Below are 44,089 nucleotides of genomic sequence, written 5' to 3' on the forward strand. Positions count from 1 at the left end.
CTGGTGGGGATAAGCGCTGAAAGCATCTAAGCGCGAAGCCCTCCTCAAGATAAGGTTTCCCACCCGGCGCTCACCGGGTGCCGGGGTAAGACCCCTGGAAGACTACCAGGTAGATAGGCCGGGCGTGTAAGCCGGGTAACCGGTTGAGCGGACCGGTACTAATAGGTCGAGGCCTTGACCTCATATACCTGCGGATTCTCACTGTGAAGTTTTGAGGGAATATACAGGTTTTCCGGTGGCTATACCGGAGGGGAAACACCCGTTCCCATCCCGAACACGGAAGTTAAGCCCTCCAGGGCCGATGGTACTTGGGGGCCTACCCCCGGGAGAGTAGGTCGCTGCCGGAAAACTTTTCTTACCCCCGGTTCACTAACCGGGGGTATTTCATGTTGAGGGCACCCGTTTGCCGGGCGGCCGGGTCTGCTGGACAATTGCCTTCTCCATACCAGCATGTTATGATAAAAAACAGGACCTTTAGTACAGGGGGGTCAGGTTGTGCATCTGCTCGCGCAAAGGTTGGTTGAATGGCTTAGAGAGCAGGCCGCAGCGAGGGGTGCCCGGGGTTATGTGGTGGGTTTGAGCGGTGGCATAGATTCCGCCGTTACGGCAGTCTTGTGCAAGCAGGCCTGTCCTGATGGCGTGCTGGGTGTAATCATGCCCTGCTACAGCAATCCCCAGGATGCTGAGGACGCCAGGCTGGTGGCCGAAACTTTTGCTATCCCGTTTAAAGAAATTGTGCTTGATGAACCCTTTACCATCCTGGTTCGCCTGCTGACCGGCGATGAGAAGCATGTGCTGGACAGGGATCTTTCCATTGCCAACATTAAGCCCAGGCTGCGGATGATTACCCTTTATTTTTATGCTTCCCGGCTTAAATACCTGGTTGCCGGAACGGGCAACCGCAGCGAGCTTACCGTCGGTTACTTCACCAAACATGGTGATGGTGGGGTTGATCTCCTGCCCCTTGGTAATCTTGTCAAGCGGCAGGTTTATGAGCTGGCGGAACACCTGGGTATACCGCGCCGGATTATTGAGAAACCCCCATCTGCCGGCTTGTGGTCCGGGCAAAATGATGAGGCGGAAATGGGGATCTCGTACCGGGAACTGGATGAATTCATTCTTACCGGAAAAGCCGACCAGCGGGTAATGGAGGTAGTTAAAACCCTGGCGACGAAAAATGCCCATAAAAAACAGCTACCTGCTATACCGCCTTTTTAATTAAATTTCCGGGAAGGGAATTAGAGAGGGGGGTATGGTATGGCCGGCCATTCCAAGTGGTCAACCATCAAGAGGAAAAAGGCCAGAGTAGATGCCCAGAGAGGCAAGCTGTTTACCCGCCTCTCCAGGGAAATTATCGTGGCAGCCCGCCTGGGAGGCGGTGATCCGGAGGCCAACCCCAGGTTGAAGGCAGCCATACAGCGGGCTAAAGAAGCCAACATACCCAATGAAAATATTCAGCGGGCTATCCAGAAAGGGACCGGTGAACTGGGCGGGACTGCTTACGAGGAGCTGGTTTATGAAGGGTACGGGCCAGGTGGGGTAGCGGTGATGCTGGAGATCATGACCGATAACCGTAACCGCACCGCCGGGGAGATCCGGCACCTGTTCTCCCGCCACGGTGGTAATCTGGGTGAAGCGGGCTGTGTTTCCTGGATGTTTACTAAAAAAGGCGTTATCGTGGTGGAAAAAGACGGCCTGGATGAGGATGAATTGATGCTGGCCGCGTTAGAAGCCGGCGCTGAAGATATGAAAACTGAAGAGGATGAGTTTGAGATCATTACCGCTCCCGAGGATTTCGACAGGGTGCGGCAGGCTCTGGAGGAAAAAGGTGTTCCCATAGCCGAGGCGCAGGTAACCATGGTGCCCCGGAGTACGGTCAGGCTCACCGGTCAGGAAGCGGAGCAGATGATGCGTTTAATAGAAGCCCTGGAAGATCACGATGACGTGCAGGAAGTATATGCTAATTTTGAGCTGGAGAATTAACTTTAGTTTTGCCCGTGGGGCAGTGGGAAGCCGCTGCCCCCTTTAAATTGACGGGTATGGTTCCGGCAAAATGTGGCAATAATATAACAGGTGAAAAGCTAGTCGGATAAAGGAGTGTCCGGAACCATGCTGAAAAGGTTATTGTACGCCTTTGCCGGCCTGCTGGTAATGCTGGGGGTGGCCCTGGGCATATATGCGGGGCTGAACATGCTGGGGGAACCCTCCATAAAACCCGGCCTGGCCGTCTTTGGTAATTCCGGCGACCGGTCCCTCCTGCCGGTGCAGAGGGATACTTTTGTCCAGGAGGAAAGGGAGTACCTTTGCGGCGACACCCAGGTCGTCTTTTTGGGCCGTGCTCCCCGGGAGCTCCTGGGGCTGGACAGGGAGGAACTGGCAAAGCGTTACCCGCCTGCGGAGGGCTGGAGCATGGAAGAGCGGGGCAGAACCCTGGTGTTTAAGCAGCGGGTTGAAGATTTTTGCCCGGAGCACAGGAATTACCGGCACCTGGGTATTCACGAGGGTTACCTGGCCGTATTCCAGGGGCCGCTCGGCTACGATCAGAAACTGCTCCGGGTGGAAAGAAACATACCGGTAACGGTTCTGCACCCCGATTTGCAGTTGAAATTGCATAAAGCGGGTGATTTTAAACGGCAGGATCCGGAAACACAGGCCATCCTGCGTTCAGAACTGGAGTTTCCTTCCGAACAGGCGGTTAATGCCATGCTGGAGAACCTGGATGAGCTGACTGAGTCCGGGGACAATCCCCGGGCTTGAATGTTAACAGTATCTCCATGTGCCCCGGTTTTACATGAGGAGCGACCTGGAGTGAGCGCTGCCGGGCCAGGCCCGGGCGACGGGATGAGGCGGGGTCGCGGACAGGATGTCCGCGGAGGCCACCTGAACACAGGATGTGTGAATGTGGCCGGTACCCGCCGAAGACCGGAGCCGGGGCCTTTTGGCCCGGCCAGCGAAACGACCGGGAGCGACGAAGTAAAACCGGGGCACACACCGGGAGTTCTTTGTCGATAGCCTGGCCCGGGGACAATCCCCGGGCTTGATTTTTAATTTATGGCAGGAGCCCGGACAGGTTTTGTGGAACTTTTAATCAGGGAGAGATTTTCATGCGGGTTATTGGCATTGATCCGGGTACAGCCATAACCGGTTACGGCATCATCGATCTGGAAGGGAACCGGCTGTCGGTGGTGGCCTACGACTGCATCACCACACAGCCCACCATGTCCATGCCTTCCCGGCTGCAGCATCTATACCGGCAGCTGGAAATGGTGCTCAGGCACTACCGGCCCCGGCAGTTTGCCGTGGAAGAACTTTTTTTTCAAAAAAATGTACGCACAGCCCTGGCTGTGGGGCAGGCCAGGGGAGTGGCTATCCTGGCGGCCGTAAATGCTGGCCTGGCGGTGGCCGAGTATACCCCCCTGCAGGTCAAGCAGGCCGTGGTTGGTTACGGCCGGGCGGCCAAGGAGCAGGTCCAGTACATGGTGCGGGCTCTTCTGGGCCTGCCGGAAGTCCCCCGTCCCGATGATGTGGCCGATGCCCTGGCGGTGGCCATCTGTCATGCCCATTACCTCCAGTCAGCAGCCAGGATAAGGGGGGAAACCCGGGGATGATTGCTTTTCTTAAGGGCCATCTTCTGGAGGTACAGGAAGATGGTATCATCCTGGATGTTCATGGGGTGGGGTACCTGGTGCGGGTACCTCTATCCATGGTAAGCCTTTTGCCGCCAAAGGGGCAGCCGGTGCAGTTATACACCCACCTGGTCTGGCGGGAAGATGGGCCGGCCCTTTTTGGTTTTTCCAGCCGGATGGAGCTGGAAGCCTTTCGCAGCCTGCTGAATGTGGCCGGGGTGGGACCCCGGGCGGCCCTGGCCATTCTTTCTGCGGTAAGCCCCGTCACCCTGCGCCGGGCTGTGCTGGAAGAAAACGAAAACATCCTTACAGCCGTTCCGGGGATAGGTAAAAAAACAGCCCGGCGGATTATTCTGGAGTTGAAGGACAAGCTGGCCGGCCTGGAGCTCGAAGCCGGCACCGGGAGTGGTAGCGACGAAACGGCTTTGCCGCCGGGGGGTGAGGAGGAAGCCGCCGCTGCCCTGGTGTCCCTGGGTTACAGCCAGGTGGAGGCCCGCCGGGCTGTACGGCAGGTCAGCCGGCAGGCTGCCCCCGGCTCTGTGGAAGATTTGCTGCGGTTGGCCCTGCAGTGGCTGGGCCGGCAAAAAAATGCGTGACCGGTAAGGGGGGTGTTTTTCCTTGGAAGAGAGGCTGCTTTCCGCCGCTTTTCGGCCGGAAGATGGAGAGGGCGAGCATACCCTGCGGCCGCGGCGGCTGCAGGATTTTATCGGCCAGGAGAAAATAAAGGAGAGCCTGTCCATTTTTATTAGCGCGGCCAGGGAGCGGGGGGAAGTGCTGGACCACGTCCTGTTATTCGGCCCGCCCGGCCTGGGTAAAACCACTCTTGCCGGCATCATCGCCAGCGAGCTGGGGGTAGGGATCCGGATTACTTCCGGTCCGGCCGTTGAACGTCCCGGCGACCTGGCGGCCATCCTGACCAACCTCACTCAGGGTGATGTGTTGTTCATTGACGAGATTCACCGCCTGAGCCGCCCGGTGGAGGAGATCCTTTACCCGGCCATGGAGGACTTCGCCCTGGATATTGTCATCGGTAAAGGGCCGGGGGCCCGTTCCCTGCGCCTGGATCTGCCCCGGTTTACCCTGATTGGCGCCACCACGCGGGCCGGGTTGCTCACCTCCCCCCTGCGGGACCGCTTTGGCGTGATCTGCCGGCTGGAGTATTACGGTGTTGATGAGCTGGTCCAGATTATTTCCCGTTCGGCCCGCATCCTGGGCATTCCTGTGGAAAGGGAGGGGGCGGTGGAAATTGCCCGGCGCTCCCGGGGGACACCGCGGGTGGCCAACCGCCTGTTAAGGCGGGTGCGGGATTATGCCCAGGTACGTGCCGGTGGCATGATTACCCGGGCGGTGGCCGTCAGGGCGCTGCAGTTCCTGGAAGTTGATCCCCTGGGCCTGGATCATACTGACCGCCGCCTGCTGCAAATAATTATAGAGAAGTTCAACGGCGGGCCCGTAGGCCTGGAGACCCTGGCGGCGGCCGCGGGTGAAGAAGCGGGCACCCTGGAAGACGTTTTCGAGCCCTACCTGCTGCAGATGGGGCTCCTGGCCCGTACGCCCCGGGGCCGGGTGGCCACACCCGCGGCTTACAGGCATCTCGGCCTGCCTTTGAAACAGGACCCCGTTCAAATCAGCCTGTGGTAGAAGGTGGTGTCCGGTGAAAATTCTAATGCATATCTGCTGCGGTCCCTGCACCATTTACCCTCTGGATTACCTGCGCCGGGAGGGGCATACGGTCTACGGGTACTTCTTCAATCCCAATATCCATCCCTACACCGAGTGGCAGAGGCGCCGGGAAACGCTGGAGAAATACGCCCGGGAGCAGGATCTGCCGGTAATTTTCAGCGATGAATACCCCCTGGAGCAATTTCTGCAGATGGTGGTTCACCGGGAAGCCCGGCGCTGCCAGTTCTGCTATGCTTTCCGCCTGCGCCAGGCGGCCAGGGTGGCCAGGCGGGGTGGATTCGATGCCTTTACCACCACCCTTCTGGTCAGCCCCTTTCAAAAGCACGACCTGATCCGGGAAATAGGGGAGAACGCGGGCGAGGAGTCGGGCGTGCCCTTTTACTACGTGGATTTCCGTCCGGGGTTTAAAGAAGCGGTGGCCCGTTCCAAGGAACTGGGTATGTATCGCCAGCAGTACTGCGGGTGCATATACAGTGAAAAGGAGCGTTACTACCGCCCCGTGAAAAAAAAGGATACAGGTGAGGGGAAATGATGTACGGGCTGGGCAAGATGATCGCCCTCATGGGCGTTTTCCTTGTGGTTATCGGCGGCCTGCTCATGTTATCGGAAAGGCTTTTTCACCTGGGCCGCCTCCCGGGAGATATCCTGATCCAGAAGGGTAACTTTACCTTTTACTTTCCCATCGTGACCTCCATTGTTTTGAGCCTTCTGCTCACACTGATTTTAAACCTGATTTTCCGCCGGTAATTCCATAAATGGCAGGAAAGTGGGAAGATATGTCGAACCTACCTGGATGGTGGAGAATTTACATCCAGGAGGTTATTGTTTGGTGTTCAGAAAAAAACTGGGTCTGGTTATTCTTCTGGTGATGTTGCTGGCCCTGCCGGGTTACCCCGCCTGGTCGGCTGCGGGGGATGCAGAGGTGGAACAAGAGGTGAGGGTCGGCCTGGTTCAGAAGGCCAGCCAGGTGGCCTTTTCAGCTACAGGGGATTATCAACTGGTTGATGAGTATACGGGCCGGGTTGTTTCCGGGATTGAGCCCGGCCAGCGCTGGGAAGTGCGCCACTCCCCGGAGGGGCTGGAACTGTACAGGGATGGCCGGCTCATGGGCAGCTTTGAAGGACCCCTTAAGGTAGTGGGCCGGGGAGTAAAAGTGGACGTCCTTTCCGGTACCGGCCTGCAGGTGGAGCGGGAAAGCGGGTTGTACGCGGAAGGGGCGGGCGGCAGGAAGGCCCTGCCCGATAACCTGGCGGGTGTCCACGTGCTGGGTGCCGGCGGGCAGGTGAAAAAACTTGCCCCCGCCCGGGGAACGGGGCTGGTTACCCTCTACCAGGGGGAGCAGGCCCGGCGTTACAGGGGTGATATGGAGTTCCGTCTTGATAACGCGGGTATCACGGTAGTTAACCAGTTACCCGTTGAAGAATACCTTTACGGGGTGGTACCGGCGGAAATGCCCGCCTACTGGCCCGCCGAGGCTTTGAAAGCCCAGGCGGTGGCCGCCCGCAGTTACGTCCTGGCCCAGAAGGGCGGCTACGCCAGCCAGGGTTTCGACGTGCTGGCCACCCAGTCAAGCCAGGTATACCGCGGTTATGATGTAGAAAATCCCGCCACCACCAGGGCGGTGGATGAAACCAGGGGAATTGTGGCCACGTACGGCGGCCGGCCCATCAGTGCTTATTTCCACAGCTCCAGCGGCGGGTACACCGAAAACAGCGAGGACGTCTGGAGAAGCCCGGTGGATTACCTGCGGGCCCGGCCGGATCCCTTCGATAAGAATCCGCAGAACACCCACTACGGCTGGAGCAAGACCTGTACCGCCGATCAGCTCAAGGAGCAGCTGGCCGCGGCGGGATACCGGTTCAGCGAAATATACGACCTGGTGGAGCTGGAGCGTACCTCCACCGGGCAGCGGGTGAAGGCCCTTGCGGTAAGCGGTCTGGACCCGGAGGGTCAGCCCATAACCATTGAAATTGGCCGGGACCCCCTTAAAGGAAAGGCCGACGAAGTGCGCCGCGCCCTGGGCTTGAAGAGTGCCAGCTTCTCCATGGAAAAGGTTATGTTGCCGCCTGCCGGGGACGGGCAGGACGGGCAGCAGCCGCGCCTGGAGAGGGTTACCTTCGTGGGCAACGGCTGGGGCCACGGGCTGGGCATGTCCCAGTACGGGGCCCTGGGCATGGCCTCCCGGGGTTATACTTACCAGGAAATCTTGAAATACTATTATTCAGGCATACAGATAGTTTCCAATTATGGTAAATAAAATGGGGGATGGTCTTTTGGGCCTGCAGTTAAGCGACTTTGACTACGAGTTACCTCCCGAGCTCATCGCCCAGGATCCGGCCCCCCGCAGGGATGAATCCCGGTTGATGGTGCTGTTCCGGCAGGACGGCCGCATGGAGCACCGCCTGTTTAAAGATATCGTGGAATACCTCTCGCCTCCCGATGTACTGGTAATTAACGAGACGCGGGTTATTCCGGCCCGGTTGATGGGCCGCAGGGCGCAGGGAGGGGCGGAAGTAGAAGTTCTGCTCCTCAGGCCGCTGGAGGAACGGCGCTGGGAGGCGCTGGTGCGGCCGGGACGGCGCCTGAAGCCGGGTGTGCGCCTGATCTTTGGAGATGGACTGGCGGAGGGGTTGATTGAAGACGTGACCGCGGCGGGCGGCCGGATCATATCCTTCAGCTCAGCGCTTCCCTTTGCGGAGGTACTGGCCCGGCTGGGCAGGATGCCCCTGCCCCCGTATATAAAAAAGTACCCGGACGATCCCGAGCGTTATCAGACGGTTTATGCCCGGCAGGAGGGGTCCGCCGCGGCTCCCACTGCCGGGCTGCATTTTACCAGGGAGTTGCTGGACAGAATTGAAGCCAGGGGTGTGCAGCTGGTCCGGGTGCTGCTGCACGTGGGGCTGGGTACCTTCCGTCCGGTGAGGGTTGAGGACATTACCAGGCACCACATGCATGCCGAGTATTACGAGGTCACTGAGGAGGCGGCCCGGACCATAAACGCAGCCCGGGCCCGCGGCGGGCGGGTGGTGGCCGTGGGCACCACCACCACCCGCTGCCTGGAAACCGTGGCCGGCGAGGACGGGCAGGTCCGGGCCGGAGCCGGGTGGACGGATATTTTCATTTACCCGGGTTACCGTTTTAAGGCGGTGGACGCCCTGGTGACCAACTTTCACCTGCCCCGGTCGACCCTGTTGATGATGGTCAGCGCCTTTGCCGGGCGGGAAAAGATTTTACACGCCTACCGCACGGCGGTGGAAATGCGCTACCGTTTCTTCAGCTTCGGGGATGCAATGTTGATTATCTGAACAGGCTGGTTTTAAAAACAGGTGAAGAGGTTGAGGAAGCGTGACAGTCAGTTTTTCCCTCATCCAGGAAGATAATCGTACCATGGCCCGGGCCGGGGTCCTGCACACCCTGCGGGGGGATGTGGAAACGCCGGTATTTATGCCCGTGGGCACCCAGGCCACGGTAAAAACCATGACCCCCCGGGAGGTGGAGGAACTGGGGGCCAGATTGATCCTGAGCAATACCTACCACCTGTACCTGCGCCCCGGTGCCGACCTGATCAGGGAGGCAGGGGGGCTGCACCGTTTTATGGGGTGGAACGGCCCCATCCTCACCGACAGCGGCGGCTTTCAGGTTTTCAGCCTGGCCTCCCTGTGCCGCATCGAGGATAACGGGGTCTGGTTCCGCTCCCACATTGACGGCAGCGAGCACTTTTTCAGCCCGGAAAAGGCGGTGGCCGTGCAGGAGGCCCTGGGTTCGGACATTGCCATGGCCTTTGATCAGTGTGCCCCCTATCCCTGTAGCTACGAGGAAGCCCGGGAGGCCACGGAGAGGACCAGCCGCTGGGCCCTGCGCTGCCGGGAGGCCAGCCGGCGGGAAGATCAGGCCCTGTTTGGCATTATCCAGGGAGGGGTGCACCGGGACCTGCGGGAAAAAAGCGTGAAGGATTTGCTGGCCCTGGATTTTCCCGGCTATGGTATCGGGGGGCTCAGTGTGGGCGAACCCAAGGAGGTTATGTACCAGGTCCTGGATTATACCGTACCCCTCCTGCCCCCTCACAAGCCCCGTTATTTGATGGGTGTGGGTTCACCCGACTGCCTGCTGGAGGGCGTGGCCCGGGGAGTGGATATGTTTGACTGCGTTTTGCCCACCCGCATTGCCCGCAACGGGACTGTCTTTACCCGCGACGGAAAACTGGTGGTGCGCAATGCCGCCTACGCCCGGGATTTCCGTCCCCTGGATCCGGAGTGTGGCTGCTATGCCTGCCGGCACTTTACCAGGGCCTACATCCGCCACCTTCTCAAGGCCAACGAGGTCCTGGGCATACGCCTGACCACCCTGCATAACCTGCATTTTATTCTCGAACTGATGAGAAATATCCGCCGGGCCATCCTGGAGGGAAATTTCCTGGAATTTAAGGAAGCATTCCTGGCCCGCTGGAATAAAAATTAAATTTTTCTTCCGCCCGGAAAGGGAATTGCCTTTCCGGCACGAATATTAACTCTTCAGGAGAAAGGAGGTTATCAATGAACCAGCAGCTCATTTCCATACTCTACATAGTTGCCCTGTTTGCCCTGCTTTACTTCCTGCTCATTCGCCCCCAGCAGCAGCGGCAGAAAAAGCACATGGAAATGATCCGCAACCTGAAGGTAAACGACCCCATAATAACCATAGGCGGCATCTATGGCACCATAGTAAAGATAAAGGAAGATTCCCTGGTGGTCCGGGTGGCGGACAATGTGCGGATTGAAATCCTGAAAAATGCCGTTGCCCAGGTCAGACCACGGGAAGAAGAAGAGGAAAAATAAACCGGTTTCCCGGAAGAGTAGGGTCATTCCTACTCTTTTTCTCCGTAGGGGCTAAACTGGTTAAATGTACCAGGCCATGGATAATCCAGCCTGCCCCGCTTTCCCGGAACAGGCGGGGCTTTTTCAGGGCTTCTATGTTTAAGGAGATGGAAAATCTTTGATTACCCTGGAAGACATCAAAAAGAATCCCCTGGTGGACAGTTTCATTCGCAAGGGCAATGAATATCTGGGTGTGCTGGGTTATACCGAGCACAGTTACCGGCATTTGAACCTGGTAAGCAGCCTGGCCCGCAGCATCCTGGAGCGGCTGGGCTACCCCGAAAGGGAAGCCGAGCTGGCAGCTATTGCGGGCTACATGCACGATATTGGCAATGTGGTCAGCCGGAATGACCATGGTATTTCCGGGGCGGTCCTGGCCTTTACCATATTAAACAGCATGGGCATGGACCCCGACGAAATGGCCACGGTGATTTCGGCCATTGCCAATCACGAGGAGCAGTACGGACAGCCGGTCAACAATGTGGCGGCCGCCCTGATAGTGGCCGATAAATCCGATGTCCACCGTTCCCGGGTGCGCAACCAGGATTTCGCCACCTTCGACATCCACGACCGGGTAAATTATGCCGTGGAGCACGCCTTTATCTCGGTGGACAGGGACAAGCGCACCATTACCATGGACCTGACCATAGATATAAACATCTGCCCGGTCATGGAATATTTTGAGATCTTCCTGACCCGGATGACCCTGTGTCGCCGGGCGGCCAATTTCCTGCACTGTAATTTCGAGCTGATTATTAATGGTTCCCGATTGCTCTAGAGCAGCAGGAGAGGAGTTTTGGTATGAAGCTGAAGTGGAACAAAATACTCATTCTCGCCGGATTGGTAATTCTCGTAGCCCTGGCTACGGCGGCTGCCGTAACCCCGGCCTATAAAAACATCCCCTACCTGGGGAAATACCTGCCCCTGATCAAGGATATCACCCTGGGCCTCGACCTGCAGGGCGGGGTGCACGTGGTCCTGGAAGCTAAGGACACCCCCGAAGCGAAGGTCACCCAGGAATCAATGCAGCAACTGATGGCTGTAATCCAGCGCCGGGTCGACCAGTTTGGCGTGGCCGAGCCGGTTATCCAGCAGCAGGGGCGGAACCGGTTGATTGTGGAGATTGCGGGCAGGATTGACCCCGAGGAGGCCGTACGTAACCTGGTGAAGACGGCCTACCTGGAATTTAAAACCATGGACGGGAAAACGGTGGTTACCGGGGCCGACTTGAAGGACGCCGTGGAATCCAAGGACCCGGTTTCGGGGCAGGTCAAGGTGGATCTCACCTTTAATGCCGCCGGGGCCAAAAAGTTTTCCGAGGCCACGAAGGCCAACGTGGGCAAGCCCATAGCCATCATTCTGGACGGGGAAGTTTTGCAAAGTCCCGTGGTACAGGAGCACATTCCCAACGGCAAGGCCCAGATTACCGGCTATGAGTCCCTGGAGGAAGCCCACAATATTGCCGTTTTGCTCCGCTCCGGTGCCCTGCCGGTCAAGGTGGAAGTGGTGGAGAAGCGGGCGGTGGGCCCGGCCCTGGGTGCGGACTCGCTGCAGAAATCCAAGCATGCCGGGCTGGTGGGTGTGCTGGCCATCCTGATCTTCATGATCATGTACTACCGGGTACCCGGGCTGGTGGCCGACTTTGCCCTGCTGATCTATGCCTTAATTGTGCTGGCCATTTACGTGGGCATGAATGTGACCATGACCCTACCGGGTATTGCCGCCTTCCTGTTGTCCCTGGGTATTGCCGTGGATGCCAACGTGATCATCTTCGAACGCCTGAAGGAAGAACTGCGGACGGGGAAGAGCTTGCGTTCGGCCATTGATGCCGGCTTCAAGCGGGCATTTACCGCCATCTTTGATGCCAACGCCACCACCCTCATTGCCGCCGTAGTGCTCTACTTCTTCGGCACGGGTTCTGTGCGGGGTTTTGCCATTACCCTGGGGATCGGTATTGTGGCCAGCATGTTTACCGCCATTACCGTTACCCGCTGGCTGCTGCACCTGCTGGCGGGAAGCGGCCTGGTGAGAAATGTCAGGGCATACGGGGCATAGGGGGTGTTGAAGGATGCATTTCATCAGGCTCAGGAAAATCTGGTATATCATTTCCCTGCTGGTTATTATACCCGGCCTGATCTCCCTGATGGTTCAGGGTTTGAATCTCGGCATAGAATTTACCGGCGGCAACCTGCTGGAGGTGCGTTTTGAAAACCCGGTGCCGGTGGAAAAGGTGCGCCAGGTGGTATCCGCCCAGGGGCTGGAGTTCAGCCGGGGCATTCAAAAAAGCGGTACCTCCGATTACCTTATTCGTACCAGGCACCTGACCCAGGAGGAACAGGATAAACTGATGGCCGCCCTGAACAGCCTGGGGAAGTATACTGTGCTGCGCAATGAATCCATCGGACCCACCATCGGCCGGGAGCTGACCACCAAGGCTCTCCTGGCCCTGCTGATCGCGTCGGTGCTGATGATTATTTACATTAGCATCCGCTTTGAATTCAAGCAGGGGATCGCGGCCGTCATTGCGCTGATCCACGATACCCTGGTGGTTACGGGTGTTTTTTCCCTCTTCCAGATTGAGGTGGACGGCGCTTTTGTAGCCGCTCTCCTGACCATTATCGGTTATTCCATAAACGATACCATCGTTATTTTCGACCGCATCCGGGAGAATATGCTGCACCGCAAGAAAGGGGAAAGTCTGGAGGATATTGTTAACGCCAGCCTGTGGCAGACTCTGACCCGGTCCATCAACACGGTGCTCACGGTGGTCTTTGTCCTGGTGGCCCTCTACTTCCTGGGCGGCAGCACCATCCGCAACTTCGTTCTGGCCCTGCTCATCGGTGTGGTCAGCGGAGCTTATTCCTCCATCTGCAATGCTGGCCCACTCTGGGTGGACTTTAAGCTCATGGAAAAGCGGGCTAAGGTAAAAGAGGCCAGGGCTTAGGTTGGTTTACCCCGCTACCATCTTTGTCGATAGCCTGAAGCGGTGGCAAATGCCGCCGTTTTTTTATTGCCGGCCGGGATGAAAATTTTTTGTTTAGGGTTAACCGCACGGGGAAAATTAAAATTAAGCCGTGCACAGTTCAAACCATAATTTATGGGAGGATGACCCCGGGTGGACGAAAATGAAAGGCGCATCCTGGAAGCCCTGCGGGAAAAGATCACCGAGCTGTCCATCAACATGGAAAAAATGAAACTGGCCGAATATGTGGAACTCCTGGAACAGCCAGGCAGGCTGCTCTACGTTAATTTTCTTTCCGGCCTGGCCCGGGGCGTGGGCATAGCCGTGGGGTTTGCCCTGCTGGGGGCAATTTTAATTGCTGTTCTGCAGCGGCTGGTGATGCTCAACCTGCCGGTGATCGGTGGTTTTATTGCGGAAATTGTGGCTATAGTCCAGACCCGCCTGGGAACTCCCCCTTAAAAATGCCCGGTGTTTTGACCGGAGCAGGCCGGTTGCCCCGGGGCGGGTATTAACCGTATCACCGGACCGGCGACCGGTAAAAGGAGGATTGATGATGGATAAAGAACAGCTGGCGGAAGTGCGCCGCCGCCTGGAGGAAGAAAAACAGAGGCAGATGGAGCTGATCAAGGGCATTAACGAAGGCGGCCTGGCCACATCCATGTCCGATTCCATAGGGGAGCTGTCTCTTTACGATAACAACCCGGGAGATATCGGCACGGAACTTTTTGAGCGCAGCAAGGATTTTGCCCTGCGGGAAGATGCCAAGATCAAGATACGCGCCATCGATGAAGCCCTGGCCAGGCTCGAGCAGGGTACCTACGGCTTTTGCGAGATCTGCGGCGAGGCCATAGACCCGGCAAGGCTGGAGGCCGTTCCCTATACCACTCTTTGCTACCGCTGCCGCCTGCGGGATGAAAAGCGCCCGGTGAGCTCTTACCGTCCCATAGAGGAGGAAATTATTAAAGATCTCTACCAGACCAGTTATGAAGAAGACCTGGATGGTGTCATGTACGATCTGGAGGATTCCTGGCAGGAGGTGGCACGGTATTTTGAACACGCCGAGCAGGCTCAGGCCGGTGCTTATTACGGCCCCGGCGAATTGGCCGAGGAAGACCGGGGATACGTGGAGGAAGTGGAAAACATCCCCTATGAAATTGGTGATGACGGCGTAATATACGAAAACCGGCGCGGTTATGATGACGAGAGCGCACCTTCCGAGCGGATCGATGTGGGCATCGAGCACAGCAAGGGGGAAGGGGATGATGGTTCCCCCTATGGTTAAAAGCAATTTCCCGCGGATCAATTTATTGTCCACGGCTGTTTTTAAACCAGTCCCTGTGCTATACTACCAGTAACGGTACCCGCCGAAGACCGGAGACGGGGCCTTTTGGCCCGGCCAGCGAAACGACCGGGCACGCGCGGAGTGTCTTGTCGACAGCCTGCGGCCACCAGTCCTTATGGTGCTGGTGGCCTGGGGTTGTTTTTTATAAGGGGTGATGGGCTTGGACGAGAAAATAAAGGTCGCCAGGCTTTCCGTTGTTTCCAACATCCTGCTCACCGCCGGCAAGCTGGCTGTGGGCCTGGCCATGAATTCAGTGGCGGTTATTTCCGAAGCGCTGCATTCGGGCCTGGACCTGCTGGCGGCATTAATTGCTTATGCCTCCGTTCGCCAGTCCTCCCGCCCGGCTGATGCCGAGCACAATTACGGCCACGGGAAATTTGAGAATGTGGCGGCCATTATTGAAGCGCTGTTAATCATCGCTGCCGGGATAGTAATAGTGTGGCAGGCCATTCCCAAGCTCCTGGGTGCCCGGGAAGTGCACCACCTGGGCCTCGGGATGGTGGTGATGGGATGTTCGGCGGTGGTCAACCTGGTCATTTCCAGCCTGCTGATGCGCACGGCCAGGCGGACTGAATCTCCGGCCCTGGAAGCGGATGCCTGGCACCTGCGGACCGATGTTCTGACCTCCGCGGGTGTGTTCGGGGCCATGCTGGCCATTCAGTTAACCGGGTGGTATATACTGGATCCGCTGATTGCCCTGGTTGTTTCCCTGTTCATTTTTAAAGCGGCCTTCGATCTGCTGCGGGGTTCCTGGGGGAGCATTGTCGATGCCCGCCTTCCCGACGAGGAAGAACAGGTGATCCGCCGGGTTCTGGAATCCTATGCCGGGGAGTTTGTCCAGTTTCACGACCTGCGCACCCGCCGGGCCGGCCCGGACCGGCACATAGATTGCCACCTGGTGGTTCCCGGCTACCGTCCCATTGCCCAGGTGCACCGGCTCTGTGACGCCATTGAGGAAGACATCCGCCGGCACCTGGCGGGAGCCCAGGTGCTTATTCATACCGAACCCTGTCGCCCGGGTACCAGCGACTGCCATGTCTGCCGGGTGCACGTCGCCCTGGCCGATCCCGCTCAGGAGCGCAGGTGCGAAGAGTGCCGGGCCTGCGCGGGTTCTCCGGAAAAAACCTCTCCCCGCGGCAATGGAAATAGTTGAAAAAATTGACTTCCTGCAGGAAAAAACTGCCTGCGCCCATGCTCCCTCAAACCGGGCGGCTTCCTGCGTAGTTATTATTAGTAGAAGCCGGGCAGGATGGGGGTGGAGCATGAGGTACTAAAAGGATGGTGCTGCCGGTGGGGAACATAGAAAACCTCCTTGCCCTGGCCAGGGCGGGGGATGGTACGGCCCGGGAGCAGCTGCTGGCGGAGTGTCGCCCCTTTATCACCCGGGTTACCGCCGGGCTTTGCCGCCGGCACCTGGAATGGGGTTATGACGACGAATTGAGCATTGCCTTTATGGCCTTTAACGAAGCCATTGACCGTTATGAGGAAGACCGGAAAGTTCCTTTCCTGGCTTATGCCCGGCTCCTGATTAAAAGTCGCCTTACGGATTACCTGCGCAAGGAGAACAGGGTATCCGCCCACATGGCCGGCTCCCTGAACAGTGAGCTGGAAGAAATGTCGGCATTTTCCCTGGAATCATCCCGGGCCTGGGGAGAGTATCTGGACCGCGAGGCGGCCCGGGAAAGGGAGGAAGAGATCCGGGAATATGCCGCGATGCTGGCTGAATTCGGGATCTCCTTTTCCGATCTGGTACGCTGTGCACCCAGGCATCGTGATGCCCGGCAGGTTTTATTGCACGTTTCCCGCCGCCTGGCCGGGGACGGTGCCCTGTTCGAGCAGCTGGTCAGGACCGGAAAGCTGCCCATTAAAGAACTCTCCCTGCTGACCGGGGTGCACCGCAAAACCCTGGAGCGGGGACGCAAGTATATAATTGCCATGGCCCTTTTATGGCATCACTGCCAGGAATATTTATACCTCTGCCATTACCTTAAAGCCAGCGGTAAAGGAGAATGAAGTGAATTGGAAAAAGTGCTTACCGGCATTGTCGTGGAGGTTAAAGCCAGATCCTGTATTATACTCACTCCTGACGCGCAGTTCCGGGAAATCCCCCTTCCCGCCGGTGGAGCGCGCCCGGGTGAGGAGGTTAGCTTCAGTTTCCGCAGGCGCCCTGTCTACTGGCAGTCACTGCTGGTAGCGGCCAGCCTGCTGCTGATTCTGGGGGCAGGACTTTTCTACCGCGGCTGGCTGAACCAGGCGGTGGCTTTTGTCTCGCTGGACATTAACCCCAGTGTGGAGATGGCATTGGACCGGCGGGAACTCGTGTGCCAGGCGCGGGGGTTGAATGCGGCGGGTAAGGACCTGCTCTCCCGGGTCCCGGTGCTGGGCCTGCCGGTGGAAAAAGCCATTGACTCTCTGCTGGACCGGGCGGTTCAATCCCGTTATCTCCAGCCGGCCCGGAACAATGTTATCCTGACCACCATTGCTGCGGGAAACGGGCGGGAACCTGCGCCGCAAGCAAGGGAAATCTACCAGGTTATCGTCAGGTCCCTGAGCTCGGCGGGGGTACCGGCGGAAGTGGTGGTGGAAACTGCGGCCCCGGAAATGCGCCGGCAGGCCAGTAAGCTTGGCCTGTCCACTGGCCGTTACCTGATCCACGTTGAGGGCAAAAAGAAAGGCCTGAACATCGGCCTGGAGGAATTGAAAAAGGAAAAAATATCCAGTCTGGAACAGAAGAAAGGTGTAACCATAAAAGAAGTGCTGGGTAAGCACGGCTACAGCGGGTGGGTGCCGGCACCCAAAGCGGTGGAAAACAACCGCTCCCTGCCCGGTGCGGTAAAAGATACGGCAGGCAGCAGGGTTCAGGAAAGGGTTTCCCCGCCGCAGGGAAAGGCTTCCCGGGTTGACCACAGAAGCGGTGCGGCAGTGCAGGAGCCGGCAGCTCCGGCTGAACGGGTGACACCGGGCGGGGACCGGGAACTGCCCGGGCGGGGCGAAGGAGCAGCAGAGCGGCAGGACTGCGCCCGGCAGGTGGAGGTAAAGGTTAAGAATGTAATAATTCAGGATGAACCTCCGGCGGACCGGTTATTGCCAGGCAGGCGGCAGGGTGGTAGAATGTAATTAACTGAAAATTTGCCAGCAGCAGGGCAAGGGGGAATGCAACAATGCCTGCCTTGGTTCAATCCGCCAGTGATATCCTGGCCAGGTCGTTTCAGCGGGAAAAAACGGTGGGGGAGCTGATGGTTCCCCTGGAAGCCTGCCGTACCATTTCTGCGGACTGCAGTTTAAAAGAGGCCGTAAACCTGATGAAGAGGGTTGCCCTGCAGTCACGGGCCGGGGCCATCCCGCCCCTTGTGGTGCTGGAAGCCAGGATTCCCGCCGGCCTGTTGAAAATCGACCACCTGCTGGCCAGAGCCCATTTACCGCTCCCGCAGCGGGAATCCTATGCCGGCTGGTCAATTTCCTTTTCCTCCGGAGAACCTCCTTCGTACAGCGGCCTGTTCAGCACCCGCGTTCAGGATATGGCCGGGAAAAAAGTGCGGGAAGTCATGCGCCTCTTCCCGGCGTTGCTAAAGCCACAGGATCCCCTGAGCCGGGCGGCCTTCCTCCTGGCCCATTGCGGTTTTGAAATCCTGCCGGTGGTGGAAGATGGCCGGATGGTAGGCTTGATTCGCGATAAAGAATTGTTTTTAGAACTGAGCAGGATTATTGCCGGGGAATAGGAAAACAGGATCTGGAGCAAAAAATTACCCGCCGTTTCGGGCGGGTGTTGTGTTTTATTGATGGTTCCTCAGGCTTCTTTGTACTTGGACAGGGTTTTGGCTGCCGAACGGTCTTCCTGCCGGAAAAGCACATTGCCCAGAAGGGTGGTCACCACGGCCAGGACGGCTGCTGCTCCCAGGGTTCCCAGCAGTGATACCGGCCCGTAGTAGTGGTGCCAGAAGAGGAGGTAGGCCGTGGACACCACAATGGACATGATCATGAGCGGGAAGGCTACCTTGAAAAAGCCGAAGAAGGTAATGGGTTGCCCCCTTTTCTCCGCCATGCCGATGACCACCACGTTGGCGGAAGCGCCGATGATGGTGCCGTTGCCACCCAGGCAGGCCCCCAGGGAAAGGCTCCACCAGAGAAGGTTCAGGTCCGTTATTCCCCCCAGGCGGCCCATATCATGTATAAGCGGGATCATGGTGGCCACGAAGGGAATATTATCTACGAAAGCCGAGGCCAGGGCGGAGATCCACAGGATGAGCATGGACGCGGGCACCAGCTCACCCCCGGTGACCTCCAGGCAGAAGCGGGCCACCGCTTCAATGACTCCCACCTTCTCCAGCGCGCCCACCACCACAAAGAGGCCCACGAAGAAAAAGATTACCGGCCATTCCACCGCCTGCAGAGCGTGTTCGGGGTCTTCCCGGGTGAGCAGCAGGAGCAGGCTGGCTCCGGACAGGGCGATAACGCTGGACTCCAGGTGCAGGTACTGGTGCAGGGCAAATCCGGTTATGGTCAGGAACAGGACCAGCAGGCACTTTTTCAGCAGGACGGGATCTTTGATTTCATCCTTTTCATTCAGGTGCATAATTTTTTCCTGGAGTTCCGGGCGGGCCACCAGCTGGCGCCGGTAGATCAGGCGCAGGAAGAAAATTGTTAAAATATAGATAACTGCAACTACCGGCGTCAGGTTAATGACAAAATCCATGAATCCCAGGTGGGTCTGGCTGCCGATCATAATGTTGGGCGGGTCGCCGATCAGCGTGGCTGTACCGCCAACATTGGAAGCGATGATTTCCGCGATGAGAAAGGGAATGGGGCTGATCTGCAGCTGGCCGGCGATGGCAAAGGTGACCGGGACGATCAGCAGCACCGTGGTCACGTTGTCCAGAAAAGCAGAAAGTACCGCCGTAACCAGGGAAAGGGCGGCCATAATGCGCAGGGGTTCGCCCCTGGCCTGGCGGGCCGCCTTGATGGCCAGGTATTCAAATACGCCGGTCTGGCGGGTGATGCCCACGATGATCATCATCCCCACCAGAAGGCCGATGGTGTTGAAGTCGATGGCGTGGGCCGCTTCATCGGGATTTAGAATTCCGCTGAGGGCAATTACTGCTGCCCCCGCCAGGGCGGCCACCGCCCGGTGGATCTTTTCGGAAACAATCACGGCGTAGGTGAGCAGAAAAACGGCCGTGGCCAGGATTACCTGGGTTTGTTCGGACAAGGTTCACCCCTCCTTGCAAGGTTCAAATAGGCGGTGCACAACTCCCGGTTGACCGCCAGCACTTCCCCGGCAAAATCCACCTGCTCCGGGGAAACATCCGGCAGGGCAGCCACCTGTTCCGGCGTTTTAACCACGGCCCGGTCGGGTATGTACTTGCCGTCGGGTATTTCCACCCCGCTTACCAGCGCCCCGTGGCCAACGAAACAGCCGCGGCCCAGGCTGCTCCTCATAACCGTGGCCCTGAATCCCACGAAAGTGCCGTCTCCGATCTCGCACGGCCCGTGGATGATCGCCCCGTGGGCCAGGCTGCACCTCCTGCCCACGGTTACGCTGCCCCCCTTGAGGCAATGGATAATCACCCCATCCTGCACATTGCTGTATTCGCCAATGATAATGGGAAATCCTTCATCAGCGCGGAGTACGGCGCAGGGAAATACGGCCGCGCCCTCTTCAATGACCACATCTCCAATTAAAACGGCCATTTCATGAACAAAGGCGCTGGCGCTCACCACGGGAAAACCTCCGGGTTTCCAGCTCACTGCAGGGGCCTGCTGCAACATTCCGGTATTTCCTCCTTTTAGGATAAAGGGCCGGCCGATATTTATGGGGCCGGCCCTTCACTCTTCCTTTACCTGGCTGATGATATTTTCCAGATACCCGGGCACAGGTTATTATATATTAGCAATTTCGTTTTTATTTTACCAGTGCCGGCACGCCCAGGAGCGGCCAGATGGTCAGGGCAAAGACGGCCAGCATGATAAGAGCGATAATACTGGCCGGGATGCCGGCAACGAAGAATTCACCGGCGGTGAACTGCTTGGATTCGTAGGCGATGGCGTTGGGGGCCGCTCCCACCAGCAGGCAGAAGGGCAGTGCCGCGGCGGCCAGGGAGGTCCACAGGATCAGTTCCGGGTTGACCCCCAGGTACCCGGCGATGATCAGGGCCACGGGCAGGGTGATGGCGATGGCGGCCACGTTCATGATGAAGTTGGTCATCACCATCACCAGGAAGAAGATGGCCAGGACGAAGATCAACCAGGGAGCATTTTTAAACATGCCCAGCCAGTGCACCGCCATCCACTGGGCGGCTCCGGTCTGCCACAGGCAGAAGCCGATGGACATGGCCCCGCCGAAAAGCAGCACGATATTCCAGGGAATCCGCTTTTCCAGATCCTCCACCGTAAATACCCGGGTCAGGAAGAACAACAATCCCAGGGTAAGCATGATGGCGCTCTTGTTCAGGCTTTTCAGGGCCGGGATGAAGTTTTGCAAAGCCAGGAGAGCCACCACTACCGCCACTGCTATACCAACAAAGATTTCCTGTATGGTCAGGGGACCGAGGCCGGCGGAAAGCTCTTTCACCTTTTCCCTTAGACCGGCAATGCGGTCTTTCTCCGGCCGGAACCAGATGAGCATCAGCAGCCAGATTAAAAACATCATGGCGATGCCGTAAAGGGCCATTACCTCGGTGTAACGGGCAAAGCTGATTTCATGGCCCGTAATTTGCTTGTAGAACCCCAGAGCTACGGCACCCCGGGCGGCGCCCAGCAGGGTAATGGCGCTGCCCGCTCCGGCGGTGAAGGCCATACCGATGAACAGAGCCTTGCCGAACCGGCTGGTTTCCCCTTCCCTGGTGCCGTAAAGGCCCAGGATGGCCATTAAGATGGGGAACAAGGTGGCGGCTACGGCCGTATGGGCCATGAAAAGGGTTAGGGTAACGGTGATCACGAAAACCCCCAGCAGGATCATCTTCGTGCTTTCACCGGTAACCTGCAGCATCTTAAAGGCCAGCCGCTTGGTCAGGCCCGACTTGGTAAAGGCCAGGCCCACCATCAGAGAACCGAGGATGAACAAGACCGAGGGATCCATAAAGTCCCTGAAAGCAACGTCGGCCGGCCGGATGCCGAACAGAGCCTGAAAGATGCCGATGGCCAGGGCGGTGGCCCCAATGGGGATGACCTCGAACAACCACCAGATACCGGCCAGAAGGAACAGCCCGATGGCCATCTGGCCCTCCCTGGAAAGGGCGAATTCCTTGCCTGCCGGGTCTACGGCCACCGGCAGCGGAGGTAAGAAGTAGAACAGGAAAAACAGCGCCAGGCCCAGGGAGATAAAGGCGATGCGCCTGTAATTCACCTTGAGTTCCTTCTGCAGCTCCAGCGGGCCGGGGACTCCTGCAGGTCTGGCGGCGGGCTGGGAGCCGGTGCGCCTGGCAACATCTTCTAAGGTTTTGGCCATGATAACCCCTCCTCAGGTTAAAGAACCCCTGCCTGGCCTGCAGGGCCAGGTGGGGCGCTGCTGTGGGGAATCATCCCCGTCATCTTGTTCCAGGGCTGTCAAAACTGGTTGAGCTCCACAGCCACCCCCTTTTCAGCTAAATTGCCGGCTGGAAAATTTCCTTTATGATCTATTGTGAACTTATGTACTAAGCCGGGTACAAAAACCCCCGGGAAGAAGTATAAAGTATGAATGGCTTATATCCAGTTAATCAGTTATCATGGAAGAATAGTGCCCCGGAGGATGGGATAGATAATGCCCTTTGCCGGCGATAACGGGGTAATGTGATATAAGACACAATAATTTGTGAAGGATTACACTATAGCCGGATTAAAAAATAGGAGGCTGGAAAATGACTCCTGGCTCCTGTGTTTCATGGACTTGATCCCGGATGGTGCACAGAATGGAAGAAGGCTAAAGACTCGCTGACAAATCAGGTTACTTTTGTCACCACCATCATAGCACACATAGTGCGTGAAATCAAGCACAAGTTAAGGGCCGGCAGAAAATTTTTTGCAGCACCGGTAATGACAAATAACCGCGGCCGGCCTGCTTCCCGGCTGGCGGCAACGGGCTGTATAAATTGCCAGGGATTCTTTTTTCGGGTAGAATTGGATAAGAGCACACAGTCATTTACCGGAAGTGATGCTGGATGCACCTGCGTCTTTTAATCGGGCGGGCGGGCACGGGAAAAACCCGGCGCTGCCTGCAGGAAATCCGGGCGGAGCTGGCAAGGGACCCCCTGGGCCCCCCGCTGCTTTTGATTGTCCCGGACCAGGCCACCTTTACCATGGAGCGGGAACTGGCCGGGCAGGGGGGTAGCCTGCGGGCCCACGTTTACAGCTTCCGCCGCCTGGCCTACCGGGTGCTGCGGGAAGCGGGCGGTGCGGCCCGCCTGCCGGTCAGCGAGCTGGGGCGGCGGATGCTGCTTAAAAAAATCCTGCTGGAAGAAAGGGAAAACCTGAAGCTGATGGGTTCCCTGGCCGGCCGGCCGGGCTTTCTTGCTTCTTTATCCGAACTGGTTGGTGAGCTGAAGATGCACCGGGTTGCCCCGGATGACCTGGAAGGGCTGGTACCCGTCAGCGGAGGCCAGCTGGAGCAGAAGCTGGAAGACCTGTGCCTGGTTTACCGCCGGCTGGAGGGAGAACTGGCCGGGAGATTTACCGACCCCGATGATTACCTGGACCTCCTGGCCCGGCGCCTGCCGGAGGCCGGCTTTTTAAAGGATTGCCGGGTGTGGGTGGACGGCTTTGCCTCCTTCACCCCGCAGGAATACGCGGTGCTGCAGGGGCTTTCCGGCCGGGCGCGGGAAATAACCGTCACCCTGTGCCTGGACCCGGCCGCTGCGGGCTGCCCGCCGGAGCACGACCCCTTTGTCAGGCCCTGGCAGGTCCGGGAGCGCCTCCGGCGCCTGGCGGAAGAGGCGGGCCTGGTGGTGCGGGAGGAGCATCTGGAACCCGGTAACAGCTGGCGCCTGGCGGGAGCGCCGGAGCTGGCCCACCTGGAGCGCTACTTTTTCCACCATCCCGCCGTTCCCTACAGAGGGAGCCTGCAGAACATCTCCCTGATGGCCGGGGTGAACCCCCGGGCCGAGGTGGAGGGAATAGCCCGGGCCATCCGGCGCCTGCTGCGGGAAGAAGGACTGCGCCCCCGGGAGATTATGGTGGCGGTGCGGGATGTGGACGTCTATTTCCCTCTCTTCCGCAGGATGCTGGCGGATTATGAAATACCCTTTTTCATCGATCACCAGCAGCCGGTAATGCACCACCCCCTGGTGGAGCTGCTGCGTTCGGCCCTGGAAGTGTGGCAGAAAAAGTGGGCTTACGAACCCGTGTTCCGCTTTTTGAAGACGGGGCTGGCCCGCTTGAGCGCGGGGGAGGTGGACCGCCTGGAGAATTACGTCCTGGCGGCCGGTATCCGGGGCAGCCGCTGGTATAGCCCCGACCCCTGGAATTACCGGCCCGGCCGGACCTGGACCGGGGATGAGGAGCATGGCGAGGTTCCGCCCCCGGAACTGGCGGAGATCGATGGCCTGCGCCGGCGGGCAATTCAAGAGCTGCGGGCCGCCCAGCTGAAGATACGGGAAGAGGCCGGGGGGCGTGGGGCCCGCCTTCCCGGCCGGCAGTGGGCCCGGATCCTGCTGGAGCTGTGCCTGGAACTGGAGGTGCCCTGGAAGCTGGACGAGTGGAGCCGGGCCGCCCGGGAGGCGGGGAGCCCGGACCTGGCCCGGGAGCACCGCCAGGTGTGGCGGCTGGTAAGCGGCCTGCTGGGTGAGCTGGTGGAAGTGCTGGGGGACGTGGAACTCGACCTGGCGGAGCTGTCCGGCGTGCTGGATGCGGGCCTGGAAGCCCTGCGCCTGGCCCTGATCCCCCCGGCCCTGGACGCGGTAACCGTGGGCAGCCTGGACCGCTCCCGGCCGCCCGGGGAAGTGCGGGCTCTCTTCCTGGCCGGCCTCACGGAGGGCAGCCTGCCCGCCAGGCTCCGCACCACCGGGGTATTCACCGAACGGGAGCGGGAACAGCTCTCCACCCTGCTGCGGGAGCGGGGCCGGGAGCTGCCCGCGGCAACCGTAGACCGGCTGCACCAGGAGCAGTTCCTGATTTACCGGGTGCTGACCCGCACGGGGGGCAGGCTGTACCTGAGCTATCCCCTGGGGGATGGGGAAGGGCGGGCCGTCACTCCCTCGCCGGTTATCGGCCGGGTGCGGGAGCTGTTGTCGGGCCTGGAACCCCGTCTCCTGGCCGTGGAGCCGCCGGGCGGTGCGGAGGACCTGGAGTATGTGGAGCACCCGGCGGGGCTGCTCTCCCGCCTGGCCCTGCGCTGGCGGGAAGCGTCGTGGGGGCTCCCGGTTCACCCCCTCTGGTGGTGGACCTACAACCTGCTGGTGGCAAGGGAAGAATGGAGGGAGAAAATGGCCGTGATCGCGGCCGGGCTGGCGGGGCGCAATGTGGAGCCCCCGCTCGGTGCGGAGCTGGGACGGAAACTCTGGGGCAGGCGGGAAGGGCGGAAGTACAGGCTTTCCAGCAGCGTCTCCCGCCTGGAGCGGTTCGTGCAGTGTCCCTTTGCCCACTTCCTGGATTACGGCCTCGGCCTGAAGGAGAGGGCGGTCTACCGGCTGGAGCCGCCCGATACGGGCCAGCTCTACCACGAGGCCCTGCGGCTTTTTGTGGAGCGGGTGCAGGGAGAAGGCCCCTCCTGGGAGGAGTTGGGGGATGATAAGGTATACGGCATCTGCGCGGAAATAGTGGAAGAGCTGGCCTGCCGCCTGCAGAACCGCATTTTGCTTTCCAGCGCCCGCCTGCGCCAGCAGAAGGCGCGACTTCTCGAGCGGGTGAGCGATTCCGCCCGGGCGCTGGCCCGGCAGATGCAGGGCAGCGGCTTCCGCCCCGCCGCCCTGGAAGTTTATTTCGGCCTCCGGGGAACGGAGGTGCCCCCGCCCGCAGGGGTGGATGCAGGCAGCCTGCCCTTCTGGCCCCGGCTGGTCCTGCCCCCCCTGGAGCTGGAACTGGGCGGGGAGGTTGTCCTGACCCTCGGCGGCCGCATTGACCGGGTGGACCTGGGGCGGGGCGCGGAAGCCCTGTACCTGCGGGTGATCGACTACAAGTCCGGTTCCAGCAGGCTGAGCCTCCCCGGGGTGCTGGCGGGGGTGCAGCTCCAGCTCCTGGTCTACCTGTGGGTGGCCCTGGAGCACTTTCAGCTCCTCTGCCGCCGGTACGGGCAGGAACTGCTGCCGGCAGGGGCCTTCTACTTCCAGGTGCAGCGCCCCATCCTGAACCTCTCCCGGCCGGGCCTGTCGGCGGAGGAACTGGAGCGGGAGTGGTTGAAGGCCTTCAGGCTGTCCGGCTGGCTGGTGGACCAGGGCAGGGAGCTGTACCCCCTCCTGGACCGCGCCCTCACCCCCGGGACCACCTCCCTGCTGGTGCCCGCCGGGCTGGGCAGCGGGGGCAGTATAACCAGGCGCCACGAGGCGTCCGTCTTCACCCCCGGGGAATTCCGGCTCCTCCTGGACGTGCTGCGCGGGCTGCTGGGGAAAATTGCCGGCGGCATCCTCCAGGGCCGGGTGGATATAGCCCCGCTGAAAGCGGGGGGCAGCAGTGCCTGCGGCACCTGTTCCTACCGGCCCGTCTGCCGCTTCGACCTCTGGCTGCCCGAAAACCGCTACCGGAACCTGGCGGTGGAGGGCGGGGAACTGCGCGAGCGCCTGCGGAAAATGGCTGCGGAAGAGGAGGTGGGGGACCTTGACCTCTATTCGCTGGACTGAGGAACAAAACAGGGCCATCAACCTCCGGGGAGGGAACCTGCTGGTTTCGGCCGCCGCCGGCTCGGGGAAGACGGCCGTGCTGGTGGAGCGGATCATCCGCCACCTGCTGGACCGGGAAAACCCGGTGGACCTGGACCGCCTGCTGGTGGTGACCTTCACCGACGCGGCGGCGGGGGAGATGCGCCAGCGGGTCATTGCGGCCCTGAACCGGTCCCTGCAGGAGCGCCCGGGGGACCCCCTGGTTTTGCGCCAGCTCTTCCTCGCTCCCCGGGCTTCCATCGGCACCCTGCACTCCTTCTGCGGCGAGGTGGTGCGGCGCCACTTCTACCTGCTGGGGCTGGACCCGGGCTTCAGGGTGATGGATGAAAACGAGGCCTCCCTCCTGCGCCTGGAGGTGCTGGAAGAGGTCCTGGAGGAATGCTACGAGGAGCACCGGGATTCCCCGCCCGGGACCCCCTTCCTTTACCTGGCCCGGGTCCTGGCGGGACGCCACGGCGACGACCGGGAGCTGGGGGAAGTGGTCCTGCGCCTGTATGACTTCGCCCGCAGCCTGCCCCGGCCCCGGGCCTGGCTGAACTGGGTGGCGGCTTCCCTGGCCGGGGTGGAAAAGCGCCCCTTTGAAGAGCAGCCCTGGGTGGGAGAATGGCGGGAAATGATCCGCCTGGAAATGGAACACTGGCTGGACCAGCTGGAAGAGGCGCGGCGCCTGGCCGCCGGCCCCGGCGGGCCGCAGCGGTACGCGGCGGTGCTGGAAGAAGACCTGGCCAGGGTGCGGGGCTGGCTGGAAAAGGTGCAGGGACCCTTTTCCGGGCTCCGGCAGGCCTTTGAGGAGGGGCAGGCCTGGCCGGCCCTGCCCAGGATGGCCAGGGGAGAAGCCAGGCAAGAAATTAAGGAACGGGTGAAAAAACTGCGGGAGCAGGTCAAAAAACGGGTGGGGGTCCTCCTGCAGGAATATTTCTCCCGCCCGCCGGAGGAAATGATTGCCGACCTGGGCCGGGCGGCTCCCCTGGTCCAGGAACTGGTGGCCCTGGCCCTGCGTTTTGATGAGGCCTACCGGCGGGCCAAGCTGGAGCGGGCCGTGGCCGATTTTGCCGACCTGGAGCACTGGGCCCTGGCCATCCTGGCGCAAAACGGCGAGGGCTCCCCCTGGGGCGAAGAAGCACCGGCGGATCCCCGGGCCCCGCTGTTCCCTTCCCCTGTGGCCGGCGAGTACCGGGAGCACTTCACCGGGGTGCTGGTGGACGAGTACCAGGACATCAACGGCGTCCAGGAGGCCATCCTGGATCTGGTCTCCCGGGGGGACAACCGCTTCCTGGTGGGCGACGTCAAGCAGAGCATTTACCGCTTCCGGCTGGCGGACCCCGCCGTCTTCGTGGACCGCTACCGCCGGTTCACCCCTTACGGGCCGGGGCGGGAGCCGGGGCCGGGCTGGCGCCTGGCCCTGCGCACCAATTTCCGCAGCCGGCCCGAGATCCTGGAAACGGTGAACTATATCTTTGAGCGGTTGATGACCCGGCGGGTGGGGGAACTGGATTACGACGACGAGGCCCGCCTCTACCCCGGCGCCCTTTTTCCGGAGAACGCGCCGGGGGTGGCGGGCGGGCCGGTGGAGTTCCACCTGCTGGATTTCCGCGCCCCGGAAGCGGTCCGGGAGGAAGGGGCGGAGGAGGGCGGCGGTGACGGGCTGCCGGAAGTGGAAGACCTGGACCTGACCCGCCTGGAAGCCCGCTGGGTGGCGGAGAGGATCCACCGGCTGGTGCACCGGGAGGGGTTCTGTGTTTTCGACCGGCAGGAAGGAAAGTACCGGCCGGTCACCTGGCGGGATGTGGTGGTGCTGATGCGCTCCCTGAAGGGCCGGGTAGGGGTCTTCCTGGAGGAATTCCGCCGCCTGGATATCCCGGCCACCGCGGACGGCTCCGGAGGGTATTTCGACTCCCCGGAGGTGGAAACGGTGCTTTCCCTCCTGCAGATCATCGACAACCCCCGCCGGGACATCCCCCTGGCGGCGGTGCTCCGCTCCCCCCTGGTGGGGCTGGCCGCCCCGCAGCTGGCGCAGATCCGCCTGGCCTGCCCGGAAGGTGATTTCCATACCGCGGTGGAAAGAACCGCGCAGCAGCCGCCGGGGGTGGATCCGGAGCTGGCGGGGAAGCTGAGGGGTTTCCTGGAAAAACTCGAGCGCTGGCGGGAGCTGGCCCGGCGGCTGCCGCCGGCCGAGCTGCTGGAGGAGCTTTACCGCCAGACCGGCTATTACGACCTGGTGGGGGCCATGCCCGGGGGAGCGGTCCGCCAGGCCAACCTGCGGGCGCTGGTGGACCGGGCCCGCCTCTTCGAGGGAACCATCTACCGGGGCCTCTTCCGCTTCCTGCGCTTTATAGAACAGATCCGGGAAAAGGGCGGGGATATGGATGCCGCCCGTTCCCTGGGGGAAAATGAAGATGTGGTGCGGATTATGAGCGTGCACAGGGCCAAGGGCCTGGAGTTCCCGGTGGTGGTGGTGGCAGGCCCGGGCCGCCGGTTTAACCTGCGGGATCTGGGCGGCGGCTTTCTCTTGCACCGCCGGCTGGGCTGCGGGCCGGAGGTGGTGGACCTGGAGCGGGGGATACGCTACCCTACCGTCCTGCACCGGGTAATCCGGCAGCGCCTGCACCTGGAAGCCCTGGCCGAGGAAATGCGCCTTCTGTATGTGGCCCTGACCCGGGCCCGGGAGCGCCTGATTGTGGTTGCCGCCGTCCGCGACCTGGAAAAGCGGGTGTGGCAGTGGCAGAGCCAGGCGGCAGCGGTGCCGCCGGAGGGCCCCCTGGGCGTTTCCCTGCAGGCGGGGGCCAGGTGCGCCCTGGACTGGCTGGGCCCCGCCCTGTGGAGCCACCCGGCCCTGGCCGGCTTCTCCCCGGGCGAGGAACCGGCGGTGGCCGGGACGGGGAGCTGGCAGGTGCACCTGTGGCCGGCGGCCTCCCTCCGGGAACTGTGGACGGCCAGCGGCCCGGAACAGGAGGGCGCGGGCTTTCCCTGGCTCCACCTGCTGGAGCGGCTGGAACCGCTGCCCGCCGGCTGGGTCCGGCAGCAGGAGGAAAGCTGGCCGGGCGGCAGGGAGGAACTGGTGGGCCCCGACGAGCTGGGCCGGCGCCTGTTCTGGAGCAACCCCCACCGGGAGCTGGCCCGCCTGCCCTCCAAAATCACGGTTACCGAGTGGCGGCACCGGCAGGAGGAGCTGGAGGAGCAGGCGGGCTGGGAAATGCCCGGCCTGGAGTTGCCGGGGGAAGAGCCCGCGGAAAGGGAAAGGGAGCTGCCGCCCGGCTTCGACCTGCCCGCCTTCTACACCGGGGACAGGTTTACCGGGGCCGGGCGGGGCCGGGTGGTCCACCTGGTGATGCAGAGCCTGGAGCTGGAAGATTTCCCGGACGAGTCGGCGGTACGCCGGCACCTGGAGCGGCTGGTGGAGCGGGAAATCCTGCGGCCCGAGGAGGTGCAGCTGGTCCGCCCGGCGGAAATTGCCCGCTTCTGGCGGACCGCCCTGGGGAAGCGGGTGCTGGCCGCGGCCAGGGAAGGGCGCCTCTGGCGGGAAGTGCCCTTTACCCTGGGCCTGGAAGTAACGGAGCTCTACCCGGAATTGTCCGCGGCAGTGCCGGCGGGGGAAAGCATCCTCCTGCAGGGAGTCATTGACTGCCTGCTGGTGGAAGATAGCGGGCTGGTGGTCATTGACTATAAGACTGACCGGCTGGCGGAAGAGGGCCTGGAAGAGGCCGTGCGGCGCTACCGCATCCAGCTGGACCTGTACGGCCGGGCGGCGGAAAAAATCCTCTCCCGGCCGGTGCGGGAAAAATACCTCTACTTTTTCGCCCTGAACCGGGCGGTGGCGGTATGAAGGGGGATGGAATTTGGACAGGACCCTGCGCATATTACATACTTCTGACTGGCACCTGGGGAAAACCCTGGGCGGCCACCGGCGCTGGGACGAGCAGGAGCAGTTTATTGAAGAGATCGCCCTTATAGCCCGGGAGGAAGGGGTGCACCTGGTTCTGCTGGCCGGGGACGTTTTCGATACCGAAAACCCTCCGGCCAGGGCCGAAGAGCTCTACTTTGAGGCCCTGGCCCGGCTGGCGGTGGAAGGGCGGCAGGTGGTGGTCATCGCGGGCAACCACGACCAGCCCGGGCGCCTGGCCGCCCCGGCTCCCCTGGCCGTGCGCCAGGGCGTGCACATCCTGGGGTGGCCGGGGGACGTGCTGCCGCCGGGGCCGGGGCTACTGGCATCGGGCCCCTCCCTCCTGGTGCTGCAGGGGCCGGGCTGGCCCTGCCCGGCGGTAGTCCTGGCCCTGCCCTATCCTTCCGAGGCCCGGCTGGGCGAACTGCTCGCCCCCACCATGGAAGAAGCGGAACACCAGGCGGCCTATTCCCGGCGCGTGGCGGCTTTTTTGAGACAGCTGGCCGGCCACTGCCGCCCGGAGGCGGTGAACCTGGCCGTCAGCCACCTGTACATGTACGGCGGGCAGATCAGCGACTCGGAGCGCACCCTCTCCCTGGGCGGGGCTTACAGCGTGGACCCGGGAACCCTGCCGGCAGAGCTGCAGTACGTGGCTCTGGGGCACCTGCACCGGCCCCAGGAAGTGCCCGGCGCACCCGTGCCCTGCCGCTACAGCGGCTCGCCCCTGGCCTACAGCTTCTCCGAGGCCGGCCAGGCCAAGGGCGTTGTCCTGGTGGAAGCACAGCCGGGCCGGCCGGTGCACTGCCGCGAAATTACCCTGAGTTCCGGCCGGCCCCTGGTGCGCTGGCGGGCAACCGGGGGGTACGAAGAAGTGCTGGCCTGGTGCCGGGCCGGGCGTGACGAGCGGGCCTGGATTGACCTGGAGGTTCACGCGGCGGCTCCCCTCACCCGGGAGCAGGTGGAGCGGCTGCGGGAAATACGGCCGGGGATCATCGACATCAGGACGGTCCTCCCGCAGCGGGACGGGGAGGAAGCCGGGGCAAGGGACCTGGATGCCCTGCCCCTGGATGAGCTGTTCAGGCTTTTTTACCGCCAGCAGGCGGGCGGCGGCGACCCGCCCGATGAGCTGGTGCGTATTTTCCTGGAGCTGCTGGAACCGGCAGCCAAAGAGAGGGGGGAGGAAGTTGAGGCCCGTTGAACTGCGCCTGGCCGGGCTGCACAGCTACCGCCAGGAAGAGGTGGTGGACTTTAAAACCCTGTGCGAGCGGGGAATTTTCGGCATCTTCGGGCCCACCGGCAGCGGCAAGTCCACCATCCTGGATGCCATCACCCTGGCCCTGTTCGGGGAAGTGAAGCGGGCCAGCCGGGGCCGGGAAGGGATCATCAACCAGCACAGCGAGCAGGCCCGGGTGGCCTTCACCTTTGAAGTGGGCCGGGGGGAGGGGCGGTGCCGCTACCGGGTGGAGCGGCTGCTGCGCAAGAGCGGTGATTTCGGCGCCCACACCCGGGAGTGCCGGCTGGTGCGCCTTGACCCGGATGGGGAGAGGGTGCTGGCGGACGGGGCCGACCAGGTGAAAATGGAGGTGCAGAAGCTCCTGGGCCTTACCGCGGACGACTTCACCCGGGCCGTGGTCCTGCCCCAGGGCCGCTTCGCCGAATTCCTGGCCCTGCGGCCGGCCGACCGGAACCAGATGCTGGAACGCATTTTTGAACTGGACCGGTTTGGCGAGCAGTTGAAAAAAAGGGTGAGCGATGCCGGGGCCGGGGTGCGGGCGGCGCTGGATCGGGTGGAGGCGGAGCAGCGGGGCCTGGGGGACTGCTCGCCCCGGGCCGTGGAGGCTGCCCGCCGGGATCTGGAGGAAAAGCGGGTGGCACGCCGGGAGGCGGAGCGGGAGCTGCAGGCGGCCCGCGGGCGCCTGGAGGAAGCCCGGGAAATCCGCCAGGCGCAGGAGCGGCGGCTTCACCTGCAGCGCCGCCTGGAGGAGCTCCGGGCGGCGGAGGCGCAGGTGCGCCGGGAGGAGGAAGTCCTGGAGCGGGCGGCCCGGGCCGAAACCATGCGCGGCCTCCTGGAGGAGTACGGGCGCCTGGAGGAAGACCTGGAAGAACGCCGGGCGCGGCTGCGCGCCCTGGGGGAAAAGCTCTCCCGCCTGCAGGAAGCGGCCCGGGCGGCGGAGGAGGAGGCCTCCCGGCAGCGGCAGCGGTGGGAGGCGGAAGGACCGGCTTTAATGAAGCGGCAGGCCTTGCTGGAGCAGGCCCGGGAAAAGGAGCGGGAGCTGGACGGCTGGCTCTCCCGGCAGGAAAAGGACCGGGAGGAGCTGGAAGAAAAGCAGCGGAAAATCCGGCTCCTGGAAAAGCAGGCGGCAGAGCTTTCTTCCCGTCAGCAAGAAGGGGAGCGGCGCCTGGCGGGGCTCTACCGGCGGCAGGAGGAGCTGCAGGTGGCGCCGGAGGAGGTGGAGCAGGCCCGGTGCGCCCTGGAACTGTACGGCCGGCTCTCGCAGCTGGAGCGGGAAGCGAAGGAGCTTGAAGGTGAGGCGGGCGCGGCGGCCCGCCAGCTGGACGCCCTGCAGCAGCAGGAGGCGGAACTGGCCCGGGAGGTGGCCGGGCTGGAAGGGGAGCTGGCGCAGGAGCGGCAGGAGCTGGAGCGCCTCCAGGGGAGCCCGCCCGTGCCGGAAGGATACCTGGAGGAACGGGCGGCCGGCATTCAGGACTGCAGGTTCCGGATCCGGGCTCTGCTGGACCTGGCCGGGCGCTACGCTGAGCTGCAGGGGGAATGCCGGCAGGTCCGGGAACAGGTGGAAGAACTTGAACGACGGCGGGAAGCCCGGCAGCGGGAGGTGGCCGCCCTGCAGGAGGCCCTGGTGGAGGCGTCAGGGGCTCTGGAGCGGGCCCGGAGAGAGCTCGAGGAAGCCCGGCGCCGGCACATGGCTGCCGCCCTGGCCCGGACGCTGGCGGCGGGGCAGCCCTGCCCGGTCTGCGGTTCCCCGCACCACCCCGCGCCCGCCCGCCCGGCGGGGGTGGCCCTGGCCCCGCTGGAGGAAGCGGTGCGGGCGGCGGAAGAGGAACAGGCGCGGCGGCGGGAAAAGTGGCAGGAGGGGGAAAAAAGTCTCGTCCAGCTGGACGCGGAAATAGCGGCGTTGAAGCGCCGGGAGGAGCAGCTGGCCGGGGAAAAGGAGCGGGTTAAAGAAGAGGGCGGGCGCCTGCGGGAGGGGCTGCCGGCCCCCTGGCGGCAGGTGCCGCTGCAGGACCTCCCCGCCCTCCTGCAGGACGCCGAGCGGGAGTACCGGGAGCAGCAGCAGGGCTGGCGCCGCTGGCAGCAGCGCCTGCAGGAAGCCCGGGACCGGGTGGAAGAAGTGCGCCGCCGCCTGGATGAGCGGCGGCCGGCCCTGGCCCGCATGCAATCCGCCCGGGAAGGGCTGGCACGGCAGATCCGGGACCTCCACCGGCGGCGGGAAGAAAAGGAGGCCGGGCGGCGGGAGCTGGTGGCACAGCTGCGCCTCCACCTGCAGGAACTGGGCCTGCAGGAACCGGGCCAGGTCCCGGCGCACTGGGAAGCTTTAAAGCAGAGGCAGCAGGAACTCCGGCGCGGCCAGCTTCAAATTGCCGGGCTGGAAGCGGAACTGAAAGACCTGTCCGGGCGGCTGCAGCAGCTAAAGGACGGCCTGCGGGACCTGGTGGTGGAAAAGGGTGCCCTGGAAGCCGCCTTATCGGGCAGGGCGGAACAGATCGGGCAGCTCCGGGCGGAGCTGCACCAGCTCACCGGCGGGCTGCGGGTGGAAGAGGCCCTGGGGCAGGTGCGGGAACAGCTTTCCTCTTTGCAGGATGCGGTGGCCCGGGCCGAAGAGGACAACCGCAGAGCGGCCGGGGATTTCCAGCAGTGCCGGCTGGAGCTGGAGGGGGAAGAACGGGCCTGTGCGGCCCTGCAGGAAAGGCTGGCGGGCCTGCGCCGGCACCTGGAACACTCGGCCCGGGAAAACCATTTCGCCAGCCCCGCCGAGGCTAAAGATGCCCTGCTGGACCCGCAGGAGCGGGAGGAGCTGGCGGCCCGGGTGAACAAGCACCGCCGGGAGGAGCAGCTGCTGCTGCAGGAACTGCGGGAAGTGGAGGCCCGCCTGGGGGGCAGGTATCTGGAGGAAGATGACTGGCTGCGGCTTCAGGAAGAATTAAAGGCGGCGGAAGAAGCCCTGGGCCTGGCCCAGCAGCAGGAAGGGGCGGCGGGACAGCACCTGCAGCGCCTGGAGGAAAACCGGCAGCGGTGGGCCGCCCTGGAAGAAGAGCGGCAGCAGCTGGCCGGGCGTGCCGAACTTCTGCGGGAACTGGAGGGGCTCCTGCGGGGCAGGGCGCTGGTGGAATTCCTGGCCCGCCGGCGGCTGGAAAACCTGGCGGAACTGGCCACCGAGCGGCTGGGCCGGCTTACCGGCTACCGCTACGCCCTGGAACTGGACGGTCAGGGAGGATTTATCCTCCGGGACGAGGGTAACGGCGGCCTGAAACGGCCCGTTTCCACCCTTTCCGGGGGGGAAACCTTCCTGGTCTCCCTGGCCCTGGCCCTGGCCCTTTCGGATCAGATCCAGCGGCGGGGCCGGGTTCCCCTGGAATTCTTCTTCCTGGACGAGGGTTTCGGTTCCCTGGACGAGCGGTACCTGGAGGCGGTGATGGATACCCTGGAGCGCCTGCCCCTGGAGCGGGTTGCCATCGGGCTCATCAGCCACCTGCCCCAGTTAAAGAGCCGCCTGCCCCGCCGCCTGCTGGTCGAGCCGGCCCGCCCCGGCGGCCCGGGCAGCCGGGTGCGCCTGGAAATGGCTTGAGTTCTGGTTCAGGAGGCGTTCGAAATAATGTCCAACCGGGCAGAACAAAAATTATTGTACGACCTGCATGAAAATCCCCCGGCCAGGCGGGCCGTGGTTTACGCCCTGCAGTGGCTGGTGTTCACCCTGGCCAACTCGGCGGTGGTGCCCCTGGTGGTGGGTCAGGCCCTGGGGCTGGACCAGGCGGGCATTGCCGGACTGGCCCAGCGCACCCTCTTCTTTACCGGCCTGGCTTCCCTGCTGCAGGTGCTCTTCGGCCACGGGCTGCCCATCATGGAAGGGCCTTCGGGCATGTGGTGGGGTGTATTTATCACCCTGGCCGCCCTGGCGCCCGGGCTGGGCAAGCCGCTGGCGGTCCTGCGCACCGACCTGGAGCTGGGGGTGCTGGTGGCCGGGGTGGTGCTGGTGCTGGTGGGTTCCGGCCGGCTGGTGGGCAGCGCCCTGAGCCTGTTCACCCCGGCGGTAACGGGTTCGGTGCTGGTGCTCCTGGGCCTGCAGCTCAGCGGCACCTTTGTCCGGGGGATGCTGGGCGTGGGCGAGGAGGGAGGCGGGGCCAGCCTCCGGGCGGCCCTGCTCTCCGTAATCGTGGTGGCGGTGGTCCTCTGGACCAGCCTCAAAGGGCGTCCCTTTACCCGCAGCATAGCCGTGCTCATCGGCATCGCGGTGGGCTGGTTGCTGGCCCTGCCCATGGGCCTGGCTCCCGGCGTGCCCTGGTCGGTTTCCGGCGTTTTCGCCCTGCCCCGGCTTTTTGCCTGGGGTACGCCCACCTTCGATGCGGGCATTGTGCTCACCTCGGTGATGACCGGTTTGCTGGTCTTAAGCAACCTGGTGGCCAGCATCCTGGCCATGGAAAGAACCATCGGGCAGAAGGTGCCCCGGCAGGCCTACAACCGGGGCGTGGCCCTGACCGGGGTGGCCGACATCATGGCCGGGGTGGGGGCCACGGTGGGGTTCGTGCCCTTCTCCGCCGGGGCTGCCCTGGTGGGCATGACCCGGGTGGCCTCCCGGATGCCCTTTATCCTGTTTGCCCTGGGCATGGTCGTTCTGGGGCTGCTTCCCCCCGTGGGGGCCTTCCTGTCCTCCATCCCCGTTCCCGTGGGCTACTCGGTCCTGCTGGTTTCCTTCTGCCAGATGGTCGGGTTCGGCCTGCGGGATTACCTCCGCCTGCAGCTGGATAACCGCGACCTCTATATTATCGGCATCACCCTGCTTTTTGGCACGGGGGCCATGATGCTGCCGGCCGGGGCGCTGGCCGGTATGCCGGCCCTGGCCCGGTACCTCCTGGGCAACGGGTTTTTGACCGGCATGCTGCTCTGCATCCTGCTGGAGCACGTTTTCCTGCCGGCAAAGTATTTTGGCGCCCGGACCGGCGCGGAGGAGAAAAAAGGGTCGGAATTAAACCGGTAAAAAAAACAAAAAGTTTTACCCGGCGGGCAGGATTTTTATCCCGTCTGCAGAATATTGTGATTTCAAGGTGGTATTTGCAAAGGGTGCCATGGAGGCACCCGGAAGGCCGGCCATAATTAACATAATTAAAATGTAATACAGTTTTAATGGTGACCACGGAGGTCCCGGGAGGGGAATACCCGCGTGGTCATTTTTATTTCTTTGGGGGAGGCGGTTTGAAGTGCATATTCCCGATGGCTTTCTTGATACCAGGATCTGGGTGGGGGCCGGCGTCCTCAGCGCCGGGGCCGTGGCCGCGGCGGTTGCGAAAACCAGAAAGGTGCTGGAAGACCGGCAGGTTCCTGCCCTGGGCGTGATGGCGGCCTTTATCTTTGCCGCGCAGATGGTTAACTTTCCGGTGGCCGGCGGTACCTCCGGGCACCTGCTGGGGGGCGCCCTGGCGGCGATCCTCCTGGGGCCCTGGAGCGCGGGCCTGATCTTAACCACGGTGCTGATCATTCAGATGCTTTTCTTCTATGACGGGGGCCTGACCGCCCTGGGGGCCAACGTGCTGAATATGGCGGTGATTGCCCCATGGGTGGCATACGGCACCTGCCGCCTGGTGAGCAACCTGTTCAGAAGCAGTGCCGGCCGCACGGCGGCCATCTTCCTGGCCTCCTGGATGTCGGTAATGGCTGCGGCGCTGGCGGCCAGCCTGGAAATTGCCTTCTCGGGCACAGTGCCCCTGAAAATAGTTCTGCCGGCCATGCTGGGGTGGCATGCCCTGATCGGCATCGGGGAAGGCCTGATTACCGTGGTGGTGGTTTCCTTTGTTTCCCGCCTGTGGGGGCTGGAGCAGCCCGAACAGAAAAGCGTTGCGGGGGGTGAGGGATTATGAACAAAAAGAACCTGCTGTGGGGTCTTCTGGTCGCCCTGGCCGTGGCTGCCTTTCTTTCTCCCTTCGCCTCTCCCAGCCCGGACGGGCTGGAGCGGGTGGCTGAAGATAAGGGCTTCCTGCACCTGGCTGAAGGGAAGGAACTGATTCACGCCCTGATGCCCGATTACGTGTTCCCCGGCGTGGCCAGCGGCGGCCTGGCCACTTCCCTGGCCGGCCTGGTGGGCACGCTGCTGGTGTTTGCGGCCATGTATCTCCTGGTCTGGCTTGTGATCCGGCCGAAGGGCAGCGCCGGGAAGGGGCCGTCCGGAAAGGGACACTTGAATTAACAGGTTGCCGGTGGTATAATCTGCTTAAAGCGGATCATGGAGATCCCGGTTTGATAGCTTATTATTTTTAATTAAATATCAAGGAAAGAAAGAGGCCATGGAGGCAGCAGCCTGTCCGGGAAAAGCAGGCTTGTTACCCCATGGCCTTTTTTTAAGGAAGTGTTTCCCATGACCCGGATGATGGATGATTTTCTCCGGACCGGCGGGTGCCCCGGTTCGTTCCTGCACAGGGTGGACCCCCGGGTCAAGGTGCTGGCGGTGACGGGCTTTGTGGCCCTGTCGGCCTCGCTTGCATCCCGGGCGGGCCTGGTGCTGGCGGTGGTTTTTCTGCTGGCGCTTACGGCGGCAGCGCGGCTGCCCCTGCGCTGGCTGGCCGGCCGCCTGCTGTGGCTGCTGCCCTTTGCCGGTACCATGATTCTTCTCTTTCCGTTTATTACACCCGGTGAGCCCGTCTGGCGCTGGGAATGGGGAGCGCTGGCCATAACCGCCACCCGGGAGGGCTGGCAGCACGCCCTGGTGCTCTCCCTGCGGGTCGTGGCGGCCTTCCTGGCGGTGAACTTTCTGCTGGCCACCACCGGCCTGCGGCAGGTGCTGGAGGCGCTGTCCTTTTTCCGGGTGCCGGCGGTTTTCATCCAGATGATCGAGTTTACCATCCGCTATATTTACGTGGTAGGCGATGAGTTGCGGCGGATGAACACGGCCCGGACGGCCCGGGGCTTTGTACCGGGGAAACACCTTTTCCACCGGCACACCTTCCGCACCCTGGGGCAGACGGTGGGTGTCCTCTTTGTGCGCTCCTGGGAGCGGGGGGAGCGCATATACCACGCCATGCTGGCCCGGGGTTACACCGGCCAGGTCCACAGGAAAGCCCTTCCCCCACCCGGGGGCCTGGACCTGGCCTGGGGAGCGTTCATCCTGCTGGTGGCCCTGGGACTGCACTTTTTCGACCCGGGGACAATAACCTGGCTATTGTCATGGAAGTAGAGAAAAGGGAATGAAGGAGCGGAAACCCCTGCCGCAGGTCCCCAAAAAGGGGGCACGGGTAAGGGGTCTTTTTAGGTTTAACATATTCTAAAAACCCGGAGTGATAAGGGTTATGGATTTTGTCATAGAGGTTGAGGACCTGTACTATACTTACCGGGATGGTACCAGGGCCCTTGCGGGCCTTTCATTTTCCCTACCCCGGGGCTGCCGGGTGGCCCTGATGGGGCCCAACGGGGCCGGGAAGTCCACCCTTTTAATGCATTTGAACGGGATCTACCTGCCCCAGCGGGGAAAGGTGCGGGTTATGGGGCAGGAGGTGAACGCCCGCACGGCCAGGGAAATTAAAAGCCGGGTGGGCCTGGTGTTCCAGGACCCCGACGACCAGGTTTTTTCCTCCACCGTGGAGGAGGACGTGGCCTTCGGCCCGGTAAATATGGGCCTGCCCCCCGCGGAGGTAAAGCGGCGGGTCGACGAGGCCCTGGTGGCGGTGCAGATGGAGGAGTACCGGGACAGGCCGCCCTACCACCTCAGCTACGGCCAGAAAAAGCGGGTGGCCATTGCCGGTGTGCTGGCCATGGGGCCGGAAATTATCGTCCTGGACGAGCCCATGGCCTACCTGGATCCCCAGGGCAAGGATACGCTGCTGGAGATCCTGGACCGGCTGCACCGGCGGGGTACGACCATCCTGGTGGCCACCCACGATGTGGACATGGCGGCCTCCTGGGCCGACCTGGTGGTGATCATCAAGGATGGCCGCACCCTGGCCCAGGGCGATCCGTCGCTGCTGGTCCGGGAGGACATCATCCGCCGGGCCAACCTGCGCTTCCCCCTGGTGGCGCAGGTCTTCCGCTCCCTGCCCGAACTGCAGCTTGAAGCCGTGCCCTATACGGTGGAGCAGGCCGCGGCCCTGCTGAGAAAAATCCTGGCGGGGCGCCAGACCTGAAGCGCCTCCGGAGGGGCACTTTTATTCATTATGGCCGGCCGGTCAGGCTGTGGTATAATAAACTGTAAATGTTTTCTTTCCCGAGGTTCCGGAGGTGAAGGGGATGTCCCTGGGTGAATTAAAAATGACTTACCGTGAGTACCTCCAGTTGCCCGAGGATAAGCGTTACGAACTAATTGGGGGGAGGCTTTATATGGTACCGGCGCCCAGCGTAATCCACCAGATGGTTTTGGAGAATCTGGGGTATATTCTGAACCGGCACGTTCGAGAGAAAAAAATGGGAGTCATTTTGCGCTCTCCCATTGACGTTTACTTAACGGAGGAGGATGTGGTCCAGCCGGATATTATTTTTATCAGCCAGGAGCGCCGGTACATCATCGGGGAGGCCAATATAAGAGGCGGGCCCGATCTGGTGATTGAGGTTCTATCGCCTTCCACCGCGGCCATAGATCAAACCGTTAAAAAAGAGCTTTACCGGAACCACGGGGTGCGGGAGGTCTGGTATGTGCACCCGGTGGCCCAGACTATAGAAATATGCACCTTCACCCTGGAAGGAGAAAAAAAGGAGCTTTACGCCCGGCACGATGAAAAACCTTTTGTTTCTGCGGTACTTCCCGGCCTGCAGCTGGATTTAAACAGGGTTTTTTAGTTTTTAATTGGACCTGGCGAGGTTGGGTAACCGTAGTGTGTACGCAAAAGACCGGGCAACAGTCATGGGAACACTTCTACTTTCTGCTGAAGGGGAGTTGTTGCTTTGCTGGTGCTACATAAAATTTCGGTGCCCACCCCTTACCCGGTGGGGCCGGTCAACGCCTACCTCATTGCCGCAAAACCCTATACCCTGGTGGACCCGGGGCCCGACACCCGGGAGGCCAGGGAAGTTCTGCAGGGAGAGCTGGACCGCCTGGGGGTTCCCCTGGACCGCATTGAGCGGGTCCTGCTGACCCACTTCCATACCGACCACTGCGGTCTGGCCAGCTGGATCCACTCCCTGACGGGGGCGAAAATACATATCCACCCCTATGATTTGAAAAAATTAAGCGGCAATCACGACTTTATAAAGGAAAGAATGCTTTTTGTCCGTGAAGCCGGTGTCCCGGCGGAAATCCTGGAAGAAATTCTGAAGGACAGGGATAAGCTGCCCCCGCCTTCAGTGCCTCCCGGGAGCGTCGTCCCCACGGTGGAGGGGACGGAAATACCCTTTGAAGGGGGCAGCCTGCAGGCACTGCACCTTCCGGGCCACGCCACGGGCCACCTCTGCTTTTACGACCCGGCGGGCAAAAACCTGATTGCCGGTGATTTTCTGCTGCCCCACATCACGCCCAACCCCTTCCTGGAACCCGACCCCCTTCACCCCCGGCGCCGCAACCCCAGCCTGCGCCATTACCTGGAAGGGCTGGAGAGGCTGCTGGCCATGGACATAGAGCTGGTCTGGCCGGGACACGGGGAAGTCATCGACGATTACCGGAAGCTGGTGGCGGAAGTGCAGGAGCACCACCGGGCCCGCTGCGACGCCCTGGTGGGCCTGCTGCGGGAGCACGGGCCGTGCACCGCCTTTGAGCTTTCCCGGGTTACCTATCCCCACCTGAAGGGCTTCAACATCTTCATGGGGCTGTCGGAAGTCCAGGCCCACCTGGACGTGCTGGTGGAGGAGGGCCGGGTGAAAATGGAAAAAAGGGACGGCGTGGAGTATTATTTCCTGTAGCCGCGCGAGAACACCAACAAGGGGTGCGGGAGAAATTTGGTTTTTCGCTTGCGCTTAATCACGGCTATCTTCGTGGCCAGAGCAGTCATGTGGCTGGTCCGCCTGCTGGGGCGGGGTAGAGGCTCCTCCCTGCCCGGCATGGTGGCCCTGAGGATCTGCCCCGGCATCCTGGCCCACCTGGCCCGCCAGGCCCGCCGGGGTGTGGTTATGGTTACCGGCACCAACGGTAAGACCACCACCAACAATATGGTGGCCCGCATTGCCGGGGAGGCCGGCTACCGGGTGGTGGTCAATGCCGAGGGCGCCAACATGATCACCGGTATAACCACCGCCTTTTTAAGAAAGGCGTCCCTCTGGGGGCGGGTGAGCTGCGATTACGCCCTGCTGGAAGTGGACGAGGCCACCTTTCCCCGGGTTACCCGCCAGGTGCGGCCGGACCTGGTGGTGGTGACCAACTTTTTCCGGGACCAGCTGGACCGCTACGGGGAACTGGATACCACCGTATCCCTCATCCGGGAGGCCCTGGAGAAGCTGCCGGGAACCGGGCTGGTGCTGAACGCCGACGACCCCCTGGTGGCCTCGCTGGCCGCAGCCGCCGGCGGGGAAGTGCTTTACTACGGCCTGGGCGAACACCGTCGGGTCACCTCCTCTTCCTCCGCGGCCCGGGAGGGGCGTTTCTGCCCCCGCTGCGGGCAGGAGCTCGCCTATGCCTACTATCAATACAGTCAGCTGGGTAATTATCGCTGCCCCGGCTGCGGCTTTTCCCGGCCCCCGGCTGGCGTGGAGGGCACGGAAGTCTTCCCTGAGGAGCGCCGCACCACCTGCCGCCTGCGCTCGCCCGCCGGCGATTACGAGCTGGTTATTCCCGTCCCCGGCCTGTACAACCTCTACAACGGCCTGGCGGCCTTTACGGCGGGCCTGGCCCTGGGCGTGGAGCCGCGGGTGATCACCCGCGCCCTGGCGGGTTATACGCCGGCCACCGGGCGCATGGAGAGGTTCCGCTACCGGGAAAAGCCGGTGCTCCTGAACCTGGTCAAAAACCCCACCGGGTTCAACGAGGGCCTGGGAACGCTGCTTTCCCTCCCCGGCCCGGTGGATGTGCTCATCGCCATCAACGACAACGATGCCGACGGCCGGGACATCTCCTGGCTGTGGGACGTGGATTTCGAAGTCCTGGAGGAAGAGCACCGGCACGTGAACCTGCTGGTCTGCACCGGGCAGAGGGGGGCGGAAATGGCCGTCAGGCTGAAGTACGCCGGAGTACCCCTGGAGAAGATTGTGGTGGAGGAAATGTCCCGGGCCGTGGAGCGCGTCCTGAACGGGCCGGGGAAAACGGCCTGCCTCCTGGCCACCTATACGGCCTTATGGCCTGTGGAAAGGATTTTGAGCGGTTATGCCAGAAGGGAAAATCGTGTTGAAAGTCTGCCATCTGTATCCTGAGCTGCTGAATCTCTACGGGGACCGGGGTAATGTGATGGCCTTCGCCCGCCGCTGCCGGTGGCGCGGCCTGGGGGTGGAGGTGCAGCCGGTCAATCCCGGCGACCCGGTGGACTTCCGGGAAGTGGATTTCCTCTTCCTGGGCGGGGGTTCCGACCGGGAGCAGAACCTCATCGCCCGGGATCTGGAAAAACGCCGGGATCTCCTGCAGGCGGCGGTGGAAGACGGGCTGGTGGTGCTGGCCATCTGCGGCGGCTACCAGCTCCTGGGCAGGTACTACCGGACCCTGGAGGGCCGGGTCATCCCCGGCCTGGGGCTCCTGGACCTTTATACGGAGGCCGGCCGGAAGAGGATGATCGGCAACGTGGTCATCGAGCTGCAGATAGAGGGGGAGCCGGTGCGGGTGGTCGGCTTTGAAAACCACGCCGGGCGGACCTTCCTGGGACCGCAGGTTTCCCCGCTGGGCCGGGTGCTGGTGGGCTGCGGCAACAACGGGGAAGACGGCACCGAGGGGGCCCGCTACAGGAACGTGTTCTGTTCCTACCTCCACGGCCCGCTGTTACCCAAGAACCCGCGGCTGGTGGATTACCTCATTTCCCTGGCCCTCGCCCGCCGGGGCCTGCCCGCGGACCTTGCCTCCCTGGACGACAGCCTGGAAAACGCGGCCGCGGAAGTAATGCTCAGGCGCCTGTTAAAGTAAAAACCGGGCAACATATCACCGGTTCAAATTATTGTCCGGCTTTTATGTGCCCTGGTTTTACTCGTCGCTCCCGGTCGTTTCGCTGGCCGGGCCAAAAGGCCTCGTCTCCGGTCTTCGGCGGGTACCGGCCACATTCACACATCCTGTGTTCAGGTGGCCTCCGCGGACATCCTGTCCGCGGCCCCGCCTCATCCCGTCGCCTCGGCCTGGCCCGGCGGCGCTCACTCCAGGTCGCTCCTACTGTAAAACCAGGGCACAGTCTACAGCCTGAAACCGGGAAACAGATCCCGGTTTTTTTTTGCTTTGGTCAAGGCCCCGGTTTTCCTCCGGGGCCTTGCCTTGCTCAGTCGAAAAAAGTGGCATGTCAAGGGACACCTGCTTACTGTGTAAACACTTTCTTTAGGCAGCCCGCGGTCAAAATCCATAGAAAAGTCAAATAAAACAAAGTTTTTTACTTTAGTGATAATTTTATAATCTTCTGGCATATCTTTTGCTCTTTCTACCGGGTAAGTGCCTGCCTCTTCCAGTGAGTTCCGGCCGCCCCGGCCGGCTGCGCCTGCCTCCTGCCGGGGTCACATTCTTTTCCGGGCCGGGTGAACCCTGTTAAATGCTCTTCCCCCGGTACTGCCGGGATCATCGTTGAAGCTTACCACACACTGCGGGGAAAGGAGACGTATCCAGTGCGGGAAACAGTAATTGTCAGTGCAGCCAGGACACCCTTTGGAAAACTGGGCGGGGCTCTGGCCCCCCTCACCGCCGTCCAGCTGGGAGGCGTG

37 protein-coding genes and 2 rRNA genes are annotated in these 44,089 nt (G+C 62.0%); 36 read left to right on the plus strand and 3 right to left on the minus strand.

What is annotated here, in order from left to right; genetic code table 11:
• The 23 genes from BR83_RS0111190 to BR83_RS0111300 form a co-directional block, all read left to right on the plus strand.
• Positions 1 to 182, plus strand: a 23S ribosomal RNA gene (locus tag BR83_RS0111190); the annotation flags it as partial.
• 49 nt (positions 183 to 231) lie between these two features.
• Positions 232 to 347, plus strand: a 5S ribosomal RNA gene (gene rrf, locus BR83_RS0111195).
• A 148-nt stretch (positions 348 to 495) separates the two neighbouring features.
• Entirely contained in the window at positions 496 to 1,218 is a 723-nt protein-coding gene (gene nadE / locus BR83_RS0111200; protein ID WP_027357151.1) for an NAD(+) synthase, read from the plus strand.
• Positions 1,219 to 1,257: 39 nt separating this feature from the next.
• The gene (locus BR83_RS0111205; protein ID WP_027357152.1) at positions 1,258 to 1,983 is read left to right on the plus strand and encodes a YebC/PmpR family DNA-binding transcriptional regulator; all 726 of its coding nucleotides are present in this window, start codon (positions 1,258 to 1,260) and stop codon (positions 1,981 to 1,983) included.
• A 126-nt stretch (positions 1,984 to 2,109) separates the two neighbouring features.
• On the plus strand, positions 2,110 to 2,757 hold the full coding sequence (locus BR83_RS0111210; protein WP_027357153.1) for a hypothetical protein: 648 nt from the start codon (positions 2,110 to 2,112) through the stop codon (positions 2,755 to 2,757).
• A 347-nt stretch (positions 2,758 to 3,104) separates the two neighbouring features.
• A complete protein-coding gene (ruvC, locus tag BR83_RS0111215) occupies positions 3,105 to 3,608 on the plus strand; it encodes a crossover junction endodeoxyribonuclease RuvC (RefSeq protein WP_027357154.1) in 504 nt (167 codons plus the stop codon).
• A complete protein-coding gene (gene ruvA / locus BR83_RS0111220; RefSeq protein WP_027357155.1) occupies positions 3,605 to 4,222 on the plus strand; it encodes a Holliday junction branch migration protein RuvA in 618 nt (205 codons plus the stop codon). The genes ruvC and ruvA overlap by 4 nt, the downstream gene beginning before the upstream one ends.
• Before the next feature lie 22 nt (positions 4,223 to 4,244).
• Positions 4,245 to 5,267: a Holliday junction branch migration DNA helicase RuvB gene (gene ruvB / locus BR83_RS0111225; protein ID WP_027357156.1), complete on the plus strand. Its 1,023-nt coding sequence runs from the start codon at positions 4,245 to 4,247 to the stop codon at positions 5,265 to 5,267.
• Between the two features lie 13 nt (positions 5,268 to 5,280).
• On the plus strand, positions 5,281 to 5,841 hold the full coding sequence (locus BR83_RS0111230) for an epoxyqueuosine reductase QueH (protein ID WP_027357157.1): 561 nt from the start codon (positions 5,281 to 5,283) through the stop codon (positions 5,839 to 5,841).
• On the plus strand, positions 5,838 to 6,056 hold the full coding sequence (locus tag BR83_RS0111235; RefSeq protein ID WP_027357158.1) for a DUF2905 domain-containing protein: 219 nt from the start codon (positions 5,838 to 5,840) through the stop codon (positions 6,054 to 6,056). The genes BR83_RS0111230 and BR83_RS0111235 overlap by 4 nt, the downstream gene beginning before the upstream one ends.
• A gap of 82 nt (positions 6,057 to 6,138) precedes the next feature.
• Positions 6,139 to 7,566 (plus strand): SpoIID/LytB domain-containing protein, encoded by a 1,428-nt coding sequence (locus BR83_RS0111240; RefSeq protein ID WP_157833009.1) that lies wholly within the window; start codon positions 6,139 to 6,141, stop codon positions 7,564 to 7,566.
• Between the two features lie 22 nt (positions 7,567 to 7,588).
• Positions 7,589 to 8,614, plus strand: coding sequence for a tRNA preQ1(34) S-adenosylmethionine ribosyltransferase-isomerase QueA (gene queA, locus BR83_RS0111245; protein ID WP_027357160.1), 1,026 nt, complete (start codon positions 7,589 to 7,591; stop codon positions 8,612 to 8,614).
• Positions 8,615 to 8,654: 40 nt separating this feature from the next.
• The gene (tgt, locus tag BR83_RS0111250; RefSeq protein ID WP_027357161.1) at positions 8,655 to 9,767 is read left to right on the plus strand and encodes a tRNA guanosine(34) transglycosylase Tgt; all 1,113 of its coding nucleotides are present in this window, start codon (positions 8,655 to 8,657) and stop codon (positions 9,765 to 9,767) included.
• 74 nt (positions 9,768 to 9,841) lie between these two features.
• Entirely contained in the window at positions 9,842 to 10,123 is a 282-nt protein-coding gene (gene yajC / locus BR83_RS0111255) for a preprotein translocase subunit YajC (protein WP_027357162.1), read from the plus strand.
• 157 nt (positions 10,124 to 10,280) lie between these two features.
• The gene (locus tag BR83_RS0111260; RefSeq protein ID WP_027357163.1) at positions 10,281 to 10,940 is read left to right on the plus strand and encodes an HD domain-containing protein; all 660 of its coding nucleotides are present in this window, start codon (positions 10,281 to 10,283) and stop codon (positions 10,938 to 10,940) included.
• A gap of 29 nt (positions 10,941 to 10,969) precedes the next feature.
• The gene (gene secD, locus BR83_RS0111265; RefSeq protein WP_027357164.1) at positions 10,970 to 12,217 is read left to right on the plus strand and encodes a protein translocase subunit SecD; all 1,248 of its coding nucleotides are present in this window, start codon (positions 10,970 to 10,972) and stop codon (positions 12,215 to 12,217) included.
• 13 nt (positions 12,218 to 12,230) lie between these two features.
• Positions 12,231 to 13,106, plus strand: coding sequence for a protein translocase subunit SecF (secF, locus tag BR83_RS0111270; RefSeq protein ID WP_027357165.1), 876 nt, complete (start codon positions 12,231 to 12,233; stop codon positions 13,104 to 13,106).
• A 171-nt stretch (positions 13,107 to 13,277) separates the two neighbouring features.
• Positions 13,278 to 13,583 (plus strand): DUF5665 domain-containing protein, encoded by a 306-nt coding sequence (locus BR83_RS0111275; protein WP_027357166.1) that lies wholly within the window; start codon positions 13,278 to 13,280, stop codon positions 13,581 to 13,583.
• A gap of 94 nt (positions 13,584 to 13,677) precedes the next feature.
• A complete protein-coding gene (locus tag BR83_RS0111280; protein WP_027357167.1) occupies positions 13,678 to 14,406 on the plus strand; it encodes a TraR/DksA C4-type zinc finger protein in 729 nt (242 codons plus the stop codon).
• A gap of 214 nt (positions 14,407 to 14,620) precedes the next feature.
• Positions 14,621 to 15,619 (plus strand): cation diffusion facilitator family transporter, encoded by a 999-nt coding sequence (locus tag BR83_RS15780; protein WP_084327218.1) that lies wholly within the window; start codon positions 14,621 to 14,623, stop codon positions 15,617 to 15,619.
• A gap of 137 nt (positions 15,620 to 15,756) precedes the next feature.
• A complete protein-coding gene (locus BR83_RS0111290) occupies positions 15,757 to 16,479 on the plus strand; it encodes a sigma-70 family RNA polymerase sigma factor (protein ID WP_027357168.1) in 723 nt (240 codons plus the stop codon).
• Positions 16,480 to 16,494: 15 nt separating this feature from the next.
• Positions 16,495 to 17,583 (plus strand): anti-sigma factor domain-containing protein, encoded by a 1,089-nt coding sequence (locus BR83_RS0111295; RefSeq protein WP_242839667.1) that lies wholly within the window; start codon positions 16,495 to 16,497, stop codon positions 17,581 to 17,583.
• 44 nt (positions 17,584 to 17,627) lie between these two features.
• Positions 17,628 to 18,185 (plus strand): CBS domain-containing protein, encoded by a 558-nt coding sequence (locus BR83_RS0111300; RefSeq protein WP_027357170.1) that lies wholly within the window; start codon positions 17,628 to 17,630, stop codon positions 18,183 to 18,185.
• 68 nt (positions 18,186 to 18,253) lie between these two features.
• On the opposite strand, the gene BR83_RS0111305 is transcribed toward BR83_RS0111300, so the two are convergent.
• From BR83_RS0111305 to BR83_RS0111315, 3 genes are all read right to left on the minus strand, one after another.
• Positions 18,254 to 19,672 carry an ArsB/NhaD family transporter gene (locus BR83_RS0111305; RefSeq protein WP_027357171.1) on the minus strand — a complete coding sequence of 473 codons (1,419 nt, stop codon included), beginning with the start codon at positions 19,670 to 19,672 and terminating at the stop codon, positions 18,254 to 18,256.
• Positions 19,651 to 20,211 (minus strand): LbetaH domain-containing protein, encoded by a 561-nt coding sequence (locus BR83_RS0111310; RefSeq protein WP_242839666.1) that lies wholly within the window; start codon positions 20,209 to 20,211, stop codon positions 19,651 to 19,653. The genes BR83_RS0111305 and BR83_RS0111310 overlap by 22 nt, the downstream gene beginning before the upstream one ends.
• A 154-nt stretch (positions 20,212 to 20,365) precedes the next feature.
• Positions 20,366 to 21,910, minus strand: a complete 1,545-nt coding sequence (locus BR83_RS0111315) for an SLC13 family permease (RefSeq protein WP_084327220.1) — start codon at positions 21,908 to 21,910, stop codon at positions 20,366 to 20,368.
• A gap of 691 nt (positions 21,911 to 22,601) precedes the next feature.
• Here BR83_RS0111315 and addB point away from each other — a divergent pair.
• The 13 genes from addB (at position 22,602) to BR83_RS0111385 (ending at position 43,313) form a co-directional block, all read left to right on the plus strand.
• Complete coding sequence (gene addB / locus BR83_RS0111325; protein ID WP_027357175.1) at positions 22,602 to 26,210, plus strand: helicase-exonuclease AddAB subunit AddB; 3,609 nt, start codon at positions 22,602 to 22,604, stop codon at positions 26,208 to 26,210.
• Positions 26,188 to 30,072, plus strand: a complete 3,885-nt coding sequence (gene addA / locus BR83_RS0111330; RefSeq protein WP_027357176.1) for a helicase-exonuclease AddAB subunit AddA — start codon at positions 26,188 to 26,190, stop codon at positions 30,070 to 30,072. The genes addB and addA overlap by 23 nt, the downstream gene beginning before the upstream one ends.
• Positions 30,073 to 30,085: 13 nt before the next feature.
• The gene (locus tag BR83_RS0111335; RefSeq protein WP_027357177.1) at positions 30,086 to 31,327 is read left to right on the plus strand and encodes an exonuclease SbcCD subunit D; all 1,242 of its coding nucleotides are present in this window, start codon (positions 30,086 to 30,088) and stop codon (positions 31,325 to 31,327) included.
• Positions 31,314 to 34,934: an AAA family ATPase gene (locus BR83_RS16455; RefSeq protein WP_051618165.1), complete on the plus strand. Its 3,621-nt coding sequence runs from the start codon at positions 31,314 to 31,316 to the stop codon at positions 34,932 to 34,934. Before BR83_RS0111335 ends, BR83_RS16455 begins: the two co-directional genes overlap by 14 nt.
• A gap of 27 nt (positions 34,935 to 34,961) precedes the next feature.
• A complete protein-coding gene (locus BR83_RS0111345; protein WP_027357178.1) occupies positions 34,962 to 36,341 on the plus strand; it encodes a uracil-xanthine permease family protein in 1,380 nt (459 codons plus the stop codon).
• 220 nt (positions 36,342 to 36,561) lie between these two features.
• Entirely contained in the window at positions 36,562 to 37,218 is a 657-nt protein-coding gene (locus BR83_RS0111350) for an energy-coupling factor ABC transporter permease (protein ID WP_027357179.1), read from the plus strand.
• The gene (locus BR83_RS0111355) at positions 37,215 to 37,544 is read left to right on the plus strand and encodes a PDGLE domain-containing protein (RefSeq protein WP_027357180.1); all 330 of its coding nucleotides are present in this window, start codon (positions 37,215 to 37,217) and stop codon (positions 37,542 to 37,544) included. The genes BR83_RS0111350 and BR83_RS0111355 overlap by 4 nt, the downstream gene beginning before the upstream one ends.
• A gap of 168 nt (positions 37,545 to 37,712) precedes the next feature.
• On the plus strand, positions 37,713 to 38,528 hold the full coding sequence (gene cbiQ / locus BR83_RS15790) for a cobalt ECF transporter T component CbiQ (RefSeq protein WP_051618167.1): 816 nt from the start codon (positions 37,713 to 37,715) through the stop codon (positions 38,526 to 38,528).
• Positions 38,529 to 38,640: 112 nt separating this feature from the next.
• Positions 38,641 to 39,471, plus strand: a complete 831-nt coding sequence (locus BR83_RS0111365) for an ATP-binding cassette domain-containing protein (protein WP_027357181.1) — start codon at positions 38,641 to 38,643, stop codon at positions 39,469 to 39,471.
• Positions 39,472 to 39,574: 103 nt separating this feature from the next.
• On the plus strand, positions 39,575 to 40,120 hold the full coding sequence (locus BR83_RS0111370) for a Uma2 family endonuclease (protein WP_027357182.1): 546 nt from the start codon (positions 39,575 to 39,577) through the stop codon (positions 40,118 to 40,120).
• Between the two features lie 111 nt (positions 40,121 to 40,231).
• Positions 40,232 to 41,176, plus strand: coding sequence for an MBL fold metallo-hydrolase (locus tag BR83_RS0111375; RefSeq protein ID WP_242839668.1), 945 nt, complete (start codon positions 40,232 to 40,234; stop codon positions 41,174 to 41,176).
• A 36-nt stretch (positions 41,177 to 41,212) separates the two neighbouring features.
• Entirely contained in the window at positions 41,213 to 42,616 is a 1,404-nt protein-coding gene (locus BR83_RS0111380; RefSeq protein WP_027357184.1) for a Mur ligase family protein, read from the plus strand.
• Positions 42,588 to 43,313 (plus strand): type 1 glutamine amidotransferase, encoded by a 726-nt coding sequence (locus BR83_RS0111385; RefSeq protein ID WP_027357186.1) that lies wholly within the window; start codon positions 42,588 to 42,590, stop codon positions 43,311 to 43,313. The genes BR83_RS0111380 and BR83_RS0111385 overlap by 29 nt, the downstream gene beginning before the upstream one ends.
• Positions 43,314 to 44,089: the final 776 nt, after the last annotated feature.

It is taken from the genome of Desulfofundulus thermocisternus DSM 10259 (assembly GCF_000686645.1).
Taxonomy (GTDB): Bacteria; Bacillota; Desulfotomaculia; order Desulfotomaculales; family Desulfovirgulaceae; genus Desulfofundulus; species Desulfofundulus australicus.

Bases quoted from the DNA above. Each gene is read 5' to 3' on its own strand.
- BR83_RS0111205 (WP_027357152.1), top strand. From the start codon at position 1,258: ATGGCCGGCCATTCCAAGTGGTCAACCATCAAGAGGAAAAAGGCCAGA.
- BR83_RS0111210 (WP_027357153.1), top strand. From the start codon at position 2,110: ATGCTGAAAAGGTTATTGTACGCCTTTGCCGGCCTGCTGGTAATGCTG.
- ruvC (WP_027357154.1), top strand. From the start codon at position 3,105: ATGCGGGTTATTGGCATTGATCCGGGTACAGCCATAACCGGTTACGGC.
- ruvA (WP_027357155.1), top strand. From the start codon at position 3,605: ATGATTGCTTTTCTTAAGGGCCATCTTCTGGAGGTACAGGAAGATGGT.
- BR83_RS0111235 (WP_027357158.1), top strand. From the start codon at position 5,838: ATGATGTACGGGCTGGGCAAGATGATCGCCCTCATGGGCGTTTTCCTT.
- yajC (WP_027357162.1), top strand. From the start codon at position 9,842: ATGAACCAGCAGCTCATTTCCATACTCTACATAGTTGCCCTGTTTGCC.
- secF (WP_027357165.1), top strand. From the start codon at position 12,231: ATGCATTTCATCAGGCTCAGGAAAATCTGGTATATCATTTCCCTGCTG.
- BR83_RS0111280 (WP_027357167.1), top strand. From the start codon at position 13,678: ATGGATAAAGAACAGCTGGCGGAAGTGCGCCGCCGCCTGGAGGAAGAA.
- BR83_RS15780 (WP_084327218.1), top strand. From the start codon at position 14,621: ATGGGCTTGGACGAGAAAATAAAGGTCGCCAGGCTTTCCGTTGTTTCC.
- BR83_RS0111300 (WP_027357170.1), top strand. From the start codon at position 17,628: ATGCCTGCCTTGGTTCAATCCGCCAGTGATATCCTGGCCAGGTCGTTT.
- BR83_RS0111315 (WP_084327220.1), bottom strand. From the start codon at position 21,910: ATGGCCAAAACCTTAGAAGATGTTGCCAGGCGCACCGGCTCCCAGCCC.
- addB (WP_027357175.1), top strand. From the start codon at position 22,602: ATGCACCTGCGTCTTTTAATCGGGCGGGCGGGCACGGGAAAAACCCGG.
- BR83_RS0111345 (WP_027357178.1), top strand. From the start codon at position 34,962: ATGTCCAACCGGGCAGAACAAAAATTATTGTACGACCTGCATGAAAAT.
- BR83_RS0111355 (WP_027357180.1), top strand. From the start codon at position 37,215: ATGAACAAAAAGAACCTGCTGTGGGGTCTTCTGGTCGCCCTGGCCGTG.
- cbiQ (WP_051618167.1), top strand. From the start codon at position 37,713: ATGACCCGGATGATGGATGATTTTCTCCGGACCGGCGGGTGCCCCGGT.
- BR83_RS0111365 (WP_027357181.1), top strand. From the start codon at position 38,641: ATGGATTTTGTCATAGAGGTTGAGGACCTGTACTATACTTACCGGGAT.
- BR83_RS0111370 (WP_027357182.1), top strand. From the start codon at position 39,575: ATGTCCCTGGGTGAATTAAAAATGACTTACCGTGAGTACCTCCAGTTG.